Origin of the sequence: Saccharibacillus sp. CPCC 101409 (genome assembly GCF_030518235.1) — a bacterium.
Classification (GTDB): domain Bacteria; phylum Bacillota; class Bacilli; order Paenibacillales; family Paenibacillaceae; genus Saccharibacillus.
Genome location: NZ_JAULSA010000002.1, coordinates 576715 through 634385, shown reverse-complemented (window position 1 = coordinate 634385; position 57671 = coordinate 576715). Strand labels below are relative to the sequence as shown.

Below are 57671 nucleotides of genomic sequence, written 5' to 3'. Positions count from 1 at the left end.
CAGCACCAGGTCGGCTCTCACCGTACACCGCTGGGGATCGTCCAGACAGTCCAGAAAATGCTCGACGACGCCTTCGAAGCCCCGGCGCTTGAGCACCGTGTCCCAGCCGCCGAAGCCGCGTTCTTCCGGCCTGCCGCCGGCTGCCGTAAATACGGCCCGCTCCAGATCGTCCACCACCGCCGTCCGGCCGCTGCCGTGCAGCTCCAGCCGTTCGGAATCCCGGCCCGCCGAACGCGTCATCGCATAGCTGCCGGCCGCCCCGCCGAGGCGAAGCGCGCCGAACGCGCCGAGCATCCGCCGCTCACGGTCGGTGTCCAGCGTGTTCGACAGCAGGCGGCTGTCGCCGCCGGACAGCCACAGCAGCAGGTCGAGCATATGAATCAGGTCGTCGTAGACCGTGTCTCTTGCGGACGCGTTCTGAGGCGAAGTCCGGTGTTTGGCCGCATGGACCTGGGCGAAGCCGCCGGCTTCTTCGATCCATGCTTTCGCCTCGACGTACAGCGGGGCGAAGCGGCGATTGAAGCCGGCCGCGAGCAGCAGTCCTTTCTTTTCCGCTTTGGCCGCCATCGCCGCGCTTTCGCCCGGATCGGTAGACAGCGGTTTGTCGGCGTAGACCGGCAGCCCCGCTTCCAGGCACTTTGTCACGATCTCGTAATGCGCCGCCGTCGCGCTGTGCACGAACACCGCGTCCGGCTCCCAGCGAAGCAGATCGCCGAGCTCCGTCGAAGCGTTCGGAATCCGGTACCGCGCCGCCGCTTCGCGAACGCTGCTTTCGCTCCGGCTGACAACGCCGACGATCTCCGCGCGCGGATGACCCGACAGCAGCGGCAAATAAACTTTCCGGGCGATGCCGCCGATTCCGACGAGCGCCACCCTTTTGACGGACTGCGGACTGTTCTCCGCGCCGCCGATCGGTGCCGTACTTTTCATTTCGCTCCCCCGCTTTCCTTTTCGAGTATACGCCGCCCGGCTCTTCTTGGCAAAAGCCGATCGACGGCATCTGTCGCCGATGAAAGTAAGCCGCTTTCTGATTCGGCGGGCGGCGGAACGTTTACTGACGAGTAGAACATTTGCAATTTAATTTACCTTTTATTGAAACGAAAAAACGGGAAACCCTTGGCTTAACCGGTAAAATCGTGTATAATTTAAAGGGTAAGTCAATTAATTGCGCATCAAATAATCGACTCAAATAAATATACGGAGGGATTATCCATGGCCGACTATCCATCTTCCATGACCGAAAAAGCGACGTTTGCGGGAGGCTGCTTCTGGTGTATGGTTACACCGTTCGACGAGCTGCCCGGCATTGTCAAAGTCGTGTCCGGCTACACCGGCGGACACACCGCGAACCCGACTTACAAAGAAGTGTGCTCGGAAACCACGGGTCACGTCGAAGCGGTCCAGATCACCTACAACCCGGACATTTTCCCTTACGACAAACTGCTTGAGCTGTTCTGGCAGCAGGTCGACCCGACCGACGCCGGCGGACAGTTCCACGACCGCGGCTCTTCGTACGAAACGGCGATCTTCTACCATAACGAAGAGCAGCGCATCAAGGCGGAAGCTTCCAAGAAAGCGCTCGGCGAAAGCGGACGCTTCGACAAGCCGATCGTTACGCCGATCCGTCCGGCCGAAACGTTCTACGAAGCCGAAGAGTACCACCAGGATTATCATAAAAAGAACCCTTCCCACTACAAACGGTACAAAAAAGCGTCCGGCCGCGAAGCGTTTATCGAAGAACACTGGAAAAAAACAGTCGATAAAAACGAACTGAAACAGCGCCTGAGCGATATGCAGTACAATGTGACGCAGAACAACGGCACCGAGCCGGCGTTCCACAACGAATTCTGGGATCATCACGGCGAAGGCATCTATGTCGATATCGTCTCCGGCGAACCGCTGTTCAGTTCGCGCGACAAATACGATTCCGGCTGCGGCTGGCCGAGCTTCACCCGGCCGATCCGCGATTACCACGTCAAGGAAAAAACCGACCTGACCCACTTCATGATCCGCACCGAAGTGCGCAGCAAGGAAGCGGACTCCCACCTCGGCCACGTATTCGACGACGGCCCGGGCCCGGACGGCCTGCGCTACTGCATCAATTCCGCGGCGCTGCGCTTCGTGCCGAAAGAAAAGCTTCAAGAAGAAGGCTACGGCGAATACCGGACCCTGTTCGCGCAGGCGTAAGCCGCTGCCGGACGGCCGCTTACAGATTCATATCCGGGATTCCAATCAACACGAAAGAACCTTCACTGCCGCGGAAGCGGCATGAAGGTTCTTTTTTTTCATGTCGAAGCTCAGCCGTAAATGCGCCGGATCAGGTGCACGAACGTATCGACGGCTTTACGGATGCGCAGCTCGGTCGCCTGGTCCAGCGGCTCCCCGTTCTCGCCGAAGTGGCGCTGATCGCCGCCGATCGAGATCCATTCCGGGCAGTTCAGGCCGTGCAGATTGCGCACGATCGCCTGCAGATCGCCGAGCGAAGACACGCCCACCGCTCCGCCGGCGGAGCTGGCGCACAGCACCGGCTTGCCTTCGAAATATTCGCTGTTCAGGAAATCCAGCGCGTTCTTGAGCACGCCCGAGATCGACGAATGGTATTCCGGCGTCGACAGCACGACCGCTCCGGCCGACTTGACCGCCCGGGACAGCTTCAGCACTTCTTCGTGTCCGTAGGCTTCTCCCGGTCCGTACAGCGGAAGCTGGTGCTCGTACAAGCTGAATACTTCGGTTTCGAATCCCTGCTCGTCCAGCAGTTTGGCCAGGTAACGGGTCAATCGCGTACTGCTCGCCTGTTCGCGATTGCTCCCGGCAATAAGGGTCACTTTCATGAATGGGGCTCCTTCCGTTTCCGGTTTTTCATCGAATATCGATAACGCGTCCGCTCTGCGGACCATGGTTTTTATCATAGCAGGAAGTTTCAAATTTGAAAAACCCTTGCCTGCCGGCTGAAGAACGGTTAAACGCGGCGCAGACGGGTAATGGTCGTTAACCGTCCGGCTTTTCGAAGCCTTTTACGGACGCCTTTACTTGACGCAGAACGATTCGAAGCCGAGGAGGAACCATCATGTCGCGGCAAAAAACCAGCTCCCGTTCGCAGCCGAACGCTCCCGACAAGCGCGGCGAAGACCCTGCGGCGCGGCCGCCGCTCGTCCGCTATGTATCGGCGGCCGTGCTGTCGCGCGGCGCCGACGCCGCGGCGGCGGTCGGCTTTGTGCTGCTCGCCGCGCAGAGCGGCGCGGCGCCGTCCGCCGGCGCGCTGATGGCCGCGGCGCTGACGGCGCCGCATGTGCTCGGTCCGCTGTCGGCACGCGCGCTGGACGGCGCGCGCGACAGACGGACGGTGCTTGCCTGCGCCGCCGTGCTGTACGGCGCGCTTATTCTCGCGGCCGCGCTGAGCTTCGGCCGCGTGCCCTTCGCGGTCTCGCTGGCGCTGGCCGCGGCGGCGGGATTCTGCGGGCCGCTGCTGACCGGCGGCCTGAGCAGCATTCTCGCCCCGCTGACGCCGGGGCCCGAACACAAACGCCGCCGCGCCGAGGGCTGGGACGCCCTGACCTACGGCATCGGCGGCACGCTCGGGCCGGCGGCCGTCGCCGGGGCCGCCGCGGTGTTCGGCCCCGGCGCGGCGCTCGCGGGGCTGTCCGCGAGCGCGCTTGCATCCGCCGTTGTTCTGCGGATGCTGCCCGTTCCGCCGCTTGAGCCGCGCGAAGCGGCGCGGGCGAGGGGCGCCGCCGGACGCGAAGCCGGCGTCATGCTGTCGCTGGCGAAGATCGGTCCGCTGCGCCGGACCACGCTGCTGACGATGGCCGCGGCGCTGCCCGGCGGCGCAATCTCCGTGCTGGCCGTCGCCTTCGCCGAGCGGACGGCGGCCGGCGCTGCCGGCGGCGGCTTTCTGGTGACCGCTTTCGGGCTCGGCAATCTGGCCGGCTCGCTGCTGCTGGTGCTGAGGCCGCTGCGCGGCAACCCGGAGAACCGGATGCGCGACTTTACCGCGGCCGCGGCGGTCTGCTTCGCGCTGTGCGCGTTGGCTCCTTCGTACGGCTTCCTGTTCGCGGCGCTGCTGCTGGCCGGGGCGGTCAACGCCCCGCTGATGACGGCCACGCTGGCCGTACGGTCCGCTTATTCGCCGGACGCCATCCGCGCCCAGGCTTTTGCCGCCATGGCCGGACTCAAGACGGCCGCCGGATCGGCGGGCACGGCGATCGCCGGCGCGCTGATCGGCTTCGGGCCGGGCACGCTGTTTCTGGCCGGCGGGCTGACCACCGCCGCCGCGCTCGGCGCAGTGCTGCTCGACCGTTCGCTGAGCGGCCGCGGCGGCTCGCCTGCTGCTTGAAGCGCTCCCGAACCGGGTAGGTAATTAATACACAAGCAGGGGCCGGGCCCGTCTGCCGCTTTACAGAACCAGCGCAGGCCGCGCAGCCCCGAAGCCGCAACCACTATTCAACAGGAGGGATTGTCATGCCCTGGAACAAGCAGGATTATCCGCAGTCCATGAAGAATCTGGATGCCCGCGTGCGCAATAAAGCGATCGAGATCGCCAACGCGCTGCTTGGCGACGGCTACGAAGAAGGCCGGGCGATCGCAATCGCGACTTCGCAGGCGGAAGAATGGGCCGAGAACCATCCGGAGCACGGCGGGAAATCGTCGGGCGGCGATCGCGATTCCAAGTCTTCGCATTTGAAAGACTCGCATTCGCATTCGGGCGGTTCGAATTCGCAAAGCGGCAGCGGCGGGCAGTCGTCCGTGCGCCGCGCGCTGCATGTCGTGCCGCACGAAGACGGCTGGGCGGTAAAAGAAGAGCACAAAGACAAACCGCTGTCGACGCATGACCGCAAAGACGAAGCGCTCAAAGCCGCGCACAAGGAAGCCGACGGCCGCGATGTGCATGTGTTTGTGCACGACGCGGACGGCAAACTGCAATCGTCGTCGAAATAAACGTTCATCAAGCTTATATGATGCCCCGCATTCTCCGGCCGGCGGAACCTCGCGTTTCCGCCGTTTTTTTTATTTTCGTTTTCCCGGAATTCCTGTTTCTCTCGCTGTTTTCGCCTGCTCTCATACGACAAAAAAACCGTTTCGGCTTCCTCCAAAGTCGGAGAAAATCGGAACGGTTTTTTCAAACGCTTGACCGAACGCCGCTCGCTTTGCGGCGGCCGGCAGCCTGTCTCGCTCAAGCGGAGACAAGTCGCCTCATTCGGATCTCAAGTCTTATACTCTATTCAACACCTGTACTTCCGGCGCGGCATGACGTTTCGACGAAGTGAACACATGCGCGATCGATCCGAAACTGCGGCGCAGAATTTGCGGTTCGACCGTCCAGGTAATCACTTTGCCTCCGACGCAAACGGCGGCAACCGTATACAGCGTCTCGGCGAGCGGCAGATACAGAAGCGACAGCAGCAGCACGCACGCATCCATCAGGATGAATACCGTACCGATCTTCAGCCCACTTTTCTCATGCAGCCAGATTGCGGCGCAGTCGTCTCCGCCCGTCGCTCCGCCGCAGCGAAGCACCAGACCTCCTCCGATGCCCGTCAGCACGCCCGACAGCAGAGCCGCCAGCCAGAGCTGTCCGTGCAGATCGAAGTTCAGCGTCGAGAACCGTTCGATGACGGCGTAGAATGCCGTGAACGAGCCCGCGGCCAGCGCCGCCGGTCCCATCCCTCTCCACCCTTTGCGCAGGGCGAACAGCAGCATGAACGGAATATCGAGCAGCAGGATCGTCAGCGCGGGCGGAAGCCCGAACGCATACTCGCCGAGCAGCGAGAGGCCGACAAAACCGCCTTCCGAAAGATGGTTTTGAAAATTAATGTGATAATACGCGAATGCCATTACGAACGTGCCCGTTAAAATCGCGGCCGCCTGCGCGGACCGCTTCATCCTTTTTCCTTTGGTCCTCATACGATGCTCTCCTCGTTTTCGCATTTGTTGTCATCTTCGACAACCGTCTGCGAAGCGGAAAAAAGTATCGCGAGGAGTTCATCCTTCGCATGAATGATACCTTCCTTTCGCAGCGTTTGTCATGTCCGTTAATCCGACAAACTTCTACGAAAGGCGCTAAGTATAGGAGAGATCGTAACGTTTCCAGATTGTCCTTTGGGGAATACTCCTTCGGGGACTCATGGTATCCTGATCCTTTCTGTAATTGAGTGGTGAGGCTGAGAAATACTTACCCAGCGAAGTCACCTTTTTAAACCATTATACCATAAAACCGTCTTCAAATCGATAACGGGGTGTAAGAAACCTGTAATAAGCGTGTAAAAATTGGAGCTTTTCGGCAAAATCTATTCTTCTTTGGACGCGCGCAGCAGACGGTTGACCGTCTCGCGGCGCAGCCCGATCAGCTGGCCGATTTCTTCCTGCGTCAGCAGATCGGTCAGCGGCTGTCCGTACGTATACGACGACATCCAATGCTGGAGCAAACTCAAGCGTTCCCCCGGGGTGCCCGCGGTCAGATGGTCGATGCGCTGCTGCATAAACCGCACTTTTTCCTGCAGCAGCAGCGCGATCTCCAGCGCTTTCTTCGGATCTTCTTCCAGACTGCGATACCAGTCGGCCGCAAGGATCGGCTCCACTTCGCTGCGCACGAGCGCCGTGGCGGTCCCGTGCGTTTCTTTCGGACTGATCAGCGAATGATGCGGCACCACTTCCCCGGCATAGAATACGTTGAACAAAATAATATTCCCGTTTTCGTGCAGCCGCGTTACTTTGAACAGCCCGCTGTGGACGCGGTACAGGTATTTCCCGTCGTCGCCCTGGCGGAACAGAATTTCTCCCTTGTGCAAAATCATGTTTTCTCCGTCCTTCCTTCTGCCCGGCCGGCGCGCCGCCGCGCGGTATGCATAACGGCCGTCGAATATATATCGGATACTGCGATGAAGCCGTCCGGGCTACGGGGCCCGCCGTTTACGAATTCTTATACAGCCGCGCCAGGCGTCCGGCTTCTTCCGCCACCGCTCCGGCCAGCTCCCCCGGCTCCAGTACGCGCACGGAAGCCCCGAAGCCGAGCACGAACCGCAGCGCGAACTCCGGCGTCGCAAGATCGGCGCGGACGCGCGCCGTTCCGTCGCCCCGGCTCTGCTCGCGCAGCACCCGCACATAGCGCTCGCGCTTGAACGCGGGCAGTTCCGTCTCCGGCAGCAGCAGCTCCGCTTCGTAATGCGGCAGGCGCGACGTAAAAGAAGCCAGCGAAGCAGCCCAACAGGCGGCGAGATCGAACGCTTCCGGATAATCGAACGTCTCCTCCAGCTTGCGCGGATTGCCGAGCTTCGATACCCGAAACGTCTTGTCTGCGCCTTCGTCGCGCGCAATCAGATACCAGACGCCGCGCTTGACGACCAGCCCGAGCGGGCGCACCGTGCGCTCGCGGGCCGGACCGCCGCCGTCTCCGCCGTATGCGAAGCGCAGCAGGCACACGTCCCACACCGCTTCCTGGCACACCGCCAGCGCTTCCGGCACGTCGGGCGCGCTTCCATGCCAGCCCGCTTCGTCGATCAGCAGCCGGCTGCGCAGAAACGCGGCGTCGCGCCGGTCGGATCCGGGATAAGCCGCCTGAAGCTTGCGGCGCGCGGACTCGTACGATTCTTCCAGCCCCAGGTCTCGCAAGGGTCCCGCCGAAGCCCGGATCATCAGCGCGGCCGTTTCCTGCGGCGTCATTGCGGTCAATCCGCTCCGGTAACCGTCCATCAGGCTCCAGCCGCCTCCGCGGCCGCGAAGCGCTTCGACCGGCAGTCCCGCCTGTCCGAGCGCTTCCATATCGCGGCTGACCGTGCGCCGCGTGACCTCCAGCTCGTCCGCCAGCTCGCTCGTCGTCATCCGTCCCCGGCTTTGCAGCAGCAGGACGATCTTCAGCAGTCGATCGGCTCTCATTCCGGCCCTCCCGATTTTTTTTGTGAAATAAGACAAAGGTTGTCATCTATTATGGCTTATATTGGCCGAAGGAGCAACTTATCCTTATCTTTCCAAGGAGGCTGTAAACGATGAACGATAGTCCACTGGCAGGCAAAACGGCGCTGGTCGCGGGCGCGACCCGAGGCGCGGGGCGGGGAATCGCGCGCGAACTCGGCGCGCTGGGCGCGCATGTCTACGTGACCGGACGAACGACGAGGCACAGCGGGTCGGATATGGACCGCCCGGAAACGATCGAAGACACGGCCGAACAGATCGAAGCGCTCGGCGGAACGGCCGTCGCCGTCCGAACGGACCATTCCGATTCCGGACAGGTGCAGGATCTCGCGGAACGCGTCAAGGCGGAGCGGGGCGGCCTCGATATTCTCGTCAACGATATCTGGGGCGGCGATCCGCTGACCCGATGGGGCGAGAAACTGTGGGAGCATTCGCTCGAAGACGGACTGCGGATTCAGCGGCGCTCCGTGGATACGCACCTGATCACGTCGCATCATCTGCTGCCGCTCATGCTGGACCGCCCCGGCGGCCTGGTGCTTGAGATTACGGACGGCTGCGATTACCGCTTCCGGGGCAATGTGTATTACAGCCTGGCGAAGATCGCCGCGATCCATCTGGCGGCGGCGATGGCCGAAGAACTCAAGCCGCACGGAGTCGCGGCGATCGCGCTGACGCCCGGATTTCTGCGGTCCGAAGCGATGCTGGACCACTTCGGCGTAACCGAAGCCAACTGGCGGGACGGGGCGAAGATCGAGCCGACTTTTATCGCGTCGGAGACGCCCGCTTTCGTCGGCCGAGCGGCCGCCGCTCTCGCCGCCGATCCCGACGTCTTTACTTTAAGCGGACGCGCGCTCAGCTCCTGGGAGCTGTCGGACCGCTACGGCTTTACCGACGCGGACGGCGCGCGCCCGCACTGGGGCGCTTACGCCGCCGAGCACGGCCTGAACTGAATTGAAGGCCGCCTCGCTGATTGCGCCGATGTTCAAAGCGCTGCTGCGGTCGAAAAAAGTCACGGACGCCCCGCTCGGCAATCACACCGTAACCGCCGCCAAAGAAATCCCCAAGCCGGACCGGGACTTTATGGCGCCGCTGTAACGCACGGCAAAAAGCCTCCGCTTCCCGCGGAGGCTCAGGGTGTCGAGAACGCCGGGTAGGGTTCCAAACGGAAAATAGCGACGCAGGTACACTTATTTGGAGCAAAATGCTTCGATTTCTTCAAATAGCGGCGCAGGTGCACTTATTTGGAGCAAAATGCTTCGATTTCTTCAAATAGCGGCGCAGGTGCAATTATTCGGGAGCCAAAAGCCGAATCGAAGCGGAAAAGCTCGAAATAAGTGTATGAGCGCAGTTATTTTATCGAAAACGCAAGATCAAGCCGGAATAAGGGTATATGCGCATCTATTTCAGATTCGCCTTGCCAATCGCTTTAGTTCTCCAGCTCTTTCCCCGATCTTTCATTCCAATCGAATCTACCTATTTAGGTTGACATCCAATCGTTTCTCGACACTCTGAGAAGCCTCCGTTTTTCGCGGAGGCTTTTTTGCCGTTTCGGTCACACGATCGATCCTAAAACGCCAGTTCGCGGATCTTCGCCGTCATGGCGTTCGTGTCGAGGCCGCCGAGATTGCCCAGCAGCACGACGACCGTTCCGTCGCCGAGGCCGCGCCGGATGCCGGTGGTATAGCCGTCCCCGCCGCCGTTGTGGAAGACGACTTTATCCGCGCCTTCGCCCTCCGTCATCCAGCCGAACCCGTAATTTTTGTACGGCGTCGGCGTATACATCCGCTCCATCGTTTCTTCGCTCAACACTTTGCCCGCGCTCAGACCCTGCGCCCAGGTCAGCATATCGTCGAGCGTCGAATACAGGCTTCCGGTGCCCGCAGGCGAGAAATAATAGCCGACTTTGCTCCAGGTCAGACTTTGCAAGTCGTAAGCATAGCTCGTCGGCGTAGGGGTCTGGCGGGTCGCAGTCCCGCTGTTTTCCATGCCGAGCGGGTCCAGAATCCGGCTCTGGACGAAATCGGCGTAGCTCATGCCCGACGTCTGCTCGACGATATAAGCCAGCAGCACATAGCCGCTGTTGCTGTACATATAATCCGTGCCGGGAACAAACTTCAGCTTGCTCGCCTCGATTTCTTTCACCGTCTCGGACAGCGGCGTGCCTTCCACGCGCGGGAAGTTCAGCGCGATGCCGGACGTGTGCGAGAGCAGCATCGCCAGCGTGATCTCGTCGCCGCGCGGATAATCCGGGATATGCTGCGCCAGCGTATCGTCGACGCTCAGCTTGCCGTCTTCTTGCAGCTTGAGGATCGAAGCCGCCGTAAACGCTTTGGTCAGCGAGCCGAGCCGCATTTTCTGCGTCGGGCGCACGAGCGTGGTATCGGAAGCCAGGCCGTAGGCTTTGCGCATCAGCACTTCGCCGTCTTTGGCGACCAGCACGCTGCCGGAGAAATGTTCTTTTTTCAAATAATCGTCCACATCTTCCAGACCGGTCCCGATCTGCGTGTCGCTGTCGGTCGTCAAAGCGAGCCGGATGCCGTCCGCGGATTTGCTCAGCTTGATATTCGCTTTGAACGGTTCGGTGAATCCGCGCAGCGGCACGGTCAGAACGCCGGCCACATTGCGCGTCGCGCCCGGCATCTTCAATTCGAATCCGTTGACGCTGACGATATCCGTGCCCGGCCGGTACACGATCTCGTCGCCGTTCATCGTAACGGTGGCGGCTCCGAGCTTCTTGTCCCATTTGACGGCGCCGCCGAGCGAAACCGCGCCTTCTCGCACCGGAACGTAGGTCAGCGAGCGGTACAGATAAGCTTTGTCCTGCCAGAGCGCCGTTTGTCCGTCCACTTCGGCGGTGATCTTCGTTTGCGCCGCCGTGGCCGCACTCCCAGCCGCCAGCGCCGGTTGAACCGTTCCCGCCGTCAGCGCCAGCAGCAGCCCCGCGCCGAGCGCGGCGCGGCTCAGTGTGCCGGCTTTCTTCCATTGGTTCTTCATCTTGTCAGACTTCCCCCTGTCTCCTGCTTGGCTTGCCGAATGCCTGTCCGCACTTCCGCCGGGCAGCACCCTTCAAGTAATATATACCGGCCGGCGGGCAAATAGTTGCTGGCCGGCGGAATTTCGATGCAATTTCGGCCGGCGGATAAAACGGCTTGTCTCTTTTTTAACTATACTTTTTATAGTTCGTTATCTTTTTGACGACCACCCTCCAAGTCTGGTACGATGAAGAAGACGCCGGAGCACTTCCGGCTCCCGCTTTGTCAATATCCGGAACATCCCCCAGGGGTGTCGCTTCCGAGAGGAGAATATAAATATGCTGAAGCTCGGCATTCTCGATCAATCGAATATTACGGAAGGTTCCGGCCCGCGCGAAGCGCTGCAGGCGACGACCGCGCTCGCCGTCGAAGCCGACCGGCTCGGCTACAGCCGCTTCTGGGTCTCGGAGCACCACAGCTCCAAAGCGCTCGCGCATTCCAGCCCCGAGGTGCTGATCGCGCATCTGGCCGCGAACACCTCCCGCATCCGCGTCGGTTCGGGCGGCATTATGCTGCCGCATTACAGCGCGTATAAAGTCGCGGAGAACTTCCGCCTGCTCGAAGCGCTCTATTCGAACCGGATCGATCTCGGCGTCGGACGCGCGCCCGGCGGACGGCCGCTGTCCACCCGCGCGCTCCAGGAAGGCCATTACCACAGCGCGGACCCGTACCCGCAGCAGATCATCGACCTGATCGCGTACCTGAACGACGCCGTGCCGGCCGATCATCGCTTCGCCGGCCTCTCCGTGTCGCCGTCCGTTGATACCGTGCCCGAGCTGTGGCTGCTCGGTTCGAGCGGCGGTACCGCCCGCCTGGCCGCGCAGACCGGCGCTTCCTACGCGTTCGCGCAGTTCTTCGGCACGCAGGGCGGCGCCGAAGCGACTTCTTTCTACCGCGACAACTTCGAGCCGTCGCTGATGTCGCCTTCGCCGCACTCGCTGGCCGCGATCACGGTGATCTGCGCCGATACGCAGGAAGAAGCCGAACGGCTCGCGACCAGCTCCGACCTGTTCTTCCTGGCGCTGTACAAAGGCATGGAACTGCCGTATCTGCCGTCCGTGCAGAGCGCGCTGGATTATCCGTATACGCCGTACGACCGCCAGCAGATCGAAGCCACCCGCAGCTACCGGGTCGTCGGCACGCCGGACGCGGTCAAGACCCGCCTGCTTGAACTGGCCGAAGAATACGGCTCGGAAGAACTGCTGATCGTCTCGTCGATCCACGACTTCGAAGCGCGGCTCAAGTCGTACCGGCTGGTGGCGGAAGCGTTCGAATTGGAACGTTCGGCGGACTGATTCCCGATAGCCGCGGCCGGGCGAATCCCGGCGGCTTTTGGTTCAAGCGTTCGCTTCGCGCTTCTCCGGATTCCCCATAGTAAAAAGACTTCGTCCCCCGCTTATGCGGAGAACGAAGTCTTTTTTATAGCGGCGATTTTCGAATATCGTTTGACGGTCCCCGTCTTCCGCCGCGGCTCAGTCCCGCGTCAGCTGCGACGAGCCCGCGATGCCCGGCTTGGTCATCTCGAACGGATTCAAGATGATGTCCAGCTCTTCTTCGCTCAGCACGTTGTGCACCAGGCACAGCTCGCGCACGGAGCGGCCGGTCGTCATCGCTTCGCGGGCGATGCGGGCGCAGATCTCGTAGCCCAGATACGGGCTGAGCGCGGTGATGACGCCTACGCTGCGTTCGACGTATTCGGCGCAGTTCGCTTCGTTGGCTTCGATGCCGTCGATGCAGTGCGTGCGGAACACGGTCAGCGCCTGGTTCATGATGCTGATCGACTGGAGCAGGTTGAAGACCAGCACCGGTTCCATCACGTTCAGTTCGAGCTGGCCCGCTTCCGAGGCGAGCGAGATCGTATGATCGTTGCCGATGACCTGGAATGCCGTCTGGTTGACCACTTCGCACATGACCGGATTGACTTTGCCCGGCATGATCGACGAACCCGGCTGGCGTTCCGGCAGCTTCAGCTCGGCCAGACCGGCGCGCGGTCCCGAAGCCAGCAGACGGATATCGTTGGCGACTTTGGACAGATTAATCATGCAGATCTTCAGCGCGCCGGACAGCTCGGTATAGGCATCCGTATTCTGCGTCGCGTCCACCAGATCTTCGGCGTGGCGCAGCGGCATGCCGCTGATCTCCGCCAGCTTGACCACGACTTTATCCATATAGTTGACGTCCGCGTTCAAGCCCGTGCCGATCGCCGTCGCGCCCATGTTGATCTCGTGCAGCAGCTCTTTGGAGCGGCGCACCCGGTGCAGGTCGCGTCCCAGCACGCGGCCGTAAGCCGCGAATTCCTGGCCGAGCCGGATCGGCACGGCGTCCTGGAGATGGGTGCGTCCCATTTTGATGACGTGATCGAATTCGCGCGCTTTATTTTCGAACGAACGCTGCAAGCGCTCCATCGTGTCCTCCAGCTTCTCGACCAGCGACAGCGCCGCGATATGGATCGCCGTCGGAAACACGTCGTTGGTGGACTGCGCCATATTGACGTGCACGTTCGGATTCAGATGAAAATATTCGCCTTTCGCCTTGCCCATCAGCTCCAGCGCGCGGTTGGCGATCACTTCGTTGGCGTTCATATTGATCGAAGTGCCCGCTCCGCCCTGGATCGGGTCCACGATGAACTGCGCGTTCCACGCGCCTTCCATCACCTCGTCCGCGGCTTCGGCGATCTGCGCGCCAAGATGCGCCGGCAGACGTCCGACCTCCATATTGGCGAGCGCGGCCGCCTTTTTGACGATACCGAGCGCCCGGATCATCGACTCGTGAATCCGGTAGCCGGTGATAGGGAAATTCTCGACCGCCCGCATCGTTTGAACGCCGTAATAGGCATCGACGGGAACCTCTTTGGCTCCCAGGAAATCTTTTTCTGTCCGAAACTGCGGCTGCATTATAGTTTCCGTCCTTTCAAAACTGTGGTAGGTCTATCTTGTCCAATAGCGAAATTCGTAAAATTTTTCCTATATCACTTCTATATCCATATATCGGCCGCGGTAAACGACAACTGTATATCCGCGCGCGATCCGGGTCTGTTCGATTTAAAGCGCTTTCTGCGCGATATTCACGACGGGTTCGGCCGAGACTTCGACATTGCCCGCCAGCGCGCGCGTAATCATGCATGAGCTTTCCGCTTTGAGCGCCAGTTTCTCCGCTTTCGCGCGAATCTCTTCGCTCTGGCCTTCGGCCAGGAGCAGCAGCGGACGATGAACGATGGATTTGTACGTAAAAATATTATTTGTCACGTCAACCGTGCCTTCGGAATCGAGCGTCAGGCTGTCCACGCCGATCGACGAACGTTCCAGCATGGCCGCCAGCGTGATGATGTAACAGGTCGCGGCCGCGCCCAGCAGCATCTCGTCCGGATTGGTGCCGATACCCGGGCCGCCCATCGGTTCGGGTATCGAGATCTCGGTCTTCAACAGTCCGCTCTCGATCGTGCCGCTGCTGTTACGGCCGCCGTTCCATACGCCTTTGAGCCGGAAAATATGATCCATTGCTACTCGCTCCCTTTTTGGTTCAAAATTGCTTCAATTTCATTATACTCCAATCCGTGGGATTCCGCGACGGCCCGGTAGGTGACGCGTCCTTCGCACGTATTGATTCCTTTCGCGATCGCGGGGTTGTCCAGCGCCGCCCGGCGAAAGCCTTTGCGCGCGATGTGCAGGCCGTACGGCGTGGTCACCATGGTCAGCGCGAGCGTCGACGTGCGCGCCACCGCGCCCGGCATGTTCGCCACCGCGTAATGCAGCACGCCGTGCTTCACGTACACGGGATCGTCGTGCGTCGTGATGCGGTCGATCGTCTCGATCGAGCCGCCCTGGTCGATCGCCACGTCCACAATGACCGAACCCGCGCCCATCCGCCGGACCATATCTTCTTTGACCAGCTTGGGCGCCCGCGCGCCGGGAATCAGCACCGCGCCGACCAGCAGGTCCGCGCGCTCCACCGCCGTTTCCAGATTGTGCTTGTCGGACATGAGCGTCTTGAGCCGGCCGCCGAACTGGTCGTCGAGCCGGCGCAGCCGGTCCGCGTTGATATCGAGCAGCGTGACGTCGGCTCCGAGCCCGATCGCCATCTTGGCCGCGTTCGCCCCGACCGTGCCGCCGCCCACGATGGTGACGCGCCCCGGCTCGACGCCCGGCACGCCGCCGAGCAGCACGCCTTTGCCGCCGAACGGCTTTTCGAGAAAATGCGCGCCGATCTGAATCGACATCCGCCCGGCCACTTCGCTCATCGGGGTCAGCAGCGGCAGGCTTCCGTTCTCCAGCTGGATCGTTTCGTACGCGATGCCCGTCACGCCTTTGTCCAGCAGAGCGCGGGTCAGGGCCGGCTCGGGCGCCAGATGGAGATAGGTATACAGAATAAGTCCGTCGCGGAAAAAATCGTATTCGCTTTCCAGCGGTTCTTTGATCTTGACGACCATATCCGCCGCCCAGGCTTCGGCCGCGGAGCTTACGATCGCCGCTCCCGCCGCCGTATAATCTTCGTCCGAAAATCCGATACCCAGCCCCGCTCCCGACTGCACATGGACTTCGTGTCCCTCGGCGATATACGCCGCGGCCGAAGCGGGCGTCATGCCGACGCGATTCTCGTTGTTCTTGATTTCTTTCGGTACTCCGATTTTCATCCGCTTTCCCTCCGATTGTAAGTGGTTAAAGTTCCCAATTTTCATTTTACCATGCGGCGAATAAAAAGAAATCGGCGTTTTCCCGGGGATTTTTGACTAAAAAAGCTCCCGCGTCTTGCTATGTATGCGCTGCCCGGATTAAAATGTCTAGAAATACGCTTTTACAGCTCAAAGGAGACTATGCAGACATGAATGAAACATTGGAACAGCTGCGGGCCAGCGTCGACGGGATCGACACCCAGCTTCTCGAACTGCTCAGCAAACGCGCCGAATTGGTGCACCAGATCGGTCAGGCCAAAGAAAACCAGGGCGTGCCCAAGTTCGATCCGGAACGGGAAAAAGAAATCATGGACCGCGTAACGGGACTGAACAAAGGACCTTTCTCGGACAGCACGCTGAAGCACCTGTTCAAAGAAATCTTCAAAGCCTCGCTGAATATTCAGCAGGAAGACCATAAACGCCAGCTGCTCGTCAGCCGCAAGAAGCGTCCGGAAGACACCATCGTCGAGTTCAAAGGCGTGCAGGTCGGCGGACCGGACCCGATCCTCGTGGCGGGACCGTGTTCGATCGAGTCGCGCGAACAGCTGCGCACGGTAGCCAAAGCGCTGAAGGAATCCGGCATCAAAGTGATGCGCGGCGGCGCGTTCAAACCGAGAACGTCCCCGTACGACTTCCAGGGCCTGGGCCTCGACGGCTTGAAGCTGCTCAAAGAAGTGGCGGACGAATTCGGCCTGGCGACGATCAGCGAGATCGTGCACCCTTCGCATATCGAGATCGCGGCCGATTACATCGACGTGATCCAGATCGGCGCGCGCAACATGCACAACTTCGAACTGCTCAAAGAAGTCGGCGGCGCGAAGATTCCGGTTCTGCTCAAGCGCGGCCTGTCGGCGACGCTGGACGAGTTCATCCACGCGGCCGAGTACATCATGGTCAGCGGCAACGAGCAGATCATGCTGATCGAGCGCGGTATCCGTACTTATGAAAAGGCGACGCGCAACACGCTCGACATCTCGGCGGTGCCGCTGCTCAAGCAGGAAACGCATCTGCCGGTCATGGTCGACGTGACGCACTCCACGGGCCGCAAAGACATCATGCTGCCATGTGCCAAAGCGGCTCTCGCCGCCGGCGCGGACGGCATCATGATCGAAGTGCACCCGGACCCGCAAACGGCGCTGTCCGACGCGGCTCAGCAGCTCGATATTCCGCAGTTCGGCGCGTTCTGGGACGGGCTGAAGAATTCGGGGCTGTTCGGGCCTCGCGCTTGAATTGGACGGGTTGTGATTTGAAAAAGGAAAGCCCCGCGATGTGGTCGCGGGGCTTCTTGTTGTTCGGAAATCCTATTCGGAAAAGCAGATGAAAGGCTGCGGGAGAAATTCGTTAGCGTAGGCTTACGAGGTGTCTTTCTTCGAAAGACTTTAGGTCGCGTGTTGAAATCGGGAAAACTGATTAGGTTATATAGGTGGTATTTTCCCGATTTCAAAGGCGAACACTATCAGCATAGGCTTCCGAGGTAACTTTCTTCGAAAGTTTGTACCTTCACTGAATTTCTCCCTCCGCCTCTTCGATTCGCTTTAAATAGGACTTCTCAACACATTAGCCCCGCGAACGCTTCGCGGGGCTTTTGGGGGCGGTCAGGGTTTACTTGCCGGCGCTTACCGGCGGCCTGCGTAAGATTGGATCAAGCGGCTTCGGCCGGGTTTGAAAAAGCGAAGCGAGCTCAGCTTTCGGAAGGGTTGCCGACTTCGCCCATAAACACGATCAGGCCGGTGGTGCGGTCGGTGATGGCGAAGAAGAACGGGCGATTCAGTTTCAGGTTGAACGGTTTGTTTTCGACGGGAGCGGAGCTGGTTGCTCCTTCGATTACGGTGACGGCGGCCGCTTCGGTGCCTTCTTCGTTGACTTCGATAAAGGTATCGTGGCTGGCTTTGCTGACATACAGGCGCCGGTCGCCGGTATCGGCGATTCCGCCAAGCTCGGCTTTGCTTGGGTCGAAAGCCGACGGCATGCCGAGCGCGATCAGCGCGTCGTTCAGGCTGAGCGAATCTTCCAGCTTGAACTTCGGCAGTTCGACGCTGCCTTCCTGCCTGGACAATTCGGCGCTCCACGTATCAAATGCCGGCAGATCCTGCCGCTTGAACTGCTCCAGGGTCCGGCCTTCGTCCGGAAGGGCAAGGATCATGCCGAAGTTCTTGGATTCGCCGTACGGCAGCCGGATCGCCCGGAATCCGTCGGCGTCGAGATAATCGTATTTGTCCCGCTGCTTCATGGTGGGCACCTGAATTTCTTCGCCTTCCGCTGTCGTAAACGGCAGGTCTCCGGTCTGCTCCGCTTTGAACGGCTCGGTCCAGCTTCCCTTGAAATACATGGCGTTAATCAGGAATAGTACGGTATCTCCGTCGATCGGCGGCTTGATAACGTCCCGGATCTTGCCGGCCGTATTGTCGGAAATCCAGGCGTTGATCGTCGGCGCCGCTTTGTCCGAATCGAAGTCCAGCGCCCGGGCCTGCGCTTCGTAGTACTGCTCCAGCGACTTCACGTAATCCGGCTTCAATTGGAAGCCCTGACGGCTCCAGAACGAGTTGGCGATCTCCATCCGGATCGACGGATCGGCGCCGCGCAGCAGTTCGCGCATCACCTGCTGCGCGGCGCCCAGTTGTTCGGCGTTCATGCCGCTTAGATTCAGAACTTGTTCCAGTTCCCGGTCGGTTTGGCCTTCCGCGCCGGCCTTGAGCATGGACAGCGCAATTGCGATCCCCGCGGGCGAGACCATCCGATTCGGTCCGGGCGAGTCTTCGCCGGGCTGTTTCTCCAGCATGGCGTAAAAGTTCAGCGCAAATTCATTCATGCCTTCGGCGAGCGAAGGATCGACGTCTTCCGCGGTATACGCGGTCGTATAGTCCGAACCCTGCTTCGCCTGTTCTTTGCCGATGGAGCAGCCGGCCGCCATGCCGCCCAGCAGCAGCGCCGCCAGCGCCAGGCTCCCGACTTTTCGGCGCGAGCCCGCGGTTTTTCCAATCTTTGTCCGTTTTGTCCGCTTGCTTTCCTCATGTTTGGTTATACGCATCTTCGATAGACCCCCTTTTGTCGGTCGAGCGCGTTTCGTATGATTCCGCTTTCCGGCGCCGTCCTGCCCGCCGCAGATCCGGCTTTACTTCTCCGCCGGGCTGCCGACTTCGCCCATAAACACGATCAAGTCTGTCGTTTTGTCGGTAATCGCAAAGAAAAACGGGCGATTCAACCGCAGTTCGAACGGTCTTCCGCCGGGTGCGGCTCCGTCTTCTACCGTAATAGAGGTGACGGCGACCGCTTCGGTTCCTTCTTCGTTGACTTCGATAAACGTATCGTGGCCGACTTTGCTGACATACAGCCGCCCGGCTCTCGCTTCCCCGATTCCTTCCAGCTCGGCTTTGGAAGCGTCGAACACCGACGGCATGCCGAGCGCGATCAGCGCGTCGTTCAGTTTCAGCGAATCTTCCAGTTTAAACTTCGGCAGCTCGACGCGTCCCTGCGCGTCGTCCAGCTGCTTGCTCCATTTGCCGAACCGCGGCAGATATTTCCGCTTGAACGCGTCCAGCGAGCTGTCTTCGTCCGGCAGCGCCAGAACCATGCCGAAGTTCCCGGACTCGCCGTACGGCAGCCTAATCGCCTGGAATCCTTCGGCGTCGAGATAATCGTATTCGCCCTGCTGAGCCATGGTCGGCACGGTTGTTTCTTCGCCTGCCGCCGTCGTAAACGGCAGATCCTGCGTTTGCTCCGCTTCGAACGGCTGCGTCCAGCTTCCTTTGAAGTACATGGCATTCATCAGAAACAGCACGGCGTCCGGGTCGATCGGCGCGGCGATTACCTGTTCAATCTTGCCGGCCGTGTTCTCGGCGGCCCAGGCGTTCATCGTTTCGGCCGCCCGAGCCGAGTCGAAATCAAGCGCTTCGGCCCGCGCCCCGTAATCCTTTTGCAGCGTGTTCACATAATCCGGCTTCAACGCAAACCCTTCGCGGCTCCAGATCGAATTGGCAATATCCATCCGGATCGACGGATCGTAGCCCCGCAGCATTTCTCTCATCACGAGCTGGGCCGAATCCAGCGCTTCGCCGCTAAGGCCGTTCAGCTTCAGCACTTTGTCCAGCTCGCGGTCGCTGTCGCCCCGCGCGCCGGCTTTGAGCATGGACAGCGCGATCGCGATGCCCGCGGGCGAGACCATCCGGTTGGGGCCGGTCGATTCTTCGCCGGGTTCCCGGTCCAGCATGCCGTAGAAATTCAGCGCGAAAGCGTTCATGGACCGGGCCAGCGCGGGATCGACGTCTTTTTGCGTATAAGAGGTCGGATGCGCCGAAACGTTCTGTTCCCGCTCCTCCTCCGTCTCCCGGCCGGCTGTACATCCCGCCGTGCCGGCCAGCAGCAAAGCCGCCAGCGCCAGTTTTGCGATTCTTTTATGTGCGCGCATTTTCGAATTCCCCTTTACTTGTAAAACGTCTAGTTCTCGGCCGGATTGCCCACCTCGCCCATAAAGACGATCAGACCCGTGGTCCGATCGGTGATCGCGAAGAAAAACGGGCGGTCGAACCGCAGTTCGAACGGTTTTTCCTTGGGAGGGGCGGAACCGGCCCGCATCGCGATTGCCGTAACGGCGGCCGCTTCGGAACCTTTCTCGTCGACTTTGATCGTCGCCGCGTGCCGTACCAGACTGACGGACAGCGGTTTGACGTCCGCGATACGTTCGAACTGCGCCGCATCGGGGGCAAACGCGTCTTCCATGCCCAGCGCCCGAAGCAGCGCATTCAGCTCGAACAAACTTTTCAGCTCGAACCTGGGCAGCGCGACGATTCCGCGGGCCGGTTCCAGGCTGCCGCTCCAGGCGGAGAATTCAGGCAGGGACTCGCGTTTGAACGACTCCAGGTCGGAGTCTTCGTCCGGCAGCGCCAGCAGCATCGCAAAGTTCCGGTCTTCGCCGTAGGGAAGCCGCACGGCGCGGAATCCGTCTTGTTCGAGATAATCGAAAAAACCTCCCTGCGTCATCGTCGGCACGGTTACTTGGTTTCCGTCCGCCGGATGGAATGCCGCGTCCCGCGTCGACTCCGGCCTGAACGGCTCGGTCCAGTCGCCTTTAAAGTACATGACGTTCATCAGAAACATAACGGTCTGCGGATCGATCGGCCCTTCCACAATCTGCGGAATAAGGCCCTGCGTCGAATCGTCGACCCACTTGTTCATCGTACGCGCCGCTTTGGGCGAATCGAAGTCCAGGGCCTGCGTCTTCGCGGCATATGAAGATCGGAGAGTGTCGATAAACGGCTGTTTGATGTCGAAGCCTTTGCGCAGCCAGAGCGCGTTGGCAATCTCCATCCGGACCGAAGGATCGGAGCCTTCCAGCAGGTCGATCATGATCTCCTGGCCTTCGTTGAGCCGCTCGTCCGTCATACCGCCGACAGCCAGCATTTCCTTGATCTGTCCGGCGGTTTCGCCCTGCGCGCCGCTCAGCAGCATGGACAGCGCGATATCGATGCTGGCCGGCGACACGAAATGGTTGGAAGCGCCGCCCTGCTTGTCTTCGACCAGTTCCAGTTTGCCGTACATTCGAATCGCAAAATCGTTCATCGATTCGGTCAACTTCGAATTTACATCCTCCGTTGTATAAGCCGACACTTTTTGGCCGCCTCCTTCCCAGGTTGAGCAAGCACTCAGAAGCAGCGCCGTGCCGAGTCCCGCAAGCAGCAGAACTTTTCGTTTGCCGGGCCTGCCGGACTTGACGCGCGGCGCGCGCCCGAAGCTTCGCCCTCGTTCCATTGCGTTTCCCCCTTTTTTCTTATCAGACGCCTTCGGAAAGGGAAATGTTACAAAAAAAGAAGAGAACCCCGTCCGGGACTCTCCTCCGCTTCGCTGTCGATTTGCCGTTGGTGGCGCAGGAGAGCCGTCAATGGCTTTCCCGGTTCGTTTCGCCGAGACGCGGCAGCGGCCGGACATTCGCCAGCACCCGCTCGATCTCGGAAGCCAGGATCGGCTTCTCGACGAAGTCCTGCATGCCGCCGGCGCGGCAGCGCTCGATATCTTCTTCGCGCACAAACGCGCTGACGCCCACGATCACCGGCATACGGCCCGGCGGAAGCTGCATCCGAATCTGCGAAGCCGCTTCGATTCCGTCCATGACCGGCATCTGCACATCCATAAAGATCAGGTCGTATTCGCCGGACAGCGCTTTGCGCACCGCTTTCTCGCCGTCTTCCGCCATATCGGCGCGGCAGCCGAAGCGGGCCAGCATCGCTTCCAGCACTTTGCGGTTGACCGGATGGTCTTCCGCGACGAGAATCCGCAGCTCCTGCCGGTTATCCGCCGCGCGGACGGGCGAAGCTTCGCTGCGGCGGCGAGCCGGAGCTTCGGCCGAATTCGAAAAGCGCAGTCCTTCTTCTTCCGGCAGCAGTAAACGCAGCTGGAAGCGGAACGTGGCGCCCTCGCCTTCCTCGCTCTCGACCGAGATGGTGCCGCCCATCAGCTCGACCAGCTTCCGGCTGATCGACAGGCCGAGGCCGGTGCCGCCGTATTTGCGGTTCAGCACGGGATGCAGCTGCGAGAACGGCTGGAACAGCCGGTGGTGTTCGCCCCTGGCGATCCCGATCCCGGTATCGGCAATCGTAAATTCGAGCCAGATTTCGTTCGGCGCGCGAAAAGCTTTGGGCCGGGCGGTCAGCGTCACGCTTCCCCGATCTGTAAACTTGACCGCGTTGCCGACCAGATTGATCAGCACCTGGCGCAGCCGTTCGCGGTCGGCGATTACGATCGACGGAAGTCCGAGCGGTTCTTCCGCCATCTCCAGCACCAGCTTCAAACCTTTCTCGGCCGCCCGCGGCTGGAACAGCTGCACCACGCCGCCGAGCACTTCTTTCAACTCGAAAGGCGCGGGCTCGATCTCCATGCGCCCGGCTTCGATCTTGCTGATGTCGAGAATCTCGCTTAGAATCTTGAGCAGCGCGTGGCTGCTCTCCTGCACGATCGTCAGATAGTCCCGCTGCTCGTCTTCCAGTTCCGATTCGAGCAGCAAATCGGTCATGCCGATAATCCCGTTCATCGGGGTGCGCAGCTCATGGCTGACGACGGACAGGAATTCCGATTTGGCCTGGTCCGCGCGTTCGGCCGATTCTTTGGCGCGGATAATTTCCCGTTCTCCCGTAATATCGCGGAAGACCAGGACGGCGCCCCGATGCTCCTCGCGGTCGAGAATCGGCGTCAATTGGTAAGACACAAGGAAACTTCCGCCGTCTTTGCGCCAGAATACCGCTTCGGGCTCCGCATGCGCCGTTCCCGACAGCAGGCAGTCCAGCAGCACGCCGCTGCCGGTCTGGTATACGCTCTCGTTCGCTTCGGCCTGGTGCATCAGTTCGGCGTAGGACAGGCCGATCGCGCCGCCCCCTTCGTACCCGAGCATCGCCGCCCCGGCCGGATTGGTAAAGATTATGCGCCCGTCCGCCGCGAAACCGACGATCCCTTCGGACACGGTGTTCAGAATCAGCGAATGCTGGTAGCTGAGTTCTTCGATCTGCGCCACGTATTTTTTGAGTTCGGTAATATCGGTAATGATCGCATAAACGCCGGTTTGTTCGCGGTCAGAGCCGATCGGCACGTAAGCCACGCTGATATGCCGCAGCTCTCCGTCCCGGCGGTAGAACAACGATTCGAACGTGGTCGATTTGCCTTTTTTGGCCGCTTTGAAGTGTTCTTCCGCCGCTTTGGCTCCGTCAGGAGGCTGGAGCATGCCCACATGCAGCCGAAGCATCTGCTCGCGGTTGTAACCGCTCATTTTCTCCATCGCCCCGTTGGCGTTCAGGAAGCGGCCTTTCATATCGATCGACACGATGCCGGCGTTGTTGTTCATAAACAGCGACTTGTACCGGTTCTCGCTGCGGCGCAGCTTTTCTTCGATTTTTATGCGTTCGGTCACGTCCTGCACGACGCCGATTACCTGCAGCGGCTCGCCCGTGGTGCTGTCTTTGGATACTTCCCAGACGGCGGAGATCGTTTTCTCGGTCCGGTCCGGCAGCACGATCCGGTAGGTCAGTTCCCCGCCGGCCGCGCGGCCGACCGCTTCGTCGAGCCCGCGCTTGACCGCCTGGCGGTCAGCGGGATGAATCATGCGCAGCACATTGTCCGAACGGCGTTCCGTTTGCTGGAGCGCGTATCCGAAAATATGCCGAAACTCCAGCGAGAACGAAAAACGGTTCTCCGGCACGTCCCACGACCAGGAACCGACGTTGGCCATCTGCTGCGTTTTGTTGAGAATCAGGTCCTTGTGTTTGCGTTCGGTAATGTCCCGGGCGATCACCAGCACGCGGCTCAGTTCTCCCAGGCGGTTGCGAATAAGCCGGAACGACGTTTCGACCCAGAGCATATGCCCCTTTTTATGCATAACGCGCCGTTCAAACGTATCGTTCTCCGAATAAAGCGTGCCTTCGATCATCATCTTGGTCGCATCGCCCGAATGATAGAAAGCCGTCCGGTTGCGGCCGATCATTTCTTCCGGCTTATAGCCCAGCGTCCGTTCGACCGAAGGAGACACGTAGAGCAGCGTGCCGTCGGTCTTGCTGAACGAAATCATATCGGGGGTATTCTCGGTAATCAGCTTGTAAATCTCCCTGCTGCGGTCGTAGCCGTCTTCTTCGCAGGGGTGCGAAGTCACGTCTTCCAGATACACGAGAATCAGTTTGACGCCGTCCTCCTCGAAGATTTCCGCTTCCACTTTGACCCAGACGGAACGCCCTTCGGGATCGGCAAACCGGATCTCGACCGGACCGAACGGAGCGGGCCGTTCGATCCACGCCGCAAACACGTCGAGCAGATCGGCCGCGCCGTCCGCATCGGCTTCCAGCAGCTTGCGGTACCGAAGTCCCAGAAAATCGCCGGCCTCGCAATGAAAAATCCGGGCCGCGGCCGGATTGGCGTTGATGCACGTTCCGTCGGGTTCGAGCAGCATGACTCCGGTGGATATTTTGCTGTAAATTCGTTCGAACAATAACGGATTGTGTAGATAAGGCGAGGTCACGTTCATTCTCCTTTTACAAACAGCATATTTATGCTATTTACCCAAAACGAAAGCGGGTTATCAGCGGGTCTTGCGAAAATGTAAAAATCAAAAAACTGAAATTATTTTCGTGTCCGCTGTTCGCGGCGAAGCTTACCGTTTAAATGTGAATACGACGTATTTGCGTTTTGTGTCAAAGCTGGATTTTCCGGCGAATTATTTATCGAAAATTGTCGAAATTCTTGATAAACGGGTGCAAAACGCAGATAAAGCAAGTATAGTAAAAAGAATAAGGTATTGCGTCCCCTATACATAATATATAAATCACATTGCGACATAAATGGAACGTGCGAGTTCGAGACTCGTTATCCCTATCGAAGGAGGAGCCCCATGAAACGAATCCACTCATCTTCCCGATCCAAAACGGACCGCTCGCGCGCCCCGTTTTCTTCCGACATCGGCGCTTCGTTCAATTCGGAAATCCGCGACGCTTTGACGCCGGAGCGCGCCGCGGCGCTTCCGCTCGCCCATGTCGCCCCGCTGATTCGCGAAATGGACGAGCCGGCCAAGCGCCGCATGGCGCAGGTGCTCGAATTTCCGTTCGTCCGCCGCGGCGCGCGCAAATGGCCCGAAGCGCTGTTTACCAAATCGCTGCTCGACCTGGTCGCTTACGCGCGCGGCAGCCGCGACGCCCGGAGCAAGCTTGCGGCCGCGCTGCTGCAGGAAGTTCTGCCGATCTGCGAAAAAGCGCAGATCGCCGAATCCGCAGGCGAAGAGGCAGGCGGCGAAACGGAAAACGCCGGGACCGAAAGTGGCAAATCCGGCAAAACCGCGCTGTCGCCGGAACGTTACGACCGGGAACCGGACACCTGGATTCGGCGGTATGGAAAATGGCATATCTACTGGGCGCTCTACTTCTATCCGGCATCCGAAAACGAACCGGTAAACGAAGCGGCGGACGCGGAGCGGCTGGAACGGCTGGCTTCCCTGCCCTGGGAAGAACGGCCGGCCGGCGGTCACGGCCGCGACGAAGTTCCCAACCCCGAGGCGTCCGATACGGATACGGGCGGACCGGAAATCGACAAAGCGGCCGAACTGCGCCGCATCGACAAGCTTAACCGGCGGATCGAAGCTCTGGAAAGCCGCTGCCGGGCCGAGGAAGAGCGCGGACGCCGGCTCGACAAAGAAGTCGACGAGGCGCGCCGCGCAGCGGCGAAATCGGAGCGGCTCGCGGACGAAACGCGCCGCGAACTGGAAGCAGAGCGCTCCCGCGCGGCGCTGGAAAGCGCCGAGCGCGAAGCGGCGCTGGGCAGGCTGGCCGAGGCGAAGCGGCTGCACAAGCAGGAGCGCGGCCGGCTGGAAGCCGAGACGGCCGAGGCCCGCGAAGCGGCTCGCGGGCTGGAGCGCGAGCTTGAACGGCTGCGCGTTCGGGCGGAGGACGCCCGTTCGCGCGGTACCGGCGAAGACGGCGCGCAGCCGGGCGCTGGCGATGCGCGGGCGCAGGCAGGCGGCGCGGGCAGTGAAGCGGCGGTTCGCGCGGACGGGGCGCGCCCGGAAGCGGACAGCGAACCGGCCGCGGGCGGAAGCCGCGGCGAAGCGGACAGCGGCCCGGGCAGATCGGCCGAAGCGGCGATCTCGGAGTTCGCCGCCCTGCTGCGCCGCGACCTGCGCGAGACGGGCGCGGGGCTGCCCGGCGAAGCGGAGCCGGGCGACCTGGAATCGCGCACGCATCTGCGGCGCGCGCTCGACCTGCTCGACGCGGTCGACGCGTACGCCGCCGGGCGGCGTCTGCTGCGCGGCGGACCCGAAGCTTCGCCGCTTGCCGCGGCGGCGGCGCCGCCGCGGCGCGAGCCGGCCGAAGGCGGCGGCGAACCGTCGGAGCCGGCGGGCTTTGCGGGCGGCGGCGCCGTGGACGATGGCGTCCCCGCGGAGCGGGCGGGTTCCGAACGCGCGGGCGAGGGAGACATGGCCCAAGCGCTGGACCTTTACGATCATCCGGGCGGGGCTTCGGGCGACGCGGGGCAGGCCGGCACGTTCTACCGCCGCGATCACGGCGGCTATATCGTGCTGGACGGCGGCGAGACGTTCAATATCACCGAGTCGATGGTGTACAAGCTCCAGCTTCAGCACGAAGCGGAAGTCTGGTGCACGCCGCGCGAAGACGGGCAGGGCGCGCAGTACGAGATCGAGCTGCTGTTCCAGGGCGACGACACGTTTTCCCCGGTGCGCCAGTACAACGGTTATGTCGAGATGGACGAGCATCAGACGTGGTACGCGGTGGATATGAACGATCCCGACCGGCGGTACCCGATTCACGCGAAAGATCTGGATATCCAGCGTCCCGCCGACGGCGCTCCCTGCATTTTCAACGTGGGCGAAGAAGAATCGGTCGCGCGGCTGGCCCGGGTATACCGCGACTTCTCCGATCCGGAGTCTGTTCTCCGCCGCGATCCGGCGCTCAAGCCGCGTACGGGCGCAGGCGCCGCCAAGGCCAAGCGCGAAGCGCGCAAAAGCAAGCCCGAACCGTTCCTGGAAGGCTGCACGGTCGTCGTGATGGGCGGCCAGCGCAAATGGTTCGAGGATGTAGTGGTGGAAAGCGGCGCGGTCTACGTGCACGAAAACGGGGAGCGCCCGGATCTTGTCGCGTCCGATCTGCGCCGCGCCCAGGCTTTGTTCCTGCTGATTACTTCCACTTCCCACCGCGCTTCGTGGGAGAGTATCGAGCTGGCGAAAGCCTCGCGCATTCCGTATTTTATTATCCAGGGCTCCAAGTCCAATCTTCGCAGCATGCTGTGGGAGAACCGGGAAGCGATCGGAGCGGCCAACCGCGACGAAACCGGCTGAGGCCGGGACGCGGGGTTTCAGACGCCGCACGCCGTCAACCGATTGACAGCGCCAAAACAAACCAAAAACGCTTGTCCGGTTTTCGCCGGACAAGCGTTTTTTTTGATTTTCCCGTTCGCCGAAAAGCTGCGCAGCGGTTACCGAATCTGTTCCGCGAACCCCACGACTCCGTCCAGCCCGTCCTCCTCCTCGTTCTCCCCGGACGGCGGCAGAACTTCCACCATCACGCGGGTCGGCACGCATACGATCTGCTGCCGCGGCTTGGAGATAAAGCCCATATCGAGCGCGATGCGCTTGGGCGCGTCGGAATAAATCATGCGGATGCCGTAATCGTACACTTTGAGCGTATTGTGTCCCAGATCCGTCCGGATATCGATGATGCGCTCCTCTTTGGTCAACGGCACCCGCTCGTATTCTTTGCCGTCGACGGTAATCAACGCGACCAGCTGCCGTTCTCCGGCGACGACCTGCGCTTCGCGCCACTTCTGCCAGCCCAGCACGGAGCCGGCCAGCAGCAGAATCGCGGCGATCAGAATCAGGTCTCCGCGTTTGATCCGGGCTCCCGGCCGGCGGGAACCCCGCTTCGGTTCGCTTGTCTCCGGCTGCTCCACGGCTGATTCCCCCAAATTTTAATTATACGTAATCGTTACGATATTCTTGTGTCATTCTACGCTTCCGTCCGCGCGGTTGTCAAATGAGTTCGACCGGCTGCGGCGCTTCCGCCGGCCGCGGCGGCTTCCGCTCCGCCGGTTCCGGCGCGTACTCCCGGTACGCCAGTTCTACATGCTCCCGGCTCAGCGCCGCGCGTTCGATAATCGCTTTGCGCTTGGCTTTGAGCAGGATCTGTTCGATATCCGCGAAGCTGCACCCGCACAGCCGTTCGGCCGCGGAAGCTTCGGCGTCTTCGCTGCATGCGAATTCCCCGATCAGCAGCCGGATATAATTGCAGCGTTCTCCTTCGTCGGGCATCCGGTACGTCATCCGGGTATCGAAGCGCCGCCAGATCGCGGCGTCCAGCTCGGTTTCCAGATTGGTCGCGGCCACAAACACGCTGCCGTCGCCGAATTCGTCCAGGCATTGCAGCAGCGTATTGACGGCGCGCGCCATTTCTTTGACTTCGTCGCCGCTTTCGCGCGTCCGGGCCACGGCGTCGAATTCGTCGAGAAACAGTACGCACGGCACGGACCGGGCGTAGTCGAAGATCCGCCGGATATTGCTGCCCGTTTCCCCCAGATGGCTGTGGATCAGCGCGTCCAGCCGGACAAGCACCAGCGGCAGCCCGAGCGAAGCGGCGATATGAAACGCGGTCAGTGTTTTGCCGGTTCCCGGCGGACCGTACATCACGATCTTGTTCGGAATCGGCACGCCGTGGCTGTCGAACTCTTCGCGCATCTCCAGAATGGTCATAAACTCCTCGACGATGCGCCGGTTCTGGCCCGGCAGGACGAGATGCCTGACTTTGCGCGCGCAGTCTTTCGGTTCGTATACGGTCGCCATATCCGTACCTTTGGAGCGCGGCAGGCGCGCGGCCGCGGTCGATTTCCCCATCGTAAAAACCCTCCTCATGCTGCAAATCAAACGATATTCCGCAGAAAGTTTTCGTATGATTCTGTCTAATAGTAATTATTACTATTAAATCCGATGAGAGAGGTTCTGTCAATGTCGAAAACAAAAAAGACTTCTCCGCCGCGGACGCCGAAACGTTCCGCCCGATCGGGAGAAGTCTTTTTCATTTGCTGCGGCCGCGTATCGAATATCCGCTTCCGGACGCTCCCTGCCGCTGCGCCGGCGGCCGTCAGCCCTGGTAAGCGACCTCGCCGTTCACCACCGTCATTCGCACGCCGGCCTGCAGCAGCGCGTCGGGCCCTGCGAAAATATCGCGGTCCAGCGCGGTGAAATCGGCGGCGAATCCCGGCGCGATCCGGCCGCGTTCGCCCTGTTCGGCCGCCGCCCGGGCGCTGCCTTCGGTAAACAGCGACACCGCTTCGGCGGTGCCCAGGCGTTCACCCGGCAGATAACCTTCCGCCGGTTCGGCGGAATCCGGCCGGCGCCGGGTGACAGCGGCATGGATGCCCAGCAGCGGATTCAGCGGCTCGATCGGCGCGTCGCTGCCTCCGGCGCAGACCACCCCGGCGTCAAGCATTTTTTTCCACGCATACAGATAGCCGGTCCGCTCCGGCCCTACTCTCTCCAACACCCACGGGAAATCGCTGGCGACGAAGCGCGGCTGGATATCGGCGATCAGCTGAAGCTTCGTCATACGCTCCAGCAGCGCGGCGTCCAGCACCTGCGCATGGATAAAGCGGTCCGGCAGATGCGAGATTCCCGTAAGCGGATAAGCTTCCATCGCGCCCAGCGTCAGTTCGGCCGCCCCGTCCCCGATCGCGTGCACCGCGATCGGAAAGCCCAGCGAACGCGCGCGGGCGGTCATGCCGTGCAGCTTCGCGCGCGGATGAATCGCCATGCCGCTTGTGTCCGGCGCGTCGCTGTACGGCGCGTTCAGCAGCGCGGTACGCCCGCCGATCGCCCCGTCGGAGAAGATCTTGACCGCTCCGATCCGCAGCCATTCGTCGCCGTCGCCCGCCGTCAGTCCCAGCGATTCCGCTTCGTCCAGGCAATCGTGAAAAATCAGCTGATGCGAACGGAAAAACAAGCCTTCTTCGCGCAGTTCGCGGTGAATGCGGCGCATCGCGTCGATCCCGCCCAGATAGCGCAAATCTTCGGTATGCGCCGCGGTCAGTCCCAGGCTCAGCGCGTGCCGGCAGGCCCGGCGGATCGCCGCTTTCTTCGCGGCATAATCCGGCTGCGGCTGCACCGCCGTCAGCAGCTTCGACGCTTCCTCGTACACCCAGCCGTTCAAACGGCCCGATTCGTCCCGTCCGAACGCGCCGGACGGCGGATCGGGCGTATCGTCCGAGATACCGGCGCGGCGGAACGCTTCGCCGTTCGCCAGATAAGCGTGGAAGCAGGTGCGCGTCAAATACAGCGGATGTTCGCCCGCCGCTTCGTTCAGTTCGTCGATCAGCGGAGGCGCCGCCGGCGTAAACGCGTTTTCGTTCCAATTCAGCCCGACGATCCATTCCCCCCGCGGCGTCCGCTCCGCGCGTTCGCGAATCTGCCGCAGCATCCCGGTCTTCGACGTCGTGTCCGAGAAATCCAGCGCTTCCAACTTTACGCCCTGCATCGACAGATGCATATGCGAATCGGCCAGACCCGGCAGCACGTACGCGCCGTCCCAGTCCACGCTTTCGTAATCCCGGCCCGCAAGCTGAAGCTCAAGCTCCCGGGTTTCGCCGACCGCGCGAATCGTTCCGCGTTCCGCATATACGGCGTTCGCGCCCGCATTCGGACCGCCGCCGGCAAGCCCGAAGCCCATCCGTCCGTTTTTGAATAAAACGCCTTTCTCCCGCGTGAATCCTGTCATCCGCTTTATACTCCTTTGTCTTCCTGCGCAGGACCGTTTTCTTCGCCCGACGCTTCGGGGGCTTCTTGAAATTCGAGGTCGGCAAGCCCGTAAACCTGCTTCTCCAGCAGTTTGCGATCCTGCTCCAGATTGCGTTTGTTTTGTTCGGCGGCGCGAAGCTGCTCTTTGCAGTCCGCCTGAAGCTTCTCCAGCCGCTCGATCTCGGTATCGAGATACCCGATGCGCTCCCGTTCGGCCGCGACGACATAGCGTTCGCCCTGCCCCCATTCGCCTTCGGTATGCAGCGCTTCGTCGGCCATCCGTTCCAGCAGCCGGGTCTGCTTGCGCTTGAGATCGATCAGCGTCACGCCCGACGCGGCGTAATTCAGCGTATATTTGACCAGCCCCGCGAAGCCCGAACCCCGTTCGCGGCGGCCGACTTCGGCGTCCGTCATGCGCTGGCGGTTGTCGGAATACTCCGCCAGCAGCCGGTCGAACGATTCGGAGATATGCGGCAGCTGCATGCTGCTGGCGCGCAGCTTGTCGACCAGCGACTCGCGGATTTCCACAATCCGGCGCTCCGAACCTTCCCGCTCGCCGCGGGCGGCTTCGAGCTGTTCGGCGCAGCTGGACGCTTCGCGCGCGTAATACTCCATCTGCCCTTCTTCCTGGCGGATCTCCGAAGCCAGCTGCGCATAGCGGTCGGCATAACTTTGCCACAGCTCGAGCAGCGGCTTGTAGTCCGCCGCTTCCTGTTCGGCGGACACCAGCTCCGGCAGCAGCAGCCGGAGCAGCAGCCCCGGAAGCTGCCGGCGCTGCGGGTTGAGGCTGCGAGGCAGCGAAGCCGCCCGGCCGCCGGGCAGCACCGGCAGGAAAGCCGGACCGCTCAGCACGGCCCCGAACGCCACATGCCGGCCGCTCAGCCGGCGCGCTTCGCCCAGACCGAACAGTCCTTCCGCCGCTCCCAGCAGCTCGATCGCCGTCTGATAGTAATCCAGTCCGTCCTGCCGCTCCAGCTCGGCCAGCAGCAGCGGCGCGGACGCCGCATACACCGTCTCCGGCCGATCGGCGGAATCTTTCCCGCCCTGCCCCGCCCCGGAGACGCCCGCTTCTTCCGCGGCCGCTTCGGCGCGCCGTTCGGCTTCGAACAGATCCGGCTCTTCCGGTTCGGAAGCCGAAACGTCCTGTGCGCGGGCCCGGTATTCCGGGTATTCCGGATCGAATTCGTCTTCGTCCGGGAACGAAGCGCCTGCGTCCTTTTTATGCAAATCCACGCCGCTCGGCCCGCCGCCATAAACGTCCGCCGCCCGATCGCCCGGCTGCGGATCGTTCTCCTTAACGCGGACCGGACCGGTTTCTTTCGACAGCAGGTCGGCGGCTTCGCTTTCGTTCAGTTCTTCGAGCGGCCCGATTTCGATCGGTTCCGGCCGTGTCAAAGGACCGCTTCCCGCCGGCACAAACCGTTCTCCGGCTTCGCTGTACGCCGGTTCGCCGTCTCCGAATTCGCTTTCGGCCGCGGCGGAATCGTCGGTTTGTCCGAGTGCGCTCTCTTCCTTGTCTTCAAACTCCGACAGCTTCTGCGCCAGTTCGGGCGCAAGCTCTTCGATCCGCCGCACATACTCCTGCCGCTGCGCTTCCGGCGAACCGTCGATCAGCCGTCCGAGCACCTGCGTCAGCGAAGAAATCTGGTAGTCCAGCAGCGCCTGAAGCTCGCTCAGCTCCGGCTGCCCGGTGCGGTAAGCGGCGTACTCGCGGTCGTTTTCCGCCAGATCGCGCTCGATGCGTTCCACAATCGCTCCGGCGAATTCTTCCAGCTCCGCCGGCAGGTTCAGCGGCATGCCCTGCACGCGCGCCCGCTTGGCCAGCTCCAGTATGATCCCGAGCCGGAGCTCCTGGTCGTCCCAGTCCCGGTAAGCCGTCGTTTTCTCTTCCAGCTGCCGGGTAAAACGCTCGGGATCGCGCTTGATCCATTCCCGGATCTTGGACGCGAGCAGTTCCTGCACCGCCGTATCGCAGCACAGCACGTAGGTCATGCGCAGCTCGTCGCCGCTCAAACGGCACAGCGCCTGGGCAAAAGTATATCCGTACATCGTCAACTCTCCTTTTGGGCGAATCGGATTCTTTTCCTAATGATAACCTCTGGCGAGGCTTTACTTCAAACCGAAGATGCAAGTTTCTCCCGCGGCTGTCCAAATTTAATGCTTGACCTTTTCCGAATCCATCTATATAATCCAGAATCAATCGAAAGATTCGGCCTTGACCGGAGACAACATTCCCGACCGCACCGTCCAGAGAGAGAAGCGATTGCTGCAAGCTTCTTCGGTAAGCGGCCCGGAATTACCCCTCCGCAGCCGCGGATTCGAACGCCGTTCCGGCGCCCGTCCTGAGTGGACGCGGCCCGGCGGCCGGTAGCGTCCGCCGCCTCGTCCCCGTTAACGGACTCCAAGCAAGGGTCCCCGTTTTCCGGCGCGCATATGCCGCCGGGCCGGGGATCGAACAAGGGTGGAACCACGAGCCGAGCGCACTCGTCCCTTTCCGGGGACGGTGCGCTTTTTGGCGTTCCCGGACGAACCGCTGCGCTCGATATCCCACTTCGACTTGGAGGAATTTGTTATGTTTCGCTTTTCTGTTCCCGACGATTTGAATTCCGGCGGCTTCGCGGCTCCCGCAGACGGCCGGATTGCCGTCACGCTGCCGGACGGCTCGGTCAAACGCGTTCCGGCCGGCGCTTCCGCCCTGGAGATCGCGCGTTCCGTCAACCTGTCGCTCGGCAAAAATGCCGTCGCCGCCCGCCTGGACGGCCGGCTTGTCGACCTGAGCACGCCCGTTTGCGCCGACGCCGAGCTGGGCATCCTCCTGCCGGATGACGCCGACTCCCTGCCCGTGCTCCGTTTGAGCGCCGCGCATCTGCTGGCCCAGGCCGTCAAAAGGCTGTACGGCGAAGCGGCGGTCAAACTCGGCATCGGCCTTGCGACCGCGGACGGCTTCTACTACGACTTCGATACGCCGAACGCGATCCGCTCCGAAGACCTGCCCGCGATCGAGCGCGAGATGCGTCGCATCGCCGCGGAGAATCTGTCTATTCGCCGCCGCGCCGCTTCCCGCGAAGAAGCGCTGGCGCATTTTCAAGAACGCGGTGAAGCCTACAAAGTCGAAATGATCGAAGACGCGCCGGAAAGCGAAAGTTTCTCGCTGTACGACCAGGGAGAGTTTACCGATCTGGACCGCGGGCCGCATCTGCCGTCGACGGGCCGCCTCAAAGCGTTCAAGCTGCTGAGCGCAGCGGGCGCGTACTGGCGCGGCGATTCGGACAAACCGGTGCTGCAGCGTATTTACGGCACGGCGTTTGCGCGCAAAGAACAGCTGGACGGGCATCTGGTCATGCTGGAAGAAGCGAAGAAGCGCGACCACCGCAAGCTGGGGCGCGAGCTCAAACTGTTTATGTTTTCCGACGAAGCGCCCGGAATGCCTTTTTACCTGCCGAACGGCATGACGCTGCGCACGGAACTCGAATCGTTCTCGCGCGGCGCGCAGCTTCGGGGCGGTTATCGGGAAGTCCGGTCTCCTTTTATGATGAACCGGCGTCTGTGGGAAGAATCCGGTCACTGGGACCACTATAAAGACAATATGTATTTCTCCGAGGTGGACGACGAAGCGTTCGCGCTCAAGCCGATGAACTGCCCGGGCCATATGCTGATGTACAAAAACGAGCTGCGTTCCTATCGCGATCTGCCGATCCGCCTGATGGAGTTCGGCCAGGTGCACCGGCACGAGTATTCGGGCGCGCTCAGCGGCATGATGCGGGTGCGGACGTTCTGCCAGGACGACGCGCATCTATTTGTCCGCCCCGGTCAGATCGCCGAAGAAATCGGCGGCGTCATGGACCTGATCGACGAGATGTACCGCGTGTTCGGCTTCGATTACCGCCTGGAGCTGTCCACGCGCCCCGCAGACTCCATGGGCTCGGACGAGCTGTGGACCGAAGCGGAGAACGCGCTGCGCGGCGTGCTCGAAGATCGGGGAGCGGCGTACAGGCTGAACGAAGGCGACGGCGCTTTTTACGGACCGAAGATCGATTACCACGTGCTGGACGCGCTCGGCCGAAGCTGGCAGTGCGGCACGATCCAGCTCGATTTCCAGATGCCGGAGAAGTTCGACCTGACGTATATAGGCGAAGACGGCGCGAAGCACCGGCCGGTCGTGATTCACCGCGCCATCTACGGCTCGATCGACCGCTTCCTCGGTATCCTGACGGAGCATTACGCCGGCGCTTTCCCGCTCTGGCTGGCTCCGGTCCAGGTGCGCGTGCTGCCGGTCTCCGCCCATTACGACGATTACGCGTACGACGTGCGGAAAAGATTGCGAGGCGCCGGACTGCGCGCGGAAGCCGACGTGAGCGGGAACAAGCTGGGCTACAAGATGCGCACGGCGCAGCAGGAGAAAGTTCCGTATATTTTTGTCGTCGGGGAAAAGGAGAAATTGGCGGACAGCGTCAATGTGCGCAGATACGACGACGGGCAGCAGGTTCCGGCCGGGTTGGAAGAGATGATCGGGGAGCTGTTGGAAACGGTGCGGAAGCGCGAGCGGTAAACGTATCGACGGAGCGGTGTCTTCGGACACTTGGCAAGAGTCAATCGCTTGCTGCAAAGTGAACGTTGGGCGATAAAAAAAGCGGTCCCGAGCCGATTGCCGGCTTTGGGACCGCTTTTTGGGATGCCCGCTTTGTCGGGCGCGGCGCACGGCAAGGTTGTCGCGCACGCGTTATCTTTACGAATTGCGGCTTGCTTTGAATGTTCGAACCGCGGATTCCAGCCGGTCCTGGGCATCGTCCAGTTCTTCGTACATTTCCTCTTTCTTTAGAGAAGCCTGCGCTTGATCGATCGCGCGTTTGAGCGTACCGATCGACGAAGCGGGATACTGTCCTTTCTCCGCGCCTGTCGGCGAATCGAGCAGCGCACGGGCGCTTTCCAGCGCGTCTGTCAGACGCAGCCCTGCCAGAAACGCCGCGTAGGACTCGATAACGCCCACCGAGGCGGCATTCAGCTCATTATTATCGGCCTCGGCGTCGATCGCGGACTGCATCGCTTCGGCGGCAGTCTCGTAAGCTTCCCGCAGATGCGCCGCCTCTTTTGCGCCGGACCCGATACGGGCTGTTTCGGCCGCGTAATGCTCTTGATAACGCTTTAGAAAAGCAACCTCGGCCGCACGATCAAACGGTTCGAGATTATGGACATCGGCTTCGCTAGACAAGAAATGCTTGTAAGCGGCTTGTACGCCCTTATCCGACGGGTCGGCCGCCAACTTGGCCTGCGCCTCTTTGATGCCTTTTAGCTCCAGAAGTTCCATCTCATCCAGCGCGTGTTCGTTTCTGCCGTTTCGCACAGATGCCTTTTCATACTTCAATATTTTGCCGAGGACCTCCGCATTCTTGACCGCGCTCTTGTTGTAGCGATCGATGGCTTCTTCCAACTTGCGCGAAGCGGAATAGATCCGATCCGCCGGCGCTTTGGGGTCGAAAACAACCTTGTAGGATTCGTTTCGGGCTTGATGCAGCTTCCGAAGATCGTTTTCCGACGAATATAAGTCGGAAGCGGCGGCCGTGCTCACACTCATCCTCGCAAGCTTAATCAAGGCCGCACGGGCGGCAGATGCCGAAGTCGGCTTTGGATCGATCGCAATAACGGGCGCGACGACTTTGGCTTCCGTACTTGTCGACGCCGCTGCTCCGGCTGCTATAATCTTGCTTTGGTTAGAATTTCCTTTATCGGCGGCAAATCCATTTGGCAGCGTATAAGCGGCGCCCGCCGCCAGAGAAACCGCCAATACGGCCAGCGGCCACTTTTTCATTTTTTTCGGCTTTTTTCTACTCAAACAAACGCCTCCTTTAATTATCGGATATTTTTCCAGTTCCTAGTGTTTAAACAACTGAATAAATAGCGAACCTAAAAAGCCCTCCTTTTTGAAAAAGGAGGGCCGGACTGTAATATGGAAAAGTTGAGGTTTGCATCCGATCCGTTATGCCGCGGCTCGAATTTATTTGTTAATCTTCCCTTTAAAGTCGCTCACCGCGTCGGCCAGCGTTTGCCGGGCTTCGGTCAGCTGCTGTTTCGTGCCGGACTTCTCCAGCGAAGTGGACGCTTTGTTGATCGCCCGCTTCAGCGTGCCGATCGCGGATGCCGGATACTGGCCTTTCTCCTTGCCGGCCGGCGAATCGAGCAGCGGCTCGGCGCCGTTAATCGCCTGGGCCAGCGTGGCTCCTTCGGCCAGCGTCTGGTAGGTCGTTTCGACCGCCGCCTGCGCGGCATCCAGCGCATTCTTGCCGGAAGCGTCGTCGATAGCCGATTCCAGCGCGGCTACCGAAGCTTTATAGGCGTCCTGCAAGTCCGACAGATCCTGACCACCGGCGCTTTCCAGTCTGGCGGAGAGGTTGGCGTCATACTGCTTCAACGTCGCGGAATAATCCGCCGCTGTGAACGCGGCGATATCGTTGGCTTCCGCGGCGCGCGTCAGAAACAGTTTGTAAGCCGACAAAGCGTCCGCTTTGCCGGAACCCGACGCAAGCTTGGCCTGGGCTTCTTTCAGTCCCTGGGCGGCCAAACGGCCGGAAGCGTCGCTTGTACCGGCAGTTTCTTTTTCCGCCAGAGAGAAGACTTTCTTCACCGCGCTTGTGCCGCCGACCGCCTGGTCGTTGTAACGATCCAGCGCCTCCTCCAGCTTGCGCGAAGCGGAGAAGATCCGGTCCGCGGGCGCATCAAGATCGGAAGCGACCTCGTTGGCGCGATTGCGGGCTTCGATCAGCTTGACGTAATTCTTGTCCGACGGATCAAGCGAGAAATGTTTCAACGTCTCGATACTCATCACTTCCAGCTTCACGAGCGCCGTGCGTACGGTCGCCGCCGAAGCCTTTTTCGAATCCACCGATACGATCGGCTGAACCACCTGCGCATCCGTTGGCTTCGCCGTCGATACGGCCGCCGTCTTCACTACGGAAGCAGCCGCTGCCTGCGGAGCAACCGGAACCGCTGCCGACGAAGAAGCCGCTCCGCTTCGATCCGCCGCGGCAGCCGGACTGTCCGCCGACGAAGCCGATTTCCCGTCACCCTGTCCATCCGCAAACACATGCGGCAGCGCGTAAACGCCGCCCGCCAGTACCGCCGTTGCCAGCACAGCCGCCGGCCACTTCTTTCCCTGCCCCGTCCTTCTCTTCTCCATTCAAACGCCTCCTTGTATGTAGATAGTCGTCCGGTCCTAAACCTTTTAAACCGAACCGAACAAGGCGAATCTTGTCGAAACGGAGGCAAATGCAATGAAAGCGATTTAATTCGAAGGAATAAGGTCGGAAAAATGTTCGAAAAGAGGGGCCAGGCGGGCAAAAATATATTTACCGTTATTAATGCCTACGTCCGCGTTAAGGGCTTTAACAGCGTAATTTCGAGCTTGTTCGTATTTGCGTTGATTGAAATAGTAAAGGGCGTATTCGATACATACACGAACATAACGGTTGAAACTAAGCGTAATATTTTGGGAATAGTTAGTAGCTTCATGCGGAAATTCTTCTACCTGTTTATGAAATCGTTCCACAATAGAATCGATGCAGTAGCCACTATAGTTTGCAGTCCTAATAATATATAGAAGCGTGGTTAACAATTCGTTTGGATTCTCTTCGATCCAGGTGATACACTCTTCAATCGCATCTTCATTGCCGAGAGCTAATTTAAAATGCATCTTGTTCTGCATAGCAAACTTACTAAAAGATTTCACCTCTTTATGTCCATGTTCGTCCAATCCCGGAAACCAACTAAGATCTGTATAACCTTCGGTATAGACTCCTGCTTTTTTGTAATCTCCACGCAATGAATAAACATTCTCCATACACATAAATCCGTAACCGTAATAAACGACTAACTGGTATTCTGCATTTAAAGACCATGTGGAATGTCCTGAGCGCAGCTTCGCTTCTACGGAGTGATAGAGGGCTTGTGAAAAATCAAATAGTCTTCGTGAATATATTTCGGCCTGATCGATAAGATTAAGCGAAAAATAAATATTAGCCAGTTTCATTAACGCTTCTAATCTATAGTTATCCGGCAATTTATCGCAAAAGGGCTCAAACCGAATCGCAAGCTGATGGTTCACTTCGTGTTTGTCGCTTAACCTGGCTCGAAATAGTCTATAATGGCTGATTGCGATTTTTTCCGAATCTTTAGACTTTTCATGTTCAATAATGGTTTCATACAAATTTATAGTTGCTTCAACGTTCCCGCCTGCATACAGATACTCTGCCACGTCAAAAAGAATATCCGAGCTTTCAAATTCACCTTCAACCAGCCTAGCCAGCACTGCTTCGATACAATCGCTTCTTCCAACTTCCCCGCAGCGGATCAGAAACGGCTCGACGCGTCTTTTATTGGGTTTGCCGTGATAAAAACATTCATCTATGTAATATTCAAAAAGCCAATCTTCTGGTTTTCCAAAAACTTTGGTTATTTGCTCAAGTTGATTGAAAGGCATAGGATCGGGCGGCTGGCTATTCAATGTTTTGCTCAAAGCGCCTCGATTGATCCCCGATAGACTGGCTAATGAAGAAAGGTTCATTTTACACTGTTCCATTTCTGATTTTATGAAGTGTCTTAGGGAATCTGATTTATATGCGATCATTTATGTATCTCCTATCATGTATAGCAATGATTACTCTTTTCTGTCCTGGATAAAAAGGTCCGGAAAATGTTCATAAAGAGGAGCGAGACGCTTAAAAACTTCTTTACCGTTGTTGATCCCAACCGGAGAATTAAGCCCTTTTACCGCGTAATCTCGAGCTTTTTCATAATTGCCCTGATTGAAATAATACAACGCACAATCAATACAAACGTTGAAATAGCGATTAAGGCTAACTGTGATATTTTTCGAATATTCGGTTTGTTCGTGAGGGTACTTTTCTATTTGGGCTTGAAATCTATCGAGTATGGAGTCGATTGAAATATTAAATTTTTTTGAGTATTCCAGGATAAACAATATAGCTACCAAGAGCTCCTCAGGATGCTCTTCCGCTAGCAACACACATTCCTCAAGGAAATCAGCATTTCCTAGTCCCAATTCAATGTACACTTTATTTTGTTTTGCATATTTGGCCACCTTCTTTACATCTCGTTTACTCTGTCTACAAAGCCATGGAAACCAGCTAAGATCACTATATTCATCGTTATACGGCTTGGCCTTGGCATATTCTTGTCTAATCAGTTGTACGCTTTCCATCGCTATACAACCGTAAGCATAGTAAACAATGAACTTGTATTCCATCCCTTTCGGCAGTTCTGATTCTCCAAACTCCACAGCTCTACGATAAATATGATGAGTAAAGGAATACAGTTCCGTTGCCCATTCCTCAACCTTGTCTATTTTATCTAAAGAGAAATAAATTCGGTTTATTGTTGTAAAAGCATTCTTGTATGTATTCTTCTAGCATCTTTTCTAAAGGAAAATCTAAAGCGTCCACTATACGTTCAAATTGATTAAAGGAGATTGGCTTGGGTGATTCCGCTCTTAAAATGCTGCTGATTACGCCACGGTTGATTTTAGAAAGTTCACTTAGTTTAGAGAAGCTTATCCACTTCTGTTTAAGTTCATTTAAAATATTTTTTCTTAAAAGAGAAGACAATGATCACTCTCCTTTTAATATTCTTAGAATCTAGTGACTTGTTTCACTTAGACAGTAGGCTTACGCCGGCTAAATCGCGCGTTATTCTAGTGCGAATCAGACAGGCGTAACCGTTCATTGGATTGATATAAATCACCAGCAATAATCTTTTGTTTCAAAAAAAAAGCTCCCTAAGTTTCGAAACTACTACAAAGTTAACAGTAGTCATTTCGAAAACATGAGAAGCAAATCCACTTATTTAGAACACCTATTTAAATTCTACCAACCGCCAATTCCAGGTACCCCCGAAAGATGATAAATGACTTCTTTAGCTGAGATTGATTGACTAGTTTCTTCTGCTGAAGAAATAGGTACTTTTCCATAGAAAGCAGTAGTTAAGACAAGCACATTCAACACCACTAAAAGTTTAGAATAGAACTTTTTCATAGTTCTAAATTCCCTCCATTATTTGCACATATTCAAGAGTTTGCTTAGGGGAAGCTAGATCTCTGTTTTTTTCAAAGAGTGGTACACACTTCATAAACATCTCTTTGTCATTTATCTTAACAGCTACAACTAGGCCTCGCAATATATAATCTATGGCTTTAATGTGATTCTGTCTCTTTAAAAAATATAAACTCGCTTCCAAACAAACGCTACAGTAATCATTAAGAATAGTCATTCGATCATAGTGATATTTTTGCTCTAAATACTGGTGTAATTGTTCGGAAAACTTTTCAAATATTATGTCCGTATTAAAACCGTATTTGTTTGAGGATTCCAAAATGGTGAATATAAATTTAAGAAGTTCAGCCGGATTTTTTTCAATGAAAGTAATGCATGTTGGAAGAATATTTTCATTCCCTTTTAACAATTCAATGGTTAAAACATTAGCCTCAGCATAAAACTTAAATTTCTCAACTTCTCTCCTGCCATTATCGTCTAAACCAGGAAACCAACTCAGATCTTTATACATTTCTATATATTGTTCAGCCTTTATATAATCCCCCTCATCAATCATCACCTTCTGCATAGCGAGATGAGCATATCCGTAATAAACTACTAAAGGATAATCGCTATATAACTCCTTCAAGTTAATACTTTTAGCATTTTTTATGACCTCAGCTTGATAAAGAATCTCTGTAAATACAATCATTTCTCTAGAATATCTTGCAGCTTCTATTCTCTTATCCAAAGAAAAATAAACATTCACTAACTTCATCAACCCATCCAACCGATGATGATCCGGTAGCTTGTCGCAAAACGGTTCAAACTCGATCGCGGCGCGCAGGTTCCGCTCGTTGTCCTCGCCCAGCGCAGCACGAAACAAACGATACTGACTGATTGCAAGCCGCTCGGACTGGTGGTATTTCTCGTTCTGCACGATGCACTCGTAGAACACGACCGACTGCTCGACTTTATCCGCCGTGTACAGCGCTTCTGCAATTTCAAAGATCGTATCGAGCTGCTTCAAGTCTTCCAGCAGGCGCGACAGCACGATCTCGATGCAGTCCAGACGTCCCATTTCCGCGCAGCGAATCAGAAAAGGCTCGACGCGCCGGCGGTTCGGTTTGCCGTCGTAGAAGCATTCGTCGATATACTGCTCGAACATCCAGCCTTCCGGATGCCCCAGCGCTTTCGTGATCCGTTCAAACTGATTCAGCGAAATCGGCTTGGGCGGATTGCTGTTCAAAATGGCACTGAAGATCCCCCGGTTAATTCCCGACCATTCGCCGAATTCCGAGAAGTTCATTCCCAAGCCCGCGATGCCTCTTTCAATCTCCGAACGGAGCGTTAACGTCATTTCCATTTCCACACCTCTTCTGACTCTTAGCCGATTTCTATTTACATAATGTTACACAATGCTTATCAGTTAATCCTTTCCTTACAATTAATTTACAATATACAGAATAAATAAACATTGGTCAATTGCTTTTTTTAAGCAGATTTGAATATTGCATGAAATTGCCAATCCCGCGCCAGCCAAGGACTTGAAGTGGAAATTGATTGTCCGGCAAGAAAAAACACCCAGACGGCTTTTGCGCTAAAAAAGTTGTCGAAATATGCAGCTAGTAATAATGTCGAATTTTAATTATTGGTAATATAAATTTACTGCGCAACCTGATTCAGTACGCTGCCCAGCCCCAGAAAAGCCAGCCCCATCATAAAAGGAACCGCCAACAGCATAAAGGTTCCCCATGTATTCAGTTTGAACTCTTCCGGAGTTTCGGGCAGATAATAGACGTTTACCTTGCTGCCGATCCGCCGGCGTTTCCAGCTCGATCCGGTCTTCGACTGCACTTCTCCTGCTCCATCCGGCATGCGGTAGCGTAGAACGGGAAAATACAGCGTGCCGGCATGGTCGCCCGTACGCCGAAATTCTTCGTGGTAATCGACCACTTCGCCTTCCACCCGCTTCGCATGACGCATAAAGCGAATTCGCCGAACCACAATTAGCAGACCGACAGCGATAAGAATCGCGCCGGCCGCCATAAAGATCTTGCCGATGTACACACTCATTCCAGTCACTCCTTTTTTGTATCTAACGTTTTCGGGCCGCTTCTTCTTGTATGGTAAAAGCCTGATTCAGCCCAAAAAGCTCCTTCAAGCTCGCGGCTTCGCCCGGGCTGCGGACGAAATCGCGAACTTTGGAGCTTTTCATCCTGCTTAATAAGTTAGGCCTGCCAGAGCTCGAATGCAAATTATTTAATGAAGCTTCTATGCGCGAATACGCAGCGAAAAAGATAAGGGTGTCGCTTATATTGAAAGAGAAGCCAGTACGACATTTGTTTTTCGAGTAGTCTTTGATGCGATCCGGGAAATATGGACCTGGTATCGCGACCTATTTCGCTTTGAACATTTATTCGAACAAGATTTGCTTGGCGAAAAGCCGATTGTTACTCTTTCGCACGATTTGTACGATCAGGAGCTTGTGGAGAGATACTCCGCTGCTCATAATAAAACGGCTATCACGCCCCGCAGCACTTCTTATACTTCTTCTCGCTTCCGCAAGGGCAAGGGTCGTTGCGGCCGACCTTCGGCTGGCGGGTAACGGGTACGTTTCCGGCATACACGACTTTTTGCTGTATCGCTTCGCGTTCCGGCTTCTGATAAATATAGTTTTTCGACAGCTCGGAAACCGCATCGCGGACCGGCTGGTTGAGTTCGTTTTGGCGCACTCGGTTTAGGTGCTTTTCCCGCTCGGTTTCAAGAGCTTTTTGCGTGTATTTCCATGACGTAATCCCCTGATTGACCAGGTCCCGTTCGAACATTTCTCGAAGAGTGTCCGCGATTTCCGCCGGGTGAATCTCTTCTGCCGCGATGACGAGACTGGTGATGACGCTCACTCGCTGCGGGTCGGTACAAGAATCGTCGGACAGACGCAGCAGCGTTTCTTCAATGACGTTAAGAATCTCCTGCCGGTCCAACCGACCTTCCAGCACCAATATTCTCATCGCTACCGCAGCCTGTGCGCGAGCGTACTCATCGGCTTTTTCATTATCCAGCAGGGCTCTGAGCTTGCTCAGGTCGCCATCGTAAGTCGAAGCCAGCACGCGCCCGAATATTCCGGTCAAATCGTCAGCGAACAGGATATCCAACCAATCGGTGTCCAACTCGAGCAGTTCGAGAATGATCGGGAACGCCTTCGCTTCTTGAAGTTCGGCGAGCAGCAGGTACGCATACGTAAACGACATGTTGTACTCTCCGCTTTCAATAATTCTTTCCGGGTCATTTTTAATCCGCTTCAACCATTCCAGCATCTCAGGCACGCTTTCATCGGGATGCGTCAGCAGTTCTTCCAGCTCGCGGCGCGGAAAATGATAGTCTTCCACGACTTGTATCGATTCAAGAACGGCTTTGGCATCGTCTTGTGTTTGAATAGTCCGCATCGGAGTTCCTCCTCGTATTGTTTCATTATCTTGATTGTACATCGAAAAACTTTCTTTTTAAAAATACACGGCAGGGATATTTTGATTTTTGAAGAAGCTTTAAAGACAAAGATATAGATGATTTGGAATTCAATAAGCAGCACCGATCAGAAAGGAACATGAATATGCCGACAAAAAATAAAGCAAAACTGTTTAAAGTCACCTGCAGCGACTGGAACGGAGCGGTGCGCGGACGTCCTTACCGAAAGCTGGCGATCGATGGCAAAGCTTCTTTGGAAAGTCTGGCGATCAACATTTTGTACGCGTTCGATTTCGATATGGACCATATGTTCGGGTTCTACGATAATCTCAAGAATTGGACCCGCTCGACGGAAGGTTATGAATCGATGGCCGATTATGGCGACGGCGACGGGTTTCCCGGCACACAAAGCGCCAAAGTAGCGAAAGTCTTTCATACGCCCAAGCAAAAAATGCTGATGCTGTTCGATTACGGGGACGAATGGCGGTTTATCGTCCAGTTTCTTGGCGACGAGACGCTTCCGGCGGGGATCACGGCTCCCGCCGTTCTTGAAAGCGTAGGCGAAGCGCCGGAGCAGTATCCGGACTGGGAGGACGAGGACGATTATGAAGAAGAGGACGATTATGAAGTGGAAGAAAACGATGCAGCAAACCCCGATGTTGTAAATCCAATTCCGCAAAACGTAAAAAATTTCAATATTGAAGCTCGGATCCGGGACGAAATTTTGGTCGATGCCTATGAAGCGGAAGAACGGGCGATGAGCTGGTACACCTATTTGCAGGATCATCTTTCGACGGCTTTCGATGCCAAGTGCGCGATCGCCGATGCTCAATCGCCGCTGCAAACCGGTGAAAAAGTACGAGTGCTCGGCTTGGCCGCTCCCGAAGATTGCACGGAACGAATTCGGGCGAAAATCGAATGGGAAAAACGCCAGTTTGCCGTTCCCCTTGAACAGTTGGCACCGACCCGGCTTGGCAAAGACGCCCGGCAGGCGCTTGAGGATTGGGTTTACTGGAGAACTCAGGGATACCTGTTTTGAAGCTTCCACCTACCTATAAATGTTCAGTTCAACAAAAGTTACATAGTCCTTGATGCGATCCGGGCAAGGTAAGTTTACGACCTACCGGCTTTCAAAACCACATACACCTTTCCCGCCAGCCTCACTGCCCGGTACTTCTCACCCAGATCCAAATCTTTCTCCCGCGCCAGCAGCACCACTTCTTTCCGCAGTCCTTCGTCGGCTTTCTCTTCTTCTAGCGAATGCTCCGAGATCGTGCTTTTGAACACCTGCAAGCCGGACACGAAGAACAGCGGGCAGGTGGCGAGCGTGTCGGTCCTGACGAACACCGCGATAATAAACACGACCATCAGCAGCGATACGGCGAAGTTGGCGACCGACGAGTAGTCGAGCGCGAGCCGCGGCAGCAGCAGCGTCATCAGGAAAAAGGTGTAGTCGCTCGCCGGCAGCTTTTCGAAGCGGCGCACCGCGTAGAGGCGGCCGGTCGTTCCGGCGGCCAGCCTTTTGACAGCGGGACGCAGCAGCAGGCGAATCACGAGCCGGTACAAAGCCAGCGACAAGAGCAGCACCGCCAGCAGGAAAAGCGTTTCCGCAATCCATGTCCGGCCGCCGAATATCCGAGCCGCGTTATCTTCGCGCAGCGCGGCGGGCAGCAGTTCGTTTCGATACAGAAAACCGCCGATCATCAGCAGCAGCAGCGGCGCATAGGCGGTCGTCCACAGGATAACCGGCTCTTTTTTACTCCACAAAGCGCGCTCCTCCTTTCTTTCCGCTCTTCCAGCCCTTAATCCTCCGCTGCCGCCGAACTTTCTTCCGCAGGTTGCATCGAATCCGCCACGCCAAAGTCGCCGGTCAGGAAAGATTGAATAATTTTATCCGCAAAAAAGTGCAAAAGCGTCGTAGGACGGCTGTTTTCCGGGTAGATCACCTTCTGCTGTTCCAGATCCAGAAACTCGTAGAGCTCCCACAGCGGCGCATATTTGTTCCGGTACTCTTTGGCGCGCTCGGCGTTTCGGGGCATCCCTTTACGGATTCTGCGCAGATCGTCGCAGCGCGCTTTGAAGTTCCGTTCCAGCGCTTCAAGCTGCCGGGGACCCATCTGGGCCACGGTGCGAGTATGGAAAAAGGCCGCGCAATCGCGTTTGAACCGCTCTTTGTCCTCCTGTCCGATATCGAAAAAAGACATGCCGGTGATCGTGTTCAGGTTGCGGTCGCGAGCCTGTACGATATGATCGCGGTAATCGAACACATATTCAAAATGCCGCAGATTCGCAATATACAGCTCGTTGTCGAGCAGAACGAATTCGATCTTCCCGCCCAGCTCGATCAGTCCGTCGTCCGCAAAATCCAGTTCGCCCGAGCGGCCGATCAGGATTCTTTTCTTGGAGGTGCTGCGTTTCGGCTTGCGATAGTAGAAAAAGTACAAATTCCTGCCGTCCGAATTGAGCTGCACGACCTGAAATTCGGTTTCGCTTTGCTTGAGCCCTTCGTCGGGATTCGCCAGCGCGCCCAGAATCGCTTGCTTGCGCACGTAAGGCAGTCCGATCTTCTCGCTCAGCGTCAACTGCGCCAGCCGGTAAGGTTTTTCCGCTTCCAGGTTGTAAGGCCCGACTTCGAACCGCACGCTTCCGTCTTCTTCCCTAATTTGCAGCTGCCCGGTTTCTTTGACGATCTGCCGTTTCAGCCAATCGCCCGCAGCCTCGGATAAAGCGAACTCTTTCGCCCGATAATAGCGGTCCGCTTCTTTCTGCTTGCTGACGAGGAAAAAAGCCAGATCGATCGGCGGCAGATCTCCATTGGGGTCCAGGCGGCTCAGTTTGAAAAGCGGGTGCTTGTCGTCATTGATCGGAAGAGTCATCGGAGCGCTCCTTTGCGGTGGATTCGGAAGGCTTATTCGCTTGCTTTATTTTTACCCATTTTCGCGTGTTCGCAAAGAAAAGTTGAATTTCGCCGAACGCGCTCAATTACAACCGGAACTTTCTTCTTTTAGAGCAAGCCGATACAGAAAACGCTGATACTGCGCTTTAAGCGCCGATCGGTTTTTACGCGAAAGCACGATCTCGGTCCCGTCTTTCAGCACGACCCGGTCGAAGAAGAACGCCGCGATAAAGTTCATATTCACGATAAAGCTGCGCTGGGCCCGGATAAAGTCTTCGCCCTGAAGCCGCTCGAAAAGCGCGTCCAGCGTGGCATAAGCCCGGATCACGCCGGTTCTTGTATGTACGACGCAGACCCGATTGAATATCTCGATATAGCGGATATTGCGGATCGAAACGGGGATCGTGGTCTGCCTGCTTCTAAGCTCCAGAAACCGTTCCGTCCCCGGCGCGATCCGCTCCATGCAGCGGCGCAGCGCTTCGGCAAAATCGGTTTCGGTAATCGGCTTGATCAGATAATGTACAGCGTCCAGGGCAAACGCTTCAAGTGCGTGCTCGCCGACATCCGACAGGAAGACGACCGCGCAGCGTTCTTTTCGGCGGATACGGCGTATAAGATCCAGTCCGCTCCCATCCCGCAGATGCGTAGCCATGAACACGATGTCGTACCCGCCGGCTTGCGGCAGGAAATCTTTTTCACACAAAAAGCAGTCGATCGGCGGATTGCGTTTACCGTCATACGGATAGGCCTGCAGCTGCTGCTTCAGGATTTCGAGTGCGTCCGGATCGTCGTCGCATACTGCGATACGCAAAAAGGTTCCTCCTCTTTTTTACCTCTTCATTGCAGCCGACTCGTGTTAAAGTGCATGTTTTTGGATGTAAAATACTCTTATGGTATGTAAATTCCATATATACAATAATAACGAGGACACCGGCAGAAGCTCAAGTCCTTAAATCACAGATCCCAGAGGAGGCACAATCATGGCTTATCCTGTATCTGATTTCACGGCAGAAAAAATCGGCGAAAATTCCAGCGCGGAACGCCAAGACGGCATGACGGTAAATTCGGAAGTCTCGATCAACGGTTCGTTGAATCTGTACGACATCATCAAGTTCAACGACAACGGGTGCGTGTACGGCATTACATTGACCGGTTCTCCGGGCTATTACAATTACGTATTGAATGTGGATGCGCAGGGGCCGTCGGGCGCTTTTTCCGGTTCCGGTTATCTGGCATTTACCGATAAGACCGGGGATACGTACAAACTGAGCATTTACAGCAGCACGCGCTCGGTTCATACAGTCCGTTACGACAGCCAGCAGCCCGAGATCGTCAAGATCGAGTGGAGCGATACGTCGATTTAATTTCAAAAAGAATTTGCATATAGAGCGCATCAAGTAAAAAAACGATCGCGAAACAGCCCGGCCTTTGGATAAAGGACCGGGCTGTTTGTGTGTTTGATTTTTTTATCCCGTCGAACTGAATACCCCGCCCAGAAAAATCTTTCCGATCAGTTCGATCATGTTCCTCTCCTCCGTTTAACGTTTTTTTGTGCTTCCTCTCCTGCTTACTACCCGGGGTTGCAAACAGACGCGTTTTCTTTTATGATCAAATTAAATCAAACGATTAAACATTTAATCATTTGATGCAAAATCGTGTTGATTGACTCTCTTGATAAAGGATGACCGACTATGCCGGACAACATGGATTTCGATTCCACCGTGGATAACCGTACGCCGATCCACCCTCAACTGCTTGCCAAAAAACAGGCGATTCTCGCGGAGCTGCGAAATTCCACCGATATTTTAAAAGCGCTCGCCGACCCGTACCGGCAGGATATCCTGATGATGTTCATGCTGGACAAGCGCCTCAACGTTTCGCAAGTCGTGGAGCGTTCCCGTTTGTCGCGGCCCGCGATTTCTCACCATCTCAAGATCTTGAAACAGGCCGGAGTCCTCGATTCCCGCAAAGAAGCGACCGAAGTCTACTACTCCCTGACGCGCGAAGACTCGATCGTGATCCGGCTCAGAAGATTGCTCGATGCCGTGGAAGCGCTGGAAAACGATCCGGATAAAACGTACGAACGTCTATCCGGTCCGCTGCCGAAGGAATCGGACTAAAAGACTTTACCGGGGCGTAGTTCCAGACCTGCCGTTCCGACCGCGTTTTCCGCTTATTCGAACAGCCTATCCGGCCGATCGAGTAAAAAAGAAAAGCGGAAGACAGGAAAAGTTCGATGCACGCCCCGATCGAGAGTCTTTTATTGCGATTCTTTAGTCTAAATGTTTAAAAGATTAATCATTTGATTATTCAGGAGGAGATAGGGAATGAATTTTGTTTATCGGGGAAAAACGGCTTTGGTTACGGGCGCTTCGTCGGGGATCGGGAAATGTTTTGCGGAGGAGCTTGCGCGGAAAGGGTGTTCGCTGATTCTGGCGGCGCGATCCGTGGACAAGCTGGAAGAGCTGGCCGCACGCCTTCGCTTCGAACACGGGGTAAACGCAGCCGCGATTCCGGTCGATCTCTCGCAAAGCGGAGCGGCCGAACGGCTGTGGGCCGAAGTACGACAGAAGGAGCTGAGGGTCGATATCTTGATCAACAATGCCGGATTCGGCACGCTGAGCCGCTTCGACCGTATCGACGCTTCGCGTATCGTGCAGGAAATCCAGCTGAATATCGTTTCTTTGACCGAATTGACCCATCGTTTTATGCAGCCTATGCTGCTTCAGCAAAGCGGACTTGTAATCAATGTCGCGTCCATGACCGCTTTTCAGCCTACGCCTTATATGGCTGTGTACGGCGCGACCAAAAGTTATGTGCTGTCGTTCACCGAAGCGCTGTGGGCCGAGAATCAAGGCAGCGGCGTGCAGTTTCTGGCGCTGTGTCCGGGCGAAACGAAAAGCTCGTTTCACCAGGTTTCCGGCTCCGACGATCTTAAAGGCAAACGAATGGAACCGGTCGACGTGGTACGCGCGGCTTTCCAGGCGGTCGACCGGAAGCGTCACTACCGGATCGCGGGCCGAAGCAATTACTGGACCGGCCAGCTCCCCCGCCTTTTTCCGCGCCGGCTGATCGTCCATTACGCGGCGCGTTTATTTCAGCCGAATGGGAAAGCTTGAAGCAGTCCGTTTATGAGCAAAATCAATCCGAAGCCCGCGCACAGAACGCCACCGAGCGTTTTGGCCGGGCTTCGGCGCGTATAGGCTTTGGGCCAGATCACGTAAATGCCGTATATCAGCAGCAGGATGCCCATGCCGAGGCTGAACCAGTACAGATTGCCCGCCAGCATTTTGGCGCCTTCGCGGGCCGCGTCGTTTTGATTCATGGTCTGCACCTCCTTTTCGTTTAGGGCGTAAAGTCAATATCCTAGATCCGGCCCGCTTCTTCCGTCCAGGTTTCTTTGTACTCGGTCGGGCTGCACCCGGCGTATTCTTTGAACACTTTGGAGAAATAATGCGGATCGCCGAAGCCGAGCGCGTCGGCGACGTCTTTGACTTTGACGTCCGGTCCGGAAGCCAGCAGACGGCGGGCTTCGTCGATCTTGAGCTGCATATAATGATGCACGAATGTGCTGCCGGTGTAGCGTTTGATGATCCGGCTGATATAAGACGGACTGACGTGAAACTGCTGTGCCGCGTCCGTAATGGACAGCTGCGCGTACAGATTCTGCCTCAGATAGCGGTCGATCTGAGCATGCAGCTCTTCCCCGCCGCGCTTGCCCGGCTCATGCAGGGCGTCGAAGCGCCGCGCCGCCCAGGCCTGCAGCCCTTCGGCGAACGCTTCCGCGCTGCCTGCGGCAAACAGCATCCCGGCGGCATCGCTTTCGCCGGAATCCGCCCGCGCAGGCTCCGGCCAGTCGCCGCGCGGCTCCGGCCAGTCGCCGCGCGGCTCCGCCGCTTCGTCCGCCGGCGCGGAAGCCCCGAACGCGTCCGCCAGAAAGCGGACGAAGCGCTCCAGCTCGGCCAGCCGCGCGCCGGCATCCAGCCAGTACGGCAGGCTCTGCCGCAGCAGCAGCAGAAAGCGCTCTTTCTGCCGCTGCGCGATCAGCTCGGCGAGCTGCGCCTGCGCCGCCAGCTTCGCGGCTTCGCCCGCCGGCGCGCCCCGGTCGGGCGCGCCGTGCTCCGCCTCGCCGCGGCCCGGCGAGGCTAAATGCCCGCTAACGGTCAGCCGCTCGCGCAGTTCGCGCTCGAGCTTCCCGTACACGGCCGCCAGCGCGCGCAGCCCCGCCGGCTGGGGCGCGGCCAGCGCGGCGGCCGGCATGCCGCCCGCTTCAAGCGCCGCGCAGACGGCCGCCTCTGCCGGGTCCACGGCAGAGGAAGCGCCGTGTTCCGCCTGCTCCGAGGCGGAAGCCAGGTCTGCAAGTGCGGCCTCGCCGGCCAGCACGAGGAACTGCCCCGGGCGCGGCGTCGGCAGCACCCGGACCTGCGCCGCGCCGCCGGGGCGCGGCTGCGCCGGCTTCAGCGCGCCGGCGATGCGCGCGGCGCTCCAGCCGCGCGCGTCTTGCGGCGCGAAAGGCCGTTCGCGCAGCAGCAGGACGCGCCACTGCCCGGCGCACAGCTCCGCGTCCAGCGGCATGTCCGCCAGGTAGTCCGGCGCGACTACGCCCTCCAGCAGCTTGCGGTCGCTCTGCTGCTGCTCCTGCAATTGCGCAAGCAGCCTTTGCAGCACCTCGCTGAGCTGCCCCTGCTCCACGGGCTTCAGCAGGTAGTCGAACGCCTGCAAATTCAGCGCGCGGCGCGCGTAGTCGAAGTCGCTGTAGCCGCTGATGAGCACGGCCTGCAGCCGCGGATTGATCACTTTGGCCCGCTCGATCAGGCCGAGCCCGTCCAGTTTGGGCATACGAATATCCGTCAGCAGGATATCCGTGTGTTTTTGTTTGAGAAGTTCCAGCGCTTCCAGTCCGTTCGAAGCGGTCGCCGTCACTTCGACCGGCAGTCCCGCCGCCTCGATCAGCGCCCGGATATTGCGCAGGATCGGCTTGCTGTCTTCCGCGATCATGGCGCTGTACATCAAGCTTCCTCCTTTTCGATGCGGCTTTGCTCCTCCGCTTTTTTTCAATAAAAGTCCTCCGTCAGCGAAGCGATAATCTGAACAGCCGCTCCTCCGCCGTCGTCGGAATGGTTGTACATATTGAAGAACAGCCGGTTTTTATACATCAGCTGCATGCGATGCACGGTATTGACGATGCCCATCCGGCCGAACCCCGTTTCGCGCGGTTCCTCCCCGCCCGACATTTCTGCGGATCGCACCAGACCGAGAATCTCGCGGATCGTCTCCGGTTCGAACCCGTCTCCGTTGTCGCGAATCTCCAGCGCCCAGAGCCCGTTGTACAGCTTCACCCGCACCTCGATCCGCCACGGCGCGTCCGCTTCCTTAAACGCATGTTCGATACAGTTCTCCACAAAAGGCTGGATCACCAGCCGCGGCAGCCGGATCGAGTCAAACGCGGAATCTTCGTCGATGCTCCATTTCAGATCGTCTTCGTAGTTATGGTGCAGCAGCGCCAGATAATGCTTGGTATGCTCCAGCTCCTGCGTCAGGCTGACGTGCTGGTACGGCGAAGACACGATATAGCGCAGACTGTCCGATAAGTGTTTGCACATTTCCGATACCGCGTCGTTCTTGCCTTCCTGCGCGGCGATGCTGATCAGGTACAGCGTGTTATGGATAAAATGCGGCGCGATCTGCGCCTGCAAAGCCGAGTTGCGCGCAATCGCTTCTTCGTGCACGGCCAGCTTCTCCCGCTCGATCGAGACTTGAAGCCGGTCCAGCAGTCCCTGAAACGCTTCGTTCAGCAGCAGCAGTTCGTTGTTCGACGAAGGCGTCACGACCCGCGTGTCCATATTGCTGTAATTGATGCGCAGAATCTGTCTTCGCAGCTTGCGCACGGGCAGCAGGAAGCCGCGGGCGGAGAAATAAATATAAGCGGCCGAAAACAAAAACAGCGCCGCCATCAGCAGCATGGAAACGGTCATTACCGAATTGACGGGACCGAGCACCACCTGTTTGGGCGTCACGGTATACGTCGTCCATCCGGTTTCGTCCGAACGGTTGAACGCTACGTAATCCGCGGCTTCGTTCACATATACGCCGCTTCGCGCCGCGGGGATCTTGAACGACGGCGCGGCGCTTTGTTCCTCGTCCGACCGGTTTGACGCGTAAACGAGCTGCCGCTCCGAATCGAGCACATAAACGTCGCTGCCGGAATTGCCGGCGGCCGCCGAGCGTCGTAAAACCTCCTGCTGGAGCTGGATCGTCAGATAGCCGAAGATTTTGCCGTTCTGGTTCATGATCGCCCGGATAAAAAACACGCGGTCCGCAGACGGACGATACAGCGCGTAACCGTTTTCAGCCCAGCTCGTCAGTCTGACGCTCTGCTCCAGAAACGGCGTCAGCGACGCCAGATTCCCCGCCGAACCGATATACGAAGTCAGCAGTCCGCCGCGCAGATCGTACACCGCCACATCCTCGATATTCATGCTCGGCCCGATCGCCTGGAACATGATTTCCCTCAGTCTGCGGCTGCGCGAAAGTCCTTCCACCGACAATCTGGAATACTCGCCAAGCGGCATCAGCGTGAACATATTGGAGTTGGACAGTATACGCTGCGACAGCTGGTTCTGACCGCCCACATACAGATTCAGCTGATCGCTGATCTTGGCCGCGGCCAGCGTCATTTCGTTTTCGCTGCGCTCTCTCAGCGGGTGAATCACCATTTGGTTGACGTAGATCGCGAAGCTGCCGAGCACGATCACCAGCAGTCCCGCGAACGCGACCAGAAACTTCGTTTGCAGACTGGCCTGGGCGCCGCCGATTTTGATTTTGCCGAAAAACACCTCTGCATCCTCCCCGGCCCGTTGATTCTCCTACTGTACAATCATTTTCGGAAACGGACAAGGGCGCAGCGGATGCGCGGTTGGGAGGGTGAACCCTTCCGATTCGCTCGGTCGAGCTTATACCCGCTTGAAAGAAGGAAGGGATATGAGCCCTTCCCTCTTTCAAGCTTCGCTCTCCCTCTCTGACTGAACCGGATAGGACAAATTAGTCCCATCCGGTTCAGTCGAGTTCAGTATATTACCCCAAAAGAGTAAATCCCGGACATGGCTCTTCAACGCGTTCCCCTCTATAATCAATTCCTGTAAGCGGATTCAATTCGAGAAACAGAACTTTTTATCCGTTAGATCATTTACAGGGGGCGATAAAATGAACCGAAAGATGAAAAGAATTGCGACAGGAGTGCTGGGCGGTGTGATGGCGTTCTCGCTGGCGGCGTGCGGAGGCAACGCTTCGCCGGGCGGATCGACGGCGGCCGGAGGCGGAGGAAGCACGGACAGCGGCAAGAGCGGCGGAGCGACGATCGAACTGGCGATTTCCAAAAGTTCGCAGGACTCGGCGTTTGTGCAGCAGGACCTGCTCGACGCTTTCGAAAAAGAAACGGGCATCAAAGTCAATCTCCAACTGCTCCCGGCCGAGCAAACGGCGACGGTGCTGCAAACGAAGCTGGCCGTCGACGAGACGCCTGATATTGTCCAGTACAACCTGGCGAGCGCCACGACCGACCTCAACCTGGAGCGCAACTTCGAGATCCTCGACGACGAGCCGTGGGTAAGCCGTTTGGAGAACAAAGAAGTGCTGTCGGCTTACGGCCACGTCTACAGCTTCCACGTCAGCCAGGACACAGGCATGCAGGGCGTCGTGTACAACAAAGATATTTTCAAAGAACTGGGCCTGACCGTACCGACCAACTACGACGAGTTCCTCGCCGTGTGCGAAAAGATCAAAGCCGCGGGCATTATCCCGGTATTTATGCCTTACAAAGACAACTGGGCCGCGAACGTTTGGCCGGCTGCCGCTTTTGCGGATTACGCGGACAAGAACGATCCGACGCTGTTCGACGATATCAACGCCAACAAGAAGAAATGGTCGGATGTGCCGGAATTCGCAAACATTTTACAGCAGCAGTACGAGATCTATGAAAAAGGCTACACCAACGGCGATATTCTGAGCGACAGCTACGATATGGCGGTGGGCAAATTCCTGAACAAAGAAGTCGCGATGATGTTCATGGGCGACTGGCTGATCCAGAACGTCAACGACAACGATCCCGATATGAATCTGGGCCTGTTCCCGATTCCGTACGCTCCGGACGCCAAGCTCGGCGCCAGCCCGCTGGGCGGCCAGCTGTTCATTCCGAAGAAAGCCAAGCACATGGAAGAAGCGAAAAAGTTCCTCGATTACGTCTCGCGTAAAGATGTGGCGCAGCCGATCGTCGACAAGCAAAAATACGTCTCGATCTTCAGCGACGTCACGACGCCAGAGCTGCCGGCTTACAAGCAGGAGATCGTGGACAATTACATCACGCCGAAGAAAACGGTGCTGACGGTGGACGCGCATATGCTGGTCGACCGCAGCGAACTGTACCGTCTGCTCCAGGACGAATTCGCCGGCGGCATCGACGCCCAGGGCGTTCTCAAAGATTGGGATACGAAATTCGCCCAACTCATGCAGGATAAAGGCGAAGCAGGTTTCTAATTTAAAGATTCCTAATTCAATAGAAGCAACCGCAGAGAGAAACGCTTAAAAAGGCGCTCAGCGGCAGGCGGGGTCCGGCAGCGGTCCCCGTTTGCTCCTAGCGCGAATCGGAGTGTGAAAAGATGAAAATATCGAGAAAACTATACTCGTACTACCTGGTCTGGCCCGCACTGCTTGTCTATTCGATCTTTTTCGTCGTCCCGGCGATTGCCGGTTTATACTACTCGTTTACCGACTGGCGGCTCGACCGCATCGGGCTCAAGTTTATCGGCTGGGCCAACTTCGAACGCATTTTTACGGACAAGACCCTGATTCTCGCTATCAAAAATACGCTGATCTTCGCGGTCGCGACCGTTATCGGTAAAAACCTGATCGGTCTGGCGCTGGCGGTCGGCCTCAATATGCGGCTTAAAACGCGCAATATTCTCCGCGCCGTGTTCTATTCCCCGTCGATCCTGAGCGTCCTGGTCATCAGCATCGTGTTTACGCCCATGCTGCGCGCGGAAGGCACGATCAACCGGATCTTCAACGCCGTCGGCCTGGACTTTCTGAGCCACAACTGGCTGACCGATCCGCATATCGTCATCTGGACGGTAGCCGCGGTGTCGGTCTGGCAGCATGCCGGCTTCCAGATGGCGATCTACCTGGCCGGCCTGCAGTCGATTCCGAAAGACTATTACGAAGCGGCGACGATCGACGGAGCCGGCGCGTGGAGAAGCTTCCGCAGCATCACGCTTCCCCTCCTGCTCCCGGCGCTCAATATCAACCTGATGCTGACGCTGATCGGCGGGCTTAAAGTCTTCTCCGAAGTATTCGTCCTGACGGGCGGCGGTCCGGGCAACGCGTCGCAGGTCGTCGGTACGATCATCCTGCGTTCGTTCGGCGAAGGCAGCTGGGGCCTGGGCACGGCGGTCAATACGCTGCTGTTCGTCGCCGTCACGATTATCGCTATTCCGCTGCTGATCTTTATGCGCCGCAAGGAGGTATCCGAATAATGAATTATACTCGAAAACTCGCCCTGCGGACGTACCTGGTCGAAGGCTTCCTGATCCTGATGTCGCTCATTATCATCCTGCCGATGCTCGTCATGATCTTCGGCAGCTTCATGAACAATATCGAAGTCATGAAGTTTACGCTGCGCCTGCCGAGCGAATGGCATTTCTCCAACTACGTAACGGTGTTCAAAGAAGGCGGCCTGGCCCGCGCGTTCTGGAACGGCCTGCTGATTACCGGCGTTTCCTGTATCCTGAACATTTTCACTTCGTCGGCCGCGGCGTTTATCCTGACGCGTCGCGATACGAAGCTGGCGAACGTGCTGTACATGTTCTTCTTTATGGGACTGATTGCGCCGATGTCCACGATCACCACGATTCGCGTCGTGCAGTGGTTCGGCTTCTACGGCAGCATCACCAGCGTGATCCTGATCTACGCGTCGCTCAATACGGCGTTCAGCGTGTTTCTGTACAGCGGCTTTATCCGTTCGATTCCGAAAGCGCTCGACGAAGTGGCGTTTCTGGAAGGCGCGGGCACGCTGGGCGTGTTCTTCAAGATCGTAACCCCGCTGATCCTGCCGGTTAACGCGACGGTGGCGATCATGGTGTTCATGTCGGTCTGGAACGATATTACGATTCCGCTGTATTTCCTGACGGACAGCTCGGACTGGACGATGCCTTTGTCGGTCTACAACTTCTACGGAAAATTCAGCCGCGACTGGAACCTGATCTTCGCCGATCTGGTGCTGACTTCGCTGCCGGTGCTTATCCTGTACCTGTTCTGTCAAAAGTATATTGTGAGCGGTCTTACGGCCGGCGCGGTTAAAGGCTGATAAGCCCGTCCGCCGTCCGAGGTCCTCTGCCCAAGCGAACTCCGATCGGTATCG

At 57.9% G+C, this 57671-nt stretch carries 48 protein-coding genes (1 of these 48 running past the window's edge); 16 read left to right on the top strand and 32 right to left on the bottom strand.

All coding sequences use genetic code 11. The features are described 5' to 3' along the window. On the bottom strand, positions 1-930 hold the 5' portion of the coding sequence (locus QWJ34_RS06970) for a Gfo/Idh/MocA family protein (protein ID WP_302726393.1). It extends 42 nt beyond the left edge of the window; only the first 930 of its 972 coding nucleotides appear in the window; it begins with the start codon at positions 928-930; the stop codon falls past the left edge of the window. 282 nt (positions 931-1212) lie between these two features. On the opposite strand from QWJ34_RS06970, the gene msrA reads away from it, so the two are divergent. Then, entirely contained in the window at positions 1213-2187 is a 975-nt protein-coding gene (gene msrA / locus QWJ34_RS06965) for a peptide-methionine (S)-S-oxide reductase MsrA (RefSeq protein ID WP_302726392.1), read from the top strand. Positions 2188-2297: 110 nt separating this feature from the next. Here the strand turns inward: msrA and QWJ34_RS06960 are convergent, their stop codons facing one another. After that, positions 2298-2831, bottom strand: coding sequence for an NADPH-dependent FMN reductase (locus QWJ34_RS06960; protein WP_302726391.1), 534 nt, complete (start codon positions 2829-2831; stop codon positions 2298-2300). A 236-nt stretch (positions 2832-3067) separates the two neighbouring features. Here QWJ34_RS06960 and QWJ34_RS06955 point away from each other — a divergent pair, with 236 nt between their 5' ends. Further along, entirely contained in the window at positions 3068-4333 is a 1266-nt protein-coding gene (locus QWJ34_RS06955; RefSeq protein ID WP_302726390.1) for an MFS transporter, read from the top strand. A 125-nt stretch (positions 4334-4458) separates the two neighbouring features. Continuing rightward, entirely contained in the window at positions 4459-4935 is a 477-nt protein-coding gene (locus QWJ34_RS06950) for a DUF2188 domain-containing protein (RefSeq protein ID WP_302726389.1), read from the top strand. A gap of 273 nt (positions 4936-5208) precedes the next feature. On the opposite strand, the gene QWJ34_RS06945 is transcribed toward QWJ34_RS06950, so the two are convergent. The 3 genes from QWJ34_RS06945 to QWJ34_RS06935 all read right to left on the bottom strand — a co-directional run bounded on the left by QWJ34_RS06945 (position 5209) and on the right by QWJ34_RS06935 (position 7869). After that, complete coding sequence (locus QWJ34_RS06945) at positions 5209-5901, bottom strand: YitT family protein (protein ID WP_302726387.1); 693 nt, start codon at positions 5899-5901, stop codon at positions 5209-5211. Positions 5902-6284: 383 nt separating this feature from the next. Continuing rightward, the gene (locus tag QWJ34_RS06940) at positions 6285-6791 is read right to left on the bottom strand and encodes a Crp/Fnr family transcriptional regulator (RefSeq protein ID WP_302726385.1); all 507 of its coding nucleotides are present in this window, start codon (positions 6789-6791) and stop codon (positions 6285-6287) included. Positions 6792-6906: 115 nt separating this feature from the next. Next, positions 6907-7869 (bottom strand): helix-turn-helix transcriptional regulator, encoded by a 963-nt coding sequence (locus QWJ34_RS06935; RefSeq protein WP_302726384.1) that lies wholly within the window; start codon positions 7867-7869, stop codon positions 6907-6909. A gap of 110 nt (positions 7870-7979) precedes the next feature. Between QWJ34_RS06935 and QWJ34_RS06930 the strand changes: the two genes are divergently transcribed. Both QWJ34_RS06930 and QWJ34_RS06925 read left to right on the top strand, forming a co-directional pair. After that, entirely contained in the window at positions 7980-8855 is an 876-nt protein-coding gene (locus QWJ34_RS06930; protein ID WP_302726383.1) for an SDR family oxidoreductase, read from the top strand. Between the two features lies 1 nt (position 8856). Next, the gene (locus QWJ34_RS06925; RefSeq protein ID WP_302726382.1) at positions 8857-9000 is read left to right on the top strand and encodes a hypothetical protein; all 144 of its coding nucleotides are present in this window, start codon (positions 8857-8859) and stop codon (positions 8998-9000) included. 471 nt (positions 9001-9471) lie between these two features. Here QWJ34_RS06925 and QWJ34_RS06920 read toward each other — a convergent pair whose 3' ends face one another. Next, entirely contained in the window at positions 9472-10899 is a 1428-nt protein-coding gene (locus tag QWJ34_RS06920) for a serine hydrolase domain-containing protein (RefSeq protein ID WP_302726381.1), read from the bottom strand. 316 nt (positions 10900-11215) lie between these two features. Here QWJ34_RS06920 and QWJ34_RS06915 point away from each other — a divergent pair, with 316 nt between their 5' ends. Continuing rightward, positions 11216-12232, top strand: coding sequence for an LLM class flavin-dependent oxidoreductase (locus tag QWJ34_RS06915; RefSeq protein ID WP_302726379.1), 1017 nt, complete (start codon positions 11216-11218; stop codon positions 12230-12232). A gap of 177 nt (positions 12233-12409) precedes the next feature. Here QWJ34_RS06915 and aspA read toward each other — a convergent pair whose 3' ends face one another. From aspA to ald, 3 genes are all read right to left on the bottom strand, one after another. After that, a complete protein-coding gene (gene aspA / locus QWJ34_RS06910; RefSeq protein WP_302726377.1) occupies positions 12410-13831 on the bottom strand; it encodes an aspartate ammonia-lyase in 1422 nt (473 codons plus the stop codon). A gap of 147 nt (positions 13832-13978) precedes the next feature. Then, on the bottom strand, positions 13979-14434 hold the full coding sequence (locus QWJ34_RS06905) for an OsmC family protein (protein WP_302726375.1): 456 nt from the start codon (positions 14432-14434) through the stop codon (positions 13979-13981). Between the two features lie 2 nt (positions 14435-14436). Further along, on the bottom strand, positions 14437-15567 hold the full coding sequence (gene ald / locus QWJ34_RS06900) for an alanine dehydrogenase (protein WP_302726373.1): 1131 nt from the start codon (positions 15565-15567) through the stop codon (positions 14437-14439). A 188-nt stretch (positions 15568-15755) separates the two neighbouring features. Between ald and QWJ34_RS06895 the strand changes: the two genes are divergently transcribed. After that, complete coding sequence (locus tag QWJ34_RS06895) at positions 15756-16835, top strand: bifunctional 3-deoxy-7-phosphoheptulonate synthase/chorismate mutase (protein ID WP_302726371.1); 1080 nt, start codon at positions 15756-15758, stop codon at positions 16833-16835. Between the two features lie 452 nt (positions 16836-17287). Here QWJ34_RS06895 and QWJ34_RS06890 read toward each other — a convergent pair whose 3' ends face one another. The 4 genes from QWJ34_RS06890 to QWJ34_RS06875 all read right to left on the bottom strand — a co-directional run bounded on the left by QWJ34_RS06890 (position 17288) and on the right by QWJ34_RS06875 (position 24595). Continuing rightward, positions 17288-18634, bottom strand: a complete 1347-nt coding sequence (locus QWJ34_RS06890; protein WP_302726369.1) for a serpin family protein — start codon at positions 18632-18634, stop codon at positions 17288-17290. An 84-nt stretch (positions 18635-18718) separates the two neighbouring features. Next, positions 18719-20011 carry a serpin family protein gene (locus QWJ34_RS06885; protein WP_302726367.1) on the bottom strand — a complete coding sequence of 431 codons (1293 nt, stop codon included), beginning with the start codon at positions 20009-20011 and terminating at the stop codon, positions 18719-18721. A gap of 29 nt (positions 20012-20040) precedes the next feature. After that, positions 20041-21351, bottom strand: a complete 1311-nt coding sequence (locus QWJ34_RS06880) for a serpin family protein (RefSeq protein WP_302726365.1) — start codon at positions 21349-21351, stop codon at positions 20041-20043. Positions 21352-21478: 127 nt separating this feature from the next. Beyond that, positions 21479-24595, bottom strand: coding sequence for a PAS domain S-box protein (locus QWJ34_RS06875; protein WP_302726363.1), 3117 nt, complete (start codon positions 24593-24595; stop codon positions 21479-21481). 369 nt (positions 24596-24964) lie between these two features. On the opposite strand from QWJ34_RS06875, the gene QWJ34_RS06870 reads away from it, so the two are divergent. Beyond that, complete coding sequence (locus QWJ34_RS06870) at positions 24965-27418, top strand: hypothetical protein (RefSeq protein ID WP_302726361.1); 2454 nt, start codon at positions 24965-24967, stop codon at positions 27416-27418. 137 nt (positions 27419-27555) lie between these two features. Here QWJ34_RS06870 and QWJ34_RS06865 read toward each other — a convergent pair whose 3' ends face one another. The 4 genes from QWJ34_RS06865 to QWJ34_RS06850 form a co-directional block, all read right to left on the bottom strand. Continuing rightward, positions 27556-28029 (bottom strand): NusG domain II-containing protein, encoded by a 474-nt coding sequence (locus tag QWJ34_RS06865; protein ID WP_302726359.1) that lies wholly within the window; start codon positions 28027-28029, stop codon positions 27556-27558. Positions 28030-28108: 79 nt separating this feature from the next. After that, positions 28109-28966 (bottom strand): AAA family ATPase, encoded by an 858-nt coding sequence (locus tag QWJ34_RS06860; RefSeq protein WP_302726357.1) that lies wholly within the window; start codon positions 28964-28966, stop codon positions 28109-28111. A gap of 247 nt (positions 28967-29213) precedes the next feature. After that, complete coding sequence (locus QWJ34_RS06855) at positions 29214-30842, bottom strand: amidohydrolase (protein ID WP_483314247.1); 1629 nt, start codon at positions 30840-30842, stop codon at positions 29214-29216. 5 nt (positions 30843-30847) lie between these two features. Next, positions 30848-32911 carry a coiled-coil domain-containing protein gene (locus tag QWJ34_RS06850; RefSeq protein WP_302726355.1) on the bottom strand — a complete coding sequence of 688 codons (2064 nt, stop codon included), beginning with the start codon at positions 32909-32911 and terminating at the stop codon, positions 30848-30850. 523 nt (positions 32912-33434) lie between these two features. Here QWJ34_RS06850 and thrS point away from each other — a divergent pair. After that, positions 33435-35411 carry a threonine--tRNA ligase gene (thrS, locus tag QWJ34_RS06845; RefSeq protein WP_302726353.1) on the top strand — a complete coding sequence of 659 codons (1977 nt, stop codon included), beginning with the start codon at positions 33435-33437 and terminating at the stop codon, positions 35409-35411. A gap of 177 nt (positions 35412-35588) precedes the next feature. Here the strand turns inward: thrS and QWJ34_RS06840 are convergent, their stop codons facing one another. From QWJ34_RS06840 to QWJ34_RS06800, 9 genes are all read right to left on the bottom strand, one after another. Next, on the bottom strand, positions 35589-36692 hold the full coding sequence (locus QWJ34_RS06840) for a hypothetical protein (protein ID WP_302726351.1): 1104 nt from the start codon (positions 36690-36692) through the stop codon (positions 35589-35591). A gap of 162 nt (positions 36693-36854) precedes the next feature. Then, the gene (locus QWJ34_RS06835) at positions 36855-38033 is read right to left on the bottom strand and encodes a hypothetical protein (protein WP_302726349.1); all 1179 of its coding nucleotides are present in this window, start codon (positions 38031-38033) and stop codon (positions 36855-36857) included. Positions 38034-38138: 105 nt separating this feature from the next. Next, positions 38139-39479 (bottom strand): helix-turn-helix domain-containing protein, encoded by a 1341-nt coding sequence (locus tag QWJ34_RS06830; RefSeq protein ID WP_302726347.1) that lies wholly within the window; start codon positions 39477-39479, stop codon positions 38139-38141. A gap of 30 nt (positions 39480-39509) precedes the next feature. Further along, positions 39510-40073 (bottom strand): hypothetical protein, encoded by a 564-nt coding sequence (locus QWJ34_RS06825; protein WP_302726345.1) that lies wholly within the window; start codon positions 40071-40073, stop codon positions 39510-39512. A 145-nt stretch (positions 40074-40218) separates the two neighbouring features. Continuing rightward, on the bottom strand, positions 40219-40476 hold the full coding sequence (locus QWJ34_RS06820) for a helix-turn-helix domain-containing protein (protein ID WP_302726343.1): 258 nt from the start codon (positions 40474-40476) through the stop codon (positions 40219-40221). 258 nt (positions 40477-40734) lie between these two features. Continuing rightward, complete coding sequence (locus QWJ34_RS06815; protein ID WP_302726341.1) at positions 40735-40902, bottom strand: hypothetical protein; 168 nt, start codon at positions 40900-40902, stop codon at positions 40735-40737. Between the two features lie 4 nt (positions 40903-40906). Continuing rightward, positions 40907-42265, bottom strand: coding sequence for a DNA-binding protein (locus tag QWJ34_RS06810; RefSeq protein ID WP_302726339.1), 1359 nt, complete (start codon positions 42263-42265; stop codon positions 40907-40909). 299 nt (positions 42266-42564) lie between these two features. Beyond that, positions 42565-42975: a DUF3592 domain-containing protein gene (locus QWJ34_RS06805; RefSeq protein WP_302726337.1), complete on the bottom strand. Its 411-nt coding sequence runs from the start codon at positions 42973-42975 to the stop codon at positions 42565-42567. A gap of 449 nt (positions 42976-43424) precedes the next feature. Continuing rightward, entirely contained in the window at positions 43425-44345 is a 921-nt protein-coding gene (locus QWJ34_RS06800) for a DUF1186 domain-containing protein (RefSeq protein ID WP_302726335.1), read from the bottom strand. A 122-nt stretch (positions 44346-44467) separates the two neighbouring features. Here QWJ34_RS06800 and QWJ34_RS06795 point away from each other — a divergent pair, with 122 nt between their 5' ends. Next, the gene (locus QWJ34_RS06795; RefSeq protein ID WP_302726333.1) at positions 44468-45403 is read left to right on the top strand and encodes a calcium-binding protein; all 936 of its coding nucleotides are present in this window, start codon (positions 44468-44470) and stop codon (positions 45401-45403) included. Positions 45404-45477: 74 nt separating this feature from the next. On the opposite strand, the gene QWJ34_RS06790 is transcribed toward QWJ34_RS06795, so the two are convergent. The 3 genes from QWJ34_RS06790 to QWJ34_RS06780 form a co-directional block, all read right to left on the bottom strand. After that, positions 45478-46131, bottom strand: coding sequence for a hypothetical protein (locus QWJ34_RS06790; RefSeq protein ID WP_302726331.1), 654 nt, complete (start codon positions 46129-46131; stop codon positions 45478-45480). A 35-nt stretch (positions 46132-46166) separates the two neighbouring features. Continuing rightward, positions 46167-47240 (bottom strand): Kiwa anti-phage protein KwaB-like domain-containing protein, encoded by a 1074-nt coding sequence (locus tag QWJ34_RS06785; RefSeq protein ID WP_302726329.1) that lies wholly within the window; start codon positions 47238-47240, stop codon positions 46167-46169. Between the two features lie 102 nt (positions 47241-47342). Next, entirely contained in the window at positions 47343-48071 is a 729-nt protein-coding gene (locus QWJ34_RS06780) for a LytR/AlgR family response regulator transcription factor (RefSeq protein WP_302726327.1), read from the bottom strand. A 169-nt stretch (positions 48072-48240) separates the two neighbouring features. Here QWJ34_RS06780 and QWJ34_RS06775 point away from each other — a divergent pair, with 169 nt between their 5' ends. The 3 genes from QWJ34_RS06775 to QWJ34_RS06765 all read left to right on the top strand — a co-directional run bounded on the left by QWJ34_RS06775 (position 48241) and on the right by QWJ34_RS06765 (position 50379). Continuing rightward, positions 48241-48624, top strand: a complete 384-nt coding sequence (locus QWJ34_RS06775) for a hypothetical protein (protein WP_302726325.1) — start codon at positions 48241-48243, stop codon at positions 48622-48624. Between the two features lie 327 nt (positions 48625-48951). Then, the gene (locus QWJ34_RS06770; protein ID WP_302726323.1) at positions 48952-49380 is read left to right on the top strand and encodes an ArsR/SmtB family transcription factor; all 429 of its coding nucleotides are present in this window, start codon (positions 48952-48954) and stop codon (positions 49378-49380) included. Positions 49381-49587: 207 nt separating this feature from the next. Then, a complete protein-coding gene (locus QWJ34_RS06765) occupies positions 49588-50379 on the top strand; it encodes an SDR family NAD(P)-dependent oxidoreductase (RefSeq protein WP_302726321.1) in 792 nt (263 codons plus the stop codon). Here QWJ34_RS06765 and QWJ34_RS06760 read toward each other — a convergent pair. From QWJ34_RS06760 to QWJ34_RS06750, 3 genes are read right to left on the bottom strand one after another with little or no spacing between them, the layout of a single operon-like run. Beyond that, entirely contained in the window at positions 50358-50585 is a 228-nt protein-coding gene (locus QWJ34_RS06760; protein ID WP_302726319.1) for a hypothetical protein, read from the bottom strand. The genes QWJ34_RS06765 and QWJ34_RS06760 overlap by 22 nt on opposite strands. A 41-nt stretch (positions 50586-50626) precedes the next feature. Then, entirely contained in the window at positions 50627-52270 is a 1644-nt protein-coding gene (locus QWJ34_RS06755) for a response regulator (RefSeq protein ID WP_302726318.1), read from the bottom strand. A gap of 44 nt (positions 52271-52314) precedes the next feature. After that, the gene (locus QWJ34_RS06750; RefSeq protein WP_302726317.1) at positions 52315-54096 is read right to left on the bottom strand and encodes a sensor histidine kinase; all 1782 of its coding nucleotides are present in this window, start codon (positions 54094-54096) and stop codon (positions 52315-52317) included. Positions 54097-54463: 367 nt separating this feature from the next. Between QWJ34_RS06750 and QWJ34_RS06745 the strand changes: the two genes are divergently transcribed. The 3 genes from QWJ34_RS06745 (at position 54464) to QWJ34_RS06735 (ending at position 57617) form a co-directional block, all read left to right on the top strand. Continuing rightward, complete coding sequence (locus tag QWJ34_RS06745) at positions 54464-55792, top strand: ABC transporter substrate-binding protein (protein WP_302726315.1); 1329 nt, start codon at positions 54464-54466, stop codon at positions 55790-55792. A gap of 122 nt (positions 55793-55914) precedes the next feature. After that, positions 55915-56787 carry a carbohydrate ABC transporter permease gene (locus tag QWJ34_RS06740; protein ID WP_302726314.1) on the top strand — a complete coding sequence of 291 codons (873 nt, stop codon included), beginning with the start codon at positions 55915-55917 and terminating at the stop codon, positions 56785-56787. Next, positions 56787-57617 carry a carbohydrate ABC transporter permease gene (locus tag QWJ34_RS06735; RefSeq protein WP_302726313.1) on the top strand — a complete coding sequence of 277 codons (831 nt, stop codon included), beginning with the start codon at positions 56787-56789 and terminating at the stop codon, positions 57615-57617. The genes QWJ34_RS06740 and QWJ34_RS06735 overlap by 1 nt, the downstream gene beginning before the upstream one ends. Positions 57618-57671: the final 54 nt, after the last annotated feature.

Excerpts from the sequence above, each read along its gene's own strand:
- msrA (WP_302726392.1), top strand. The coding sequence starts at position 1,213 with ATGGCCGACTATCCATCTTCCATGACCGAAAAAGCGACGTTTGCGGGA.
- QWJ34_RS06960 (WP_302726391.1), bottom strand. The coding sequence starts at position 2,831 with ATGAAAGTGACCCTTATTGCCGGGAGCAATCGCGAACAGGCGAGCAGT.
- QWJ34_RS06955 (WP_302726390.1), top strand. The coding sequence starts at position 3,068 with ATGTCGCGGCAAAAAACCAGCTCCCGTTCGCAGCCGAACGCTCCCGAC.
- QWJ34_RS06950 (WP_302726389.1), top strand. The coding sequence starts at position 4,459 with ATGCCCTGGAACAAGCAGGATTATCCGCAGTCCATGAAGAATCTGGAT.
- QWJ34_RS06945 (WP_302726387.1), bottom strand. The coding sequence starts at position 5,901 with ATGAGGACCAAAGGAAAAAGGATGAAGCGGTCCGCGCAGGCGGCCGCG.
- QWJ34_RS06940 (WP_302726385.1), bottom strand. The coding sequence starts at position 6,791 with ATGATTTTGCACAAGGGAGAAATTCTGTTCCGCCAGGGCGACGACGGG.
- QWJ34_RS06935 (WP_302726384.1), bottom strand. The coding sequence starts at position 7,869 with ATGAGAGCCGATCGACTGCTGAAGATCGTCCTGCTGCTGCAAAGCCGG.
- QWJ34_RS06930 (WP_302726383.1), top strand. The coding sequence starts at position 7,980 with ATGAACGATAGTCCACTGGCAGGCAAAACGGCGCTGGTCGCGGGCGCG.
- QWJ34_RS06920 (WP_302726381.1), bottom strand. The coding sequence starts at position 10,899 with ATGAAGAACCAATGGAAGAAAGCCGGCACACTGAGCCGCGCCGCGCTC.
- QWJ34_RS06915 (WP_302726379.1), top strand. The coding sequence starts at position 11,216 with ATGCTGAAGCTCGGCATTCTCGATCAATCGAATATTACGGAAGGTTCC.
- aspA (WP_302726377.1), bottom strand. The coding sequence starts at position 13,831 with ATGCAGCCGCAGTTTCGGACAGAAAAAGATTTCCTGGGAGCCAAAGAG.
- QWJ34_RS06905 (WP_302726375.1), bottom strand. The coding sequence starts at position 14,434 with ATGGATCATATTTTCCGGCTCAAAGGCGTATGGAACGGCGGCCGTAAC.
- ald (WP_302726373.1), bottom strand. The coding sequence starts at position 15,567 with ATGAAAATCGGAGTACCGAAAGAAATCAAGAACAACGAGAATCGCGTC.
- QWJ34_RS06895 (WP_302726371.1), top strand. The coding sequence starts at position 15,756 with ATGAATGAAACATTGGAACAGCTGCGGGCCAGCGTCGACGGGATCGAC.
- QWJ34_RS06890 (WP_302726369.1), bottom strand. The coding sequence starts at position 18,634 with ATGCGTATAACCAAACATGAGGAAAGCAAGCGGACAAAACGGACAAAG.
- QWJ34_RS06885 (WP_302726367.1), bottom strand. The coding sequence starts at position 20,011 with ATGCGCGCACATAAAAGAATCGCAAAACTGGCGCTGGCGGCTTTGCTG.
- QWJ34_RS06880 (WP_302726365.1), bottom strand. The coding sequence starts at position 21,351 with ATGGAACGAGGGCGAAGCTTCGGGCGCGCGCCGCGCGTCAAGTCCGGC.
- QWJ34_RS06870 (WP_302726361.1), top strand. The coding sequence starts at position 24,965 with ATGAAACGAATCCACTCATCTTCCCGATCCAAAACGGACCGCTCGCGC.
- QWJ34_RS06860 (WP_302726357.1), bottom strand. The coding sequence starts at position 28,966 with ATGGGGAAATCGACCGCGGCCGCGCGCCTGCCGCGCTCCAAAGGTACG.
- QWJ34_RS06855 (WP_483314247.1), bottom strand. The coding sequence starts at position 30,842 with ATGACAGGATTCACGCGGGAGAAAGGCGTTTTATTCAAAAACGGACGG.
- QWJ34_RS06850 (WP_302726355.1), bottom strand. The coding sequence starts at position 32,911 with ATGTACGGATATACTTTTGCCCAGGCGCTGTGCCGTTTGAGCGGCGAC.
- thrS (WP_302726353.1), top strand. The coding sequence starts at position 33,435 with ATGTTTCGCTTTTCTGTTCCCGACGATTTGAATTCCGGCGGCTTCGCG.
- QWJ34_RS06835 (WP_302726349.1), bottom strand. The coding sequence starts at position 38,033 with ATGGAGAAGAGAAGGACGGGGCAGGGAAAGAAGTGGCCGGCGGCTGTG.
- QWJ34_RS06830 (WP_302726347.1), bottom strand. The coding sequence starts at position 39,479 with ATGATCGCATATAAATCAGATTCCCTAAGACACTTCATAAAATCAGAA.
- QWJ34_RS06825 (WP_302726345.1), bottom strand. The coding sequence starts at position 40,073 with ATGGAAAGCGTACAACTGATTAGACAAGAATATGCCAAGGCCAAGCCG.
- QWJ34_RS06815 (WP_302726341.1), bottom strand. The coding sequence starts at position 40,902 with ATGAAAAAGTTCTATTCTAAACTTTTAGTGGTGTTGAATGTGCTTGTC.
- QWJ34_RS06810 (WP_302726339.1), bottom strand. The coding sequence starts at position 42,265 with ATGGAAATGACGTTAACGCTCCGTTCGGAGATTGAAAGAGGCATCGCG.
- QWJ34_RS06805 (WP_302726337.1), bottom strand. The coding sequence starts at position 42,975 with ATGAGTGTGTACATCGGCAAGATCTTTATGGCGGCCGGCGCGATTCTT.
- QWJ34_RS06800 (WP_302726335.1), bottom strand. The coding sequence starts at position 44,345 with ATGCGGACTATTCAAACACAAGACGATGCCAAAGCCGTTCTTGAATCG.
- QWJ34_RS06785 (WP_302726329.1), bottom strand. The coding sequence starts at position 47,240 with ATGACTCTTCCGATCAATGACGACAAGCACCCGCTTTTCAAACTGAGC.
- QWJ34_RS06775 (WP_302726325.1), top strand. The coding sequence starts at position 48,241 with ATGGCTTATCCTGTATCTGATTTCACGGCAGAAAAAATCGGCGAAAAT.
- QWJ34_RS06770 (WP_302726323.1), top strand. The coding sequence starts at position 48,952 with ATGCCGGACAACATGGATTTCGATTCCACCGTGGATAACCGTACGCCG.
- QWJ34_RS06765 (WP_302726321.1), top strand. The coding sequence starts at position 49,588 with ATGAATTTTGTTTATCGGGGAAAAACGGCTTTGGTTACGGGCGCTTCG.
- QWJ34_RS06760 (WP_302726319.1), bottom strand. The coding sequence starts at position 50,585 with ATGAATCAAAACGACGCGGCCCGCGAAGGCGCCAAAATGCTGGCGGGC.
- QWJ34_RS06755 (WP_302726318.1), bottom strand. The coding sequence starts at position 52,270 with ATGTACAGCGCCATGATCGCGGAAGACAGCAAGCCGATCCTGCGCAAT.
- QWJ34_RS06745 (WP_302726315.1), top strand. The coding sequence starts at position 54,464 with ATGAACCGAAAGATGAAAAGAATTGCGACAGGAGTGCTGGGCGGTGTG.
- QWJ34_RS06740 (WP_302726314.1), top strand. The coding sequence starts at position 55,915 with ATGAAAATATCGAGAAAACTATACTCGTACTACCTGGTCTGGCCCGCA.
- QWJ34_RS06735 (WP_302726313.1), top strand. The coding sequence starts at position 56,787 with ATGAATTATACTCGAAAACTCGCCCTGCGGACGTACCTGGTCGAAGGC.